The following is a 57384-nucleotide window of genomic DNA, read 5'->3' as shown; positions in this document are numbered from 1 at the left end:
CAACATTTTAAACCAATAACGATATGGACGAAATTTTTATCGCAATCATGGAACAGATTGCACAGGAAATGCCGGAACTCTCTCTCATCGACGAGGACTACGGACAATTGGAAATGGGGGCAGAAGAGGACCAGTACCCGGTTACTTTCCCCTGCGTATTGATTGGAAATACAAACTCCGACTGGCACGACCTCGGATACGGGGCACAGAAAAGCGAATCCGCACTGACCGTCCGGCTGGCCATCGATTGTTACGACGATACAAGCTACGCATCCGGCACGTATGACAAGGTGAGGGAAAGGCAGCAGCTGGCCAAGAAATTATACAAGTCGCTGCAGTGTCTGCAATGCACGGACAACGCTTCGCCGCTGGTACGCGAGAAAAGCCGTTCGTATGCCATGCCGCATTACATCAAGGTCTATGAAATGACGTTCTCATTCACACTGCACGATGAATCGGCCATGCCGTCATCTTACGGGGAATAGCTCCAGCTGGGCGGCAGTCAGACGGGGGGCTTTCACCTTGGGAACAGGCTTCAGATTGTAGTCTGTTCCCTCACGTGATTTCCGGCGGATGATGGTCATGATACGTTCCTCGGATATAAAGAATTCGCGCTCCGACAACACTTTTAAAGCATCGTCGAACCGCAACCGCTGTATTTCTGTCCAATAGTAGTAACGGCGGCACAGTGCCTCGTCACGCCGCTTGATCAGTTCTTTATCCCGTCCTTTGCCCATACATTTTATTTCTCTTACAAAAATAACTGATTTCCATCTATTTTAAGAACAAAAGCGCCGCAATTATAACAACTGCAGCGCTTTCTGTTTACAGGGTTAACGGGTTTCGGCTACAAACGGCAGAAACTGGGTTCAATGCGAGTCCATACGCCGTTTTCAGGGTTGCGACGGCTGAAGTAGTAGTTGGTGGCATTGCGCTGCACCACATTGGCTTCCTTGAACAGGCGCATGATGTCTGCGTACTCTTCATCGAACTTGTCTTCCAGTTCGTAAAGCTTTGAAATGCTCTTGTAGTCCAGGTCGCCCATCTTGTTGCGCTCCAGCAGGGTCATGGCCATCTGATACATCGGATCATCAGAACCTTTCTCGCTGTTCTGCATGTAGCGCTTCAAATAGTCAATCAGACGGTCGGCTGCCATGTCGGCTCGTTCATCGAAGCCTTTCACCTTGTTGCTTTTCACCTCCAGACGGAAGTCACCGTCCGTAATGGTGTAGCTACGCTGTTCGTCGCTTTTCACCTGACCGTATTCCTTCATCACCTTGGTAAAGGCATCGGCTTCTTTTTCCAGCCATCCGCGAAAGCCTTTGACATCCTCAACCAGTGAGGTAACTTTCGACTTCACGTCTTGCATAAACTCACCGCGTAATGCCTCGTAAGTTTCACGACGGGCAATGCGGTCTTCTTTCTCTTCTTGCTGCAGCTGGGCCATAAGGGCTGCTCGCTGTTCTTTACTCAGGGACTTGATGTCCACACTTTGGTTGTTCTTTTCCATGTTTAAATCATTTTGAATGTTTATCACTTGTTTTTTATTCTTCCTCACCATCCTGCTTTTCAGGTTCATCATCTATCAGCATGGCTTCCCCATTGGCATACGCCCAGTCGGCCAGTTCGCTGAAAAACTCCGCTGCATCCTGGTTCTCCAGATCGGATGTCGTAAGGGTCACGTCTTTTCTTATGCGCTCAAGCGCTTCATGTGCTTTTTTATCCATATTTGTCTTATTTATCGGTTAAACCTCCTTTTCGTTGGATAGCCCGAAGCTTGATGGCCAGTTGTTCCAGTTCTGCTGTACTAATCTGAACAAAGGGCTTGCCGGCTATCCGGGGGTTGTTGCAGAATTCGTTCACCCGGTTCCAGTCGGTGGTGTCTATACCCAACTGTTGCATCAGTTTCAGACATACGCTGCGTTTCCGTCGCAGTTCCTCGCGAAGTTTCTGCCGCCATTCATCCTGCCCGGTCAGTTTCTCCAAGGCACAGCAGCAGGCTTCATATTCCTTGGAAGTCATTTCACGGAGGCTTTCCGTACGATCCCACGTGTACTGCAGAACGATTTGCTTCTTTAGCCCTTCCCGGTCTCCTGTACAGGGCAGCTTGTTGAACAATGCGTAGAACCGGGCGAAATTGGTTACTTCCTGTGCCATCTTGATTGTATTAGCCAATTAATAATCGAAATCCCTTTTCCGTAATATACATATCCTCACGCTCTATCCACGGTTCTCTCAAATCATCATCTTCTTCTTTGGAATCCGAGAAATTCAAACGAAGGCTGTTTTCAAGGCTGCAATCTATTTGTTCCTCTATGTCAGCAATGCTTACATCTTCAGGAACTGTTCCTCTAAACTTTACAAGTACCGTAATTTCTTTTGCCATAATTCAATTTATCATTTATTGTTTTCTTTCTTCGTTACTTCATATCCCTTGTCTTTTAAATACGTTGCCACATAATCATCATCGCCAAGGTCATTTAGCACATCAAACAGATAGCCTTTTACATACTCCGCAACAGCGTGTGCGGATGCGTATTCAATATTTTCAGAGACAAACTCAACTTTCTTGGTTCTACCCAGTCCACGGAAAACTTTTTCAATATCATTCATAATTCTACAATTTAAAGGTTATTCAAACAATACTTTAATGCCACACGAACTGGCCACGTCAAGTTCCAGTTTAGCTCCCTTGCTCAGTTCCCAGTCCTTCAGCATATAGATATAGTCACAAGTCAGCAACAAGGCAATGTCGGCCCGCATGTGGGCTCTCCAATGGGCTTCATCTGGCAATCCGTTCTTGAAAGGGTTTACAGGATCATAGCCTTGTGCCATCAGTTTCTCCTCGGCACGGCTGAAGGCTTCCTTGCGCTCATTCATATCATAGTGCGCGATGGCTCCGCTGATGTACACTTTTCCGGCACCGGTCGCTTCACCACGTTGAAAAGCCTTGTGTCGTTCCCACCGTTTCGGAACCACCACACTGTAGTTGCACGATTGGCAGCAGCAGCCTTCTTCTTTCACCGGGAACGGATTGTATCCGTAGCCCTCATACTCTTTGCCGCAGATGCAGCACACTTTCTTTTCTTCTTTCTTTTCCATCACTTCAAATCTTTAATGTTTATTTGGCAGGACGGATGCCATACCTGAATATTCCGAGCAAACATCACATCCCTGGTTTCTATCACTACGTGTCCCTTTGTCTTGGCCCTGCGCAGACGGAGGTCGCTTTGTATGTTACGTTCTACCCAATCGTCCACCACGGCCTCCGCTTCCTGTTCTTTCAGGAGTATCTGGTACAGCTTATTCTCCCATTCCATCATTCAAATAATCCTCCATATTATCGTCCTTCAATGTTTTGGCAGCACCTTCTTCCCATATCACGTAGGGCTCACCGGGCCGCTCCATAAAGCGGCTTTTGCACCAGGCTTTGAAACAGCTTACCATGATTTTCACATCGGCATCATATTCCACCTTGCGGGCGCTTCTACCTGCCGGATGAAGCCCCTCGGCATGGCTGATGAAGATAAACAGTTTCTTGGGATGACGTTCCTTGAACTCCTTGTAGGTTTTGTAGTTCAAGCCGCTGTATTGGAAGCTGTCGATAATCACGATTCCGGGACTGCCTCTGCGCCGTAACCGTTCCTCCAATTGCTCCATCGGTTCCCGGTCAAGGATAATCAGCTTCTTTTTCACTTCACCCATCTTGTGCCGTTTCAGGCTCATCTGGAACGACAAACCGGTACTTTCTTCCAAACTGTCATAAATTACGCGTCCGAAGCTACACAGGTACTTGGCCAGCTGCATCACAAAGCTGCTCTTACCGTTTCCGCTGGCTCCCCAAATAATCCACACGCCGCTCTTGGCCGGGTTGCCTATCGAGGTTTGCCAGTCCCCGGAAAACTCGAACCGGGGAATCTTCATGTTCAGCACCTCACCGGGGCTGTAGGCTCTCTTCAGTTTCACGGCTACCTCCTTTCAATTCTTCAATAAGAGTATCGGCAAAATCCACAGCACATTGAATAATATCTTCTTTGGTGAAATGAACTGGCGCTTTATTCATGATAGCAGGAAGTGCATTTTTCGCAACTTCATATCTGCGCTGTTCCCAGTCTATCTCATTCGCTTTTCTCATCTCGCGATGGATACCGATAACAGCATCCATCGCTTGCATTTCTATCTTGCTTATCATGCCTGCACCCTCCTTAATTTTTCGATTTCGGTATAAACTCGCCTCAAGCCGCCTCCGGTGCTGTGAACAATCTTGGCTATGTCAGCCCCGTCCGGGGCATTGATTTTGGCCACGATGGCAGCCTGTGCTTTCAGGAACTTTTCTCGTTCCTGTGCATCATCCGGGGTCACCTTGCTGTAGGAGTCCCCGTAACGGCTAAACATTTCGGTATAGCCCACCTTCTTGCCCTCAATGGCGCGGTTTATTTTCTCCTTCAGTCCGTCAGCCCCCATCATATACCAGCCGCAGCAACGTTCCGTGGCATTCCATAAGGCCTTTAGCTCCAAAAAGGCTTCATACTGCAGGTCGCCGGCTTCATCCAGAATAACCAGGGGAGTATCAATCGTGCGCAGGTAGGCTACCAAGTCCTCATACACGTCGCTGTAGCGTCCGTTGCTGGTCACACCGAATTCCTTGGCAATGTAGCGTATCAGCTTCAACTTGGTCTTCACCTGGCTGCAGTCCACATATACGGCGTGCTTGTGTTGCTTCACATAAGCTTTTGCTGTAAAGGTCTTGCCGATATTGGGCATATCGCACAGGATGGCGCTCAAACCGCTTCCCTGGCACACTTCCAGCTGCTTGCTCACAAACACGTAGGTCGGGGTCTGGGCTGCCAGCCAAGGCATTTCTGTACGCAGTTGCACGCCCAGTCTTCGGGCTATGCCTACCCAGTTGGCATCACTGACCTGCTTTTCATAATTGCCCCGCTTGATGGCATTGTACACGCTGGGGGCTATGCCCAGTGCCGTAGCATGGCGGTTGTCACTGGGATAATTTTCACGGTCGGCGGCTATCGCTGCCACAATACGTTGCTTTACTTCATTTGTTATTTCCATTTGAATGCTGTTTTAAATTCGTTCTAACGTCGTTAATTATATCTTGGCTACTGCATCATGCTCGAAGGCACTGATGTCCATATAGGCTGAGTAATCTTCTTCCTCGGCTTGTGCAGGAAGGGGAACGGCTTCCGCCTGTACCTCTGTTATCAGCTTTGCTTCCTCTTTGGCAAGGATGCCCACACGCTTGATCTTGCCGTCCTTCATCATCTTGTCGAATTGAGCTACATACTTGGACTGTTCGGTATAGGCTGCCTTGTCGTACTCGGTCTGCTCGGCTGTATTCTCATTGTAACGGGCTACGGGCTTGCAGGTGGCGATATATCGTCCGTTCTGGTAGATATATACCTCGTTGATGGTTCCGTCGGCATCGGGCAGATAATAGGCATCTACCTTGTAGTTCCTCGGCTCCAGCTTTTCGATGATTTCCGGGCTGGGCAGTCCGTATTGGTTGTACATCACCGTGCAGTAGGTGTTCTGCCGGATGGTTGTTTCGGTGTGCTGTCCGATGAACCGGTAAAGAACGGCCTTGTCCCAAGGTGCAAGGTTCGGGTTCTGATGGGCGCAAAGCACATCCCAACGGCTCATGCCCGGATAGCGCTTTTGGTTGGGGTGAGGCTGTGCGTTGAAGGTCTCAATGGCGCGTATATCATCGGCTACCAGTTCTTCATAACTATAGGTCTTCACCTTGTAGGTGTTGTTCTTTTCGTCATACACCTTTTCTTCCTTCGGGCGGTTGGCCTCCAGCTTGGCATACCATCGGCCGATACCTACCTGCGTGCGTTTCTCCACACCGTATTTCTTTTCGCGGTTCTTGTGCTCGGCACGTTTTTCACGCGAGTTCCCGGGGTTACACCAGCGGATCAGGGGGAAGACGGTACCGGCTTGCATCAATCCGTCGGCAAAGTCGCTTACCAGGTGGTGTTCCACTTCCAGCTCGGCGGGGATATACATGCCGTTCCGGTCCAGGGTCTGGAACATGTTTCGCATGCAGTCTAAAAATAACTCGGTAGTCTTGTACCGGTTGTAGGCATATCCCACCACAGCACCGCTCACCACATCGTAGGCATAATAGGCTTTCACTCGGTTGCCATCCTTCATTGGGCGCGGCAGGTCGCGGTCGTCAAGAGAAACCTTACTCAAGGAATATTCACCGATGCTGCGCAGATGATAAGGACGGTAGGCATTGTTGAAATCCCACTGGCTCATGTGCAGCTTACCGCGAAGGGCCTTGTTCTTGGGGTTGTTCAGGTAGTTGGCTACTGTGGCCGGGCTCAATACCAGCGGATTTCCATCCTTGTCGGTAAAGTCTGCCGGATTCAACACCTCGCCGGTTTCGGGGTCATATAGCTCCAGTTCTCCTTGCACAAATAGATTGTACTGTTCCCACACGGTGGTATTGAAGGGCTGCTCCGGTTGGGCATCGATGCTCAGCAGCAGGCGTTCAATGTCATAGGTCACTTTCCGGCGGTTCTGGTTCATGAACTTGCGGCTGATAAGGCTTTCATAGCCGTTGGCCTTGAAGTCATTCACACGCTTCTTGAAGCGGTTGGAACTGACAGGCAAGGTATGTCCGAACTCTGCTTGGTAGTAACTGATGGCTCCTGCCAGTTCGCCCCAGTTCACCGGCCCGGCCTTCATGGCCTTTCGCATAAACGTGGCATCCTCCATGGCACGCATCACTGCCTCAATTACCGAAGCGTTTACCGTATATTCTTGGATGTGTTCCGGTGGCAGTGCATCTCCGTTGTCAAAACGGAACCGGGTGTAAAATTCCCGGGCTTTCGCATCGATGTGGTAATGGCTGCCGAGCCAGTTTCTTATTACGTCTTCTTTCATATCTCCGTATTTTAGTTTTATCCTTTCCTGAAACCGTAGGGGCATGGTGGCTATTTCTACCAGTGCATAACTTCCAAGCCCCTTGCCGGGTCGCACTACGTTGATTTCTTTCTTGGCCGCTAATTTCTTGTAATTGGGTACCGACAGGATGGGAGCAAGTTCTTCTTCGGAAAGAGTGGAAGGATGAACACCTTTCAGCGTGCGGCTTCTGCTGTAGTCAGCCTTCCCGTTCACCATCACCGGTCGGTCATCGTAGGTCAGGTCATTGTAGGATATGCACAATATCTTTCCATAATACTCCATTTCATTTCTGTTTATAAGGCGGCTGCCATCTGTTGGATCTCGTGCTGCAGCTGCATGAAATCCGATACAAATTCACATTGGTAGGTTTCAGTCCGTTTTCCGTCCACGTACACATCCACATCATTGGTCTTTCTGTGGACCACGAGTTTTACACGGGGACCGAAAGTGCAGGTCATGGTCTTCTCGCACTCCTCGAAGGTGGTTTCGCAGTTCGGAATGAAGTTCCCGTCAGTCAGTTTGCCGCCTCGCTTCAGGGCAAGAGTGCGTATCCGGCGCGCCTGGTCGCTGTCACGGACAAAATTCAGTGCCTGCCACACAGCCTGACGGCTGCATCCGAATGTCTTCATCAGGAAGGTCTTTGTTTCGTTATCTGTCAAAATCTGCTTTCTCATATCGTTTATCTCTTGATATATTGCTCATTTATAATTCCTCAATCGCTTTCCGCTTGATGTCATCCGAATCATCCGGAAGTATCTCGTAAAGGCGTGTCCCCTTTTTCAGTTCCTCAATCAGCACTTGCATGGCTTCCTCGCACACACAGTTCACATTCTCCAACACCCGGTAGGCATCCGAGTTACTGATCGCATCCTCTGTCATGAACTGTCCGGCCAAATCCATAGCCTGGTCGGCAATGTTCTGTGTATGGGCCGCACTGCTTATCATCGTGCGAAGCTTCTGCTTGAACTGGCGTTCAGCTCTCCCTTGATTGAAATTCTTTGCCATAAATCTAAATTTTAGAGGTTAATATCGTGGGGCGCGGGGAATCGAACCCCGACGGCTTTCTACGCTTTCTCATTTTCGATTTACCAACTCCCCGGCCGTGCCTGCCGCCCCTGCCCGTCTTTCCGGGCTGCCAGGTATCCGGCAATCTATTTGCCTTGTTCTTCTATCATCGAAAGGACAACCTTCCTGTCTTCATCCCAAAGCGGAAGCCCCAATTCGATGGTCCGTTTCACCACTTCCATCTCACCGACCAGCCTTACCGCTTCTTTGCGGAAATCGGTATCGTCATACGCATGCGCCTTGCCAATCAGGAAGTCGGTCAGGTTGTTGATAACTTCCTTTTGACGTTCACATTTCATTTCATAGTTCAACACTCGTACATGAACATCACGGATAATCCGGCTGTCCCCATGTTTCTTGAAATCTTTGCAGAACTCATCCTTATTCATCGAAGTGTTCAGATAAACCGCATGGATGTAATCAAAATCCTCTGCTGTAGGGGTTATCCCCGTCCGTTCCATAAATTCTTGCTGTGTCATAATCCTTATGTTTTTATTTTTCTTCTATATGTATCATGTCCAGTATGTTGTCCGTCGCCATGCTGTTGCAAACAAGGATGGCAGCCTTCACTCCGTTTTCCTTCATCCACCTCTTTGCTTCGGCAATGGCAGATGATTTTTGCCAGCCGTCTGAAATGGCAGCACCCAAATCATTATAGTGCTCATCTGTCAGTTCAAACCAATATCGTTTCATTTTCTTTAATCCTTAAAATTCGCTAATCACACGCCTTTTTTGTATATTTGGCGCGCTGTTTACATCTTAAACACGCTGCAAATATAGGACAAAATTTTAACCCGTCAAAAGATTATGGAGAATATTTCAACTATAAAGGATAGAATTTTAACCTTCTTAGAATCTGAAGGCATTAAAAAGGCTGATTTCTACAGCACGACTGGCATTTCTGATAGTAATTTCAAAGGGAAAAATCTGTCCAGTCAGCTTGGAGGAGATGCTATAGTTAAAGTTTTAACCTCATATCCGAACCTTTCAGCAGACTGGTTGCTTGTTGGAAGGGGTGATATGTTGAAACAGGATTCTAATTCCATTCAAACGAAGTTAGAACCCGAGGACACCAAAGGCGAAACAGCTATACCAGTGCCGGATGGATGCCACGAAGGCATTCCGCTGGTCCCGTTGTCAGCCATGGCAGGTGCCTTTACCAACGAAACATCCGTCATGGAGTACGAATGTGAGCGATATGTCATCCCAGCATTCAAGGGGGCAGACTTCCTCATTCAGATTAAAGGGGATTCTATGCAGCCTACTTACTACTCAGGCGACCTTGTTGCGTGCCAGCGAATGCCACTTAACGACATATTCTTCCAATGGAACAAAGCTTATGTCCTCGATACCGTCCAAGGACCGCTTATCAAGCGCATCATGCCCGGATCCGATGCAGACCATGTGCTGATTGTATCCGATAACTCTAATTACCCACCATTTGAGTTGCATAAGAATCAATTCAATGGTGTGGCCCTGGTTCGTGGACTTGTACGCTTGGAATAAACAGCAGCACTCCCAACAGGAACAATAAGACGCACGCACACACTTTTCAAGGCATTTCCAGGGTATCAGGACGCAAAAACAACTGTAAATCAAATGCTTCGCGCTATATATATAAGGTATATCAATAAAATAAGTGTCGTTTTTCCTATCTGAAAACAGCGAAAAACGGCACTTATTTACATTTGCTACATTCTTTCCTATTTCGGGCGAACCCTCCAAAAAGCGAAAAAGTAACCCTAAAAGTAACCCTAAACTCATCGAAGTAGTAACCCTAAACAGTAACCGTAATAGTAACCCTAAACCCCAAATTACCACCCGTAAGGGCATAAAAAAGGGGAGCCATAAGCCCCCCAATCAGCATTCAAAGAAATAACGCCTACAAGCCTTTCTAACGGCGTTACTATATCGTTCCAATATTGCCCTTACTACCGCCCGAAATGAGCGTAGATTGCTTAATTATAGCCTTTTTCGTGCATATTGTGCCGTTACCAGACAGCCCAGCATGAAGCAGGTAGTTCTTGGTCGCTCCCACTTGATCTGCCGTTAGAACCGTATAAACAGCCGATATACTGCTGAAATACCAGTCTTTCTGCTTCGTTCCATCTATTTTATGCAGCAAATGCACATGAATCACTTTTGCCATACTCGTTTCTATTATGCTGCAAATATACTAAATAATACTTATTTGGAAGAATTTTAAGGAATCATATTTGAAAACAGGCACAAAAAAACGGCCACACAGCCGTTCTTACCATCATATAACAACCCCATCAACCCAACCATAAAACGGGTACACAGCCAGAAATAAAGCCCTTCCAGACCGTTTTTGCCCCATCTGCAAGCCCGATGTAAAGCAATTGCCCGAAGATCCGAAGAAAAGCCCCTCAAACGTAAAGCAGATGTAAGCCCATGTAAAGAGAAAAACCGCTTCGAAATATTCAGCCCATTTTCCCGACCATGCCTAAACCCTTTGGTTTTCAAAACCTTTCGCCCATTTTTCCCGACCATTGAAAAAACCGCTTCGTTCTATGCCCCATATCTGTACTTTTACAACATCGGCACCTGCCTTTTTCATTGCCTCGATGGTACGGACAGCAATATCAAAGCTCTGCAAATGATTACAAGACAGTTCTGCCAAAACCAGCGTTCTGTCCAGTTTATCAAAATTGATTTCTACCATATCTATATCTATGCAAATATACTATATTTAGAATTTGATGAGTTCTCCTTCAGAGTTAGTAAAATACTCCAAGTATCTACGTTTCATACGGGTGCCAAACTGAGGCGAGACATGGGGCAATGGTTCGCCTAACAATTGTTTAATGCGGAGATAAGGCAAATTTACTCCACCTGCTGCAATTACAGATACCGTAGCCGTCAAACGAGGATTAATATCCATTAAAACTGCCGTTCCATCTGCACTGCGCATAAAGTCAAAACCCACATTACCATCCATGTGCATCAAGCGCACCACATCGCTACATATTTTATAAGCTTGCCTGTCATAAGCCAATACGCTTTCCTGTGCAATACTCATAAGGCTAACGACATTTTCACGGCCTACCTGATAGATTACAGTACCCTTATGAGCCAAAAGGTCAACTGTGTATTCATTACCTGGCATGAACTCCACCAACATAAGCTCATCCAGCACATCCACTTCTTTCAAAATACTCAGCATATCATCGTAAGAAGTATAGAAACTGTTGGGCTTCTCATGGGCGAATAGCTGATAACGGGACTTGTTCGCATCAATAATTCTCACACCACGGCTTCCACTGCCATTGACTATTTTTAGGCATACAGGTTTTTGGGGATAACCCATATACTTACACCCTTCAACAAAGTCATTGATTGTATGGACAGGATAATATTCAGGCACCGGTATCCCTGCCTCTGCAAGCATTTGGTATGTCTTAAGCTTGTTATTTGCCACATCTACAGAATTGCTGTTGGAAACCGACAAAGTGACCCCTATCCGCTTGAAATCGTCCCATCGTTTCACCAATGCACTCACTTCCGCCGAAACTCCCGGGAAATAGATATCTACATGTTCTTTCTTGCAAATATCGAGCAATATGTTACAATAATCAGGATGAGTAGCTGCAGGTACTTGATAAAAAGCGTCAACCATATACCTGGCAGAAGGTTCATCAGACATATCCACACCTACTACCCTAATTTTACGTTCTCCATTATTTTTGAAGCAAGCTATGATGCCGGGAATAGATGGTGAGCCACTGGCGGAAATTAATACTGTGAGGTCTTTCATTGCTTCTCTGTTATAAAAGTGTTGAACACATCATCAAAAGTTTCTGCCCGTTTGATTACCTTAATCGTGCCATCTTGCGAATAACACAACATTTGGCAATCCGGTTGGATAAACGGTGGTTTTGATACGATTGAATAGCCCCCCACATTACCAAAGAGCAAAATGTCACTTACAGAAACTGGTTCCTTAAAGTCATGATATAAACAATCTTGTTCCAAACAAGTGTATCCCATAATATCTGTGATTCCCAAACTATAATTCGCATTGACAGAACCTGCAGAATGGACCACTCGATAAGGCACTTCCTTGAACTTGCAAATTTCACCGGCATTGTAATAGCAACTGTCCACGGTTACAAATTGTTTACCTCTAATAGACTTGATATTATCCACACGGGTTGCCAGTGATATAAACTTTGATATGAGGGTAGTACCCGGTTCTGAAAACAGAATAGGTTTCTTTTCTGAACCAGAAAAGAACTGCGCCATAGTTCCAGCCACTACGCGGGCGTAATCATCATAAGTCGGAACATGATCCCCAAACTGAATAGCGAGAGAAGGATCCATTTGTCCGAACATACCACTTCCAACGTCAACGTAGTCTACGGCTCCGTCAAAATAGTTAGAGATGACATCCAATAAACCGTCAATTCTATTTTGCCAAGCCTCTAATCCCCGTGCACGACTTATATGGCAGTGTACACCGCTCAAAACGACATTGCCGCATGCCTTTAGACAATCAATCGTACGTCGGAAAGATTCACTGTCTTTTTCCAGGCCAAAACGTGAAATGTATCCAGCACCAATATCCATGTTAACACGGATACCGACCCTTATAATCTTGTTTGAATGAATGCGGGATATTTCAACGACACGTAAAGCTTCATCCTCACTGTCTATATTAGATATACCCCCATTAAGAATATGCTCCTCCATACAACGGCCTTTACAAGGTCCGTTATAAATAATCTGACTGTCCGGATAGCCCAATCTTTTTGCTAAAGTATATTCCATATCGGACACAACCTCGGCATATCCCCCCATCTGTTTAACTAAATTACATATGTAGGGGGTATAGTTGGTCTTATAAGAGTAAGAAGGAATATAGTTATCGTAAACAGCACGGAAAGAGTCACATAATGATTGGAAGTTTTCACAAAAATCTTTTTCATGAAACAAATAGAATGGGGTTCCATAATCATGGACTAATCTTAGGATTTCACTATCCAATGCACTTTTCGTATCGGGATCCTTGGTATAAAACGGAAAATCTAACAGATATTTATTCATAAAAACAGTTTAAAATTTCAATACGGTTCCCGCCCAACTTAGTCCTACCCCGAATCCGGTCACCATCACGTTCATACCTTCATGTACTAGCCCACAGTCGAGACAATCTTTTAGACCAATCATAACAGTAGAAGATACAGTGTTACCTGTAGTGTCCAGATTCATATAAAACTGGTCTTTGGGCAACACACACACCTTGCGAATAGTATTAAGCATAAACTTATTAGCCTGATGAAAAATGTAATAATTCACCTCTTCCTTACTTAGGTTATTCTTTGTCAAAACATCCTTCATCAAAGCAGGAACAGCTTCAAGTGTAAAGTTAAAGATGGCACCACCATTCATATAGAGGTAATCTTCATAAGCCGTATGCCCTTCGTCATCAGTCATAGAAACACCCGTAGATTGCCTCTGACGCGATGCTCCTGTCTTCACAATCAGATGCTCAGCCCCACTGCCATCAGTACCCATTGAGAATTCACCAATTTCTGCCATCCCCTCAGTAGATACCAAACAAGCAGCTGCGCCATCGCCAAAGATGGAACGGTTGCTCTTATCTGACGGATGCAGATATTTGTTATAAGTTTCAGCGGTCAATAATAATACATTACTAGCAATGCCAGCTGCTATCAGCCCTTTTGCCACTGCCAAACCATAAACACAACCCGAGCAACCTAGATTATAGTCGAACGCACCAATGTTGGTACGCAAACCTAATTTGTGTTGCAAGATACAAGCCGTCGATGGCAGGAAGTAATCCGGACTTTGGGTACAGAGTAACAAAAAATCAATATTCTGCGGGTCGATATGATGCTCACTGAATAATTGGTAGGCAGCCTTTTCGGCCATATCACCAGCTGTTTCGTCTTCAGCAGCCAGATGACGGGAGTTCACACCTACTTTCGCAGCTACTTTATCTATACTCCACTCGGGAAATTCAGAAACTAATTCTTCGTTAGTCACTACCTTAACTGGCAAGTAGTATGAAATCGCCTTAATATATGCCTTCATAATTATAATCTATTACAAATTACTCTCCCCCCCCGTCAAATCGACATTCGTTCCTGTCATCCATGCAGATGCCTCGGACAGCAGATAAATGGCAAGATTTGCCACATCCTCGGGTTGGCCGTAACGTTTTAAAGGATATTGCTGTTCAGCTTCTTGCAAGTCCTCTTTAGTTAGTCCTCCTTTTAGAATCAAATCTGTCCACACCATAGCAGGACAGATGCAATTCACACGAATCTGCCGGGAGGCCAATTCAAGTGCCAAACATTTGGCATAGGAAATGAGCGCACCTTTTGATGCACTATAGATAGCATTGCCAATACTGGGTGAAAAAGCTGCACGCGAAGCTATGAACACAATGGAAGATGCTTTTTTTATTTTCTTGGCACGAAGTAACTCAGCTTGCAGTAAAGCGATAGACTTGAAATTAATATCCATCACCTCGTCCACATCGTTTTCGGTAATAAGTTTGCAAAGCTGACGTTGGCCGATACCCGCAGCATAGACCACTCCGTCCAAAGCAGGTAACTGGTTCACCAATATTTGTCGTTCTCCAATAAGAGCAAGGTCAACTATGATTGATTTATGTCCATTACCAACTAAAGCCTCTGCAGTAGCGGCAAGCCTTTCTTCATTACGCCCTGTAAGCACAATCGTAGCACCCATTTTAGCACAAGCTTCGGCTATGCCACGCCCAATACCAGAAGAAGCTCCAGTCACCAAAATGGTTTTTCCTGAAAGAGAGAAAGGGTTAAATACTTCTGTCATTATCATTTAGCAGCCACTAAATTAAACAGCTCTTCCACTGTGTTGCAAGAACGAATTTCCTTGCCTGTGAGTGTCTTACCATATTCTGTTTTTACAAAAGCTATTATAGCCATAGCAGTCAATGAAGACCATTCATCTAATTCTTGAAATTGCGTATTAGCCTGAATTTCTGATGCGTCTGTGTCATCGAACTGATTAACAAAGCCATTAATGAAGTTTTCTATTTTCATTTTTTACAAATTTTATATATTCCACAATCGTTTTTTCGTAGTTTGAATCAAAATCTTCAGGTGTAAGACTATCACACACATAATAAAGTTTCTTCATACTGCAAATTGATTCTATTGTTTTAGAGGAAGTAAACTGACAGCCTAAAAAAACATCAATTAAATAGGCTTGTACATTATCCGCATCGACCGAACCGTAGAATCGTTTAAACTGTAATATATGAAAGTAAAAATAGAAACACTCTTTTACAAAAGAAAACCCATCGCCATAAGTTCCAGGGATTGCATAATAGCCTAATTCACCACAATCCTCATCTTTTTTTATTGATGTAACATATGTAACACCAATGGGATCACCATCAGGATCGTAAACTAACCAATAATAAGCATCAGCTCTATTGTGAAGGCTTGCTACATAAGCCAAATGATTATCCAATGGAATAATCTCATTGGAATACATCCATTTCCTTACATCAACATGATTACGCCAAAAAAGAATTTTCTTTAACGTGTCCATATCTAAATTGATAAAGTTACGAAACCTGTAACCATGCGAACTATAATCTACATTTCTATCTATTTCTATCATTCATAAAAAACATTATTCAAAAATATTCTTTGTGACAGTGTCTTTGTACCTTTCACTTCTACTATTAATCCAAATAATTTACCTCTCCCATACCTAATAAAATAATAAATCTAAATCTTAAGAACGTACATTCCTAAGGTAATAACCGTCTTGTAAGTTATGAAATAGCTGGCAATAGTTTTGACGAATGTCTTTCCCTATAGATGCGCAAGGAACCGTTGATGCATTAAGAGCATCCATATCTATATAGGGGTGCTCCACATTACCCAAACCGATTACCCATCCTTTAGCAGTGACAAGATTATAGAAATCCATCTGATTATCTACAAACCACCCTGCCGCTACTTTTGTATTACAAAACAAAGCCTCAATGCACACTGTACTTGCTGAACAAATAACGAGATCTGACTGCCTAAACAAATCAGCCATTTGTTCAGCTGAAAGGCCTGAACAATATGTAAGGCGTCTATCTTGTGATATAGGGTGGATTGGTTTATAGGCATCACCTACAACTGCGGTTATTGATTTAACATTTTTGCTCTCAAGAAGATTACTTGCATAGTAACCGGTTGCATCAAAATCATCACAACCGCCAAATGTAATAGTAACTTTTTCTATACTCCCTATAGTATGACAACGTTGTTCTTTTACAGCTTCGATAAACGGATGACGGAGCAACGCCCAATCAACCCCCAAACAGAGTTTGGTATAGGGCTCTACATCAAACAAGGATTCATCCGTTAACCCATGGTTTATCACAACATCAGCCACATAATGCTTGTCGTGCATATCATCCACACACACCAGACAGCATCCCTTTTCTTTAATGGTACGCTGGTAATCAGTAGTAAAGAAATAGTTGTCAAGTACCACAATTTCGTCACCTTGCAAAAGGGAAAGGAACTCATCATAATGTGATTCTTCCTGTAAGGGGATGAAAGGACATACCTTCTCCATCTCACTCACCTGATAAGGGGTAGGATGGCAAGTAAAGAAGGTACAATCAAAATCGTCCTTCAGCATATCGGCCAAAGCCAGAGTACGAATAAAGTGACCGTAGCCGATGGCAGCACTTGCATCGGCACGGAGATAGATTTTCTGCATTACATCATTTATGAAGCAACTCATACTTCATCTCTGCCAATGCCCAGTCAGTCTGTGTATCAAGGTCCTGCACTTCAAGTTCGGAAAGTACCAACCCGGCTGTATTCTCACCCCAAAAAGTCCGGCTCTCCACAAAGGGAGCAGTGCGAGAGAAATAGAACTGACCGGCATCGTGATAAATCGGTTCTAAATCTTGGGAACGTGCATTTTTGTATTCGGGATAAACCATACTAATTTTTCCATCCACGATGTGAAGGCTGCGCTGTATAGGATAGGAATAAGCCACACAAGTGAAAACGGAATCTATCTCCGAATTCATTTTTCCGTATGCTTCCCGGAGTCTTTCGGGAGTGACAAAAGGAGCCGTTGAGTAAATGCAACAAACCGTTTCAAACTCCCTGCCTTGCTCTTTATACTTCCTCAGTACTTCAAGAATTACATCATCAGTACCGGCATAGTCATTTGACATCTCGGCACTCCGCATAAAAGGAACTTTGGCACCATATTTACAAGCTATTCCGGCAATCTCCTCATCATCGGTAGAAACCATCACCTCCTCAAAAAGACCGCTTTGTAAAGCTGCCTCTATGGAATATGCAATGATAGGTTTACCCATAAAGGGCTTGATATTCTTACGCGGAATACGTTTACTGCCGCCACGTGCAGGAATGATTGCTATATTTTTCATTTCTCTACAAATTCTATAACCTTTTCAATCACATACTCCTGTTCCTCGTCCGTCAACGTGGGATACATCGGAAGACTCAGACAATGTTCGTAATACTCTTCTACTATAGGTAAATCGCCTTTCCTATTTCCCCACTGCTGATAGTAAGGCATCAGATGAAGCGGAGCATAATGAACCTGCGCATAGACATTGTTCTCGTGCAGATAATTATAAAGGCCCAAGCGGTCAGCTACTTGAATGATATAAAGGTGATAAGCATGATAGACATCGGCAGCATTGAACGGAGTCTTGATACCATCTATTCCGGAAAACGCTTCATTATAGCGTCTTACGATTTCATGGCGGCGTTCAAGACCTGCTTTCGCACGCTCCAGCTGAGAAATACCCAAGGCAGCCTGAAAATCAGTCAGACGGTAATTATACCCTAACTCCTGCATCTCGTAATACCAGCCACCATGATGCTCGTGCAATAAAGCAGGGTCTTTCGTAATGCCATGCGTACGGTAAAGACAAAGCTTGTCATAGAGCTCCTTGCTGTTGGTGGTCACCATGCCTCCCTCACCCGTAGCGATATGTTTCACGGGATGGAAAGAGAATACGGCACAGTCGGCAAAACAACCGTTACCACAATGTTGTTTCTTGCCTTTACTGTCCATGAAATAGCCGCCGGGAGCATGGCAGGCATCCTCGATAATCCACAAACCGTACTCGTCGGCAAGCTTTCTGAACTCTTCCAGATCCAAAGGATAGCCTGCAAAATCAACCGGAACAATACCTTTGTAAGTACCGCGAGGAGAAGCTTTAAGCATAGCTTCGAGTTTACGGATATCCATGAGGTAAGTATCCTTGTCAATATCACAGAATACCACCTCGCCGCCACAATAGCGAATGCAGTTGGCACTGGCAGCAAAGGTCATGGGAGTGACAATCACCTTGTCACCCGGCTTTACATTCAGTGCGGTAGCTGCAAGATGAAGCCCCGAAGTAGCATTGTTCACCGCTACGGCATATTGTGCACCTACATATTCGGCAAATTTCGTTTCAAATTCCCTGATTTTGGGACCTTGTGTCAGGTAATCGCTTTTCAGGGTATCGATGACTGCCCGGATGTCCTCATCTGTGATATGCTGACGACCGTATGGAATAGGCTTGCTTATCATTTCACCTCGAAATTAGGGTCAACGTATTTCTTGATATTCTCGCGCATAGTCTCTACTGTCTCCCACTCCGTATTGTTGTCACTGCTGTAGTAGAAACCGTCGGGAACGGGTACTGCATTGTGATGTCTGATGAACTCTTCGCGACTGTGCTTGAAAGATACGGAAGGAAGAATGACATAATATCTGCCCAAATCGATTGTATCAAGAGCATCGGTTACAGTAATCATCTCCTCGTGCAGTTTCTCTCCCGGACGGATGCCCACTTCCACCTGCGGCAGATTGGGTGCAATGGCGGTAGCCACGTCCTGGATATGATAGGAAGGAATCTTAGGAATAAAGATTTCACCACCCAGGTGATGTCCGATGGCATACATGACCAAAGCGACACCGGCTTCCAGTGAAATGTTGAAACGGGTCATGCGCATATCGGTTATGGGAAGTTCCTTCGCCCCGTTGTCACGCTTGTTGATAAAGAAAGGGATTACGGAACCGCGGGAACCCATCACATTGCCATAACGGACTACGGAGAACCTGATATCCTTGGAACCGCTGATATTGTTGGCGGCAGTAAACAGCTTGTCGGAAGTGAGCTTGGTGGCGCCATAAAGATTAATGGGGGCACAAGCCTTGTCTGTAGAAAGGGCCACCACATGCTGTACACCGGTGGCAAGAGCAGCCTTTATCACATTCTGCGCACCGTGTACATTGGTTTTGATGCACTCTTCGGGATTGTATTCAGCGGTATCCACCTGCTTGATGGCGGCTGCATGGATAATCACGTCCACTCCTTCGCAAGCCCGCGTCAGGCGTTCGAGGTCACGGACATCACCGATAAAGAAACGCAGTTGCGGATACTTATGACCGGGATATTTCTGTTTCAGCTCAAATTGCTTCAGCTCATCGCGGGAGTAAATAATAATTTTCTTTACTTGCGGATAATCACGGAGAATGGTTTCCACAAACTTCTTTCCGAAGGAACCCGTTCCTCCGGTAATCAATACGGATTTATTGTTAAGCATTATATGAAAAGTTTTATTCATCGATATATTCCCATGGATAGGGATTGTCTGTCACATTCTGAAATTCATCAACCGCTTCCTGCTGTTCGGGAGTAAGTGATAAGGAATCCCAGGAGGCGATGATGGAACGGCCTTCGTCGGCCAAAGACTCGTCGAACACTTCACCGTAGCAGGCGGTAAGCAGACGGAGCTTCAGTAAGGAAGCGGGAAGGGCGTCGAGCACATCCCAACAACAGTCCAGCACTTCCTGGACATGCTGCAGCTTTTCGCCATGGTCCACAAAAGAGGCGCTGTAACCCATAAGAAGGGCAAGACAGACATTTGCCTGCTCTTCGATGGTAGTGCCTTTTACACCCGACCGGTATAAAGCCATGGTAAGACGGTAGACCTCACCGTTCCGCCGTGACAAGTCATCGCTATAGACGGGACTGCCGTCCATACCCAAATACATCAGTTCGTGCGCAGCACGCTGAAGAGTGATTGCTTCTTCGGAAAGAGACATAAGCAATTATAGAATTAAGAATTAAAAATTAAAGTTCAGCCGATTACTTCTATAAGATCGGGATGGATAGTGGCCATGGCAACAGCTATGACACCTTGTATTTCGATAACCACGCGACGGTCACGTGCGCCTTTCACCTTCAGAAACACACCCTCTTGCCCCTCAAATTCACCGCCGGTAATCCGGACTTTGGTGCCTTTGGACAAGTTCAATTCATCCGGTTGAAAATAAAGAAGATGATCATCGTAAGTGCCGGATACGGCAATGAAACGCTGCATCTGACCGTCTGGGACAATAATCTTCTGCCCACTGCGGGTATCGGTGATATATTGCAGATAAGTGACTTGAGATTTTACACGCTGCACATCGGAAGGACGGGCATGGACAAAAAGCAGATTATGAACGACCGGAACCAGAGCACGGACTTTTTTCCCTTTTTTTATACATATCTTGTATTGCATAGGAATGAAACAGCCCAAATTTTCTTTCTTGAGCAGATGCATGGCATCTGGTTCTCTGCGGTAGGTGGCACGCATAGCATACCAGATTTCGACCTCTTTCTCTATTCCCATTTTTATGCTTTTGTTCAGACAAGGGTGTTCTCCTGGGGCTTTGAACCTCTTGCATACACTTGAAATTCAATTACTTGCGGACACTTTATGTAGAATACGACAAGCTTTATGCCCTTCTTGTCAACAGATTTTTTGCAGTCATTCATTACCTGTCAGGTAAAATGCTGTAAACGAATCTATTGCAAGCAAAAAGCGTTCAATAGACGTTCGTTTTTTGAACGTCAATATTTAAGAAAACTAAAGAGGGAAGATTACTTAAAAATTAGTAAAAGGAAGAAGTTAGAGAAATACAATGCAATAGGCTTACTGACAAAGTATTATACTCACTAAAAAGAAATTTATAGAATATTTTTATTAAACATTTTGCGAGATTCAAAAATACACGTTATCTTTGCGTTCATTAAACGAACGTTTAAAAAACACCTTTTCCAAACGAAATATTCCACTGTATAACAAATAATTACATTGAAATAAAAAATATCGTGTTTATAGAAATCAGATTCCTACAAACACGATATCAATTAAAAAAGAAATTACTATTCTCAGAAGTTAAAGATACCCAATTCCGGGAAAGTAGCCTCTTGCACTGCAAAACAGATTCCGAAGCAAGCCGCACTTACAATCCAAAGAATAACCAGCGTCCACTTCAAACCGGAATTCATCGGCTGCCATTTGAATATCTGACTGAAGATGGCCCATACAAGACTGACCAAAGGAATTCCTACCAGCAAGATTCCTGCAATGTACATCACAATGGCAGACAACGGAGAAGTAGGCAGTACCACATCAGCCATCGGGAAAAAGGAAATGAGAGCCGCACCGCCACCAACAGCCACCGCTATCGCAGCAAACAACAACGCCACAAATACCACTCCAAATACAAACAGTACCGGACTGCAGATAATGGCAAATATCACCAGACAGATTTTCAAGAACCAGCCGACAATCATCACCAATGCATCTCCCAACTTCTGCAAGAAAGTACGGGGTTTGTCCGACCTCATATAATCATTCACCCCATTGGCAACCTTCTCAAAACCGTCCGTCACCGTCTTTCCGATATTCTCTACCGTAACGGCCTCGCCACGCATACTCAACTTCTCGGCTGCTGTGCGGGCTTCCGGTATAACCAGCCAACACACGATATAGACCGGTATCAATGTCCCTACCCCACAAATCAAGATGACAAGCAGTAACAGTCGAAGTAAAGTTACATCCCATCCCAGGTAGGCAGCCATTCCACTGATGACACCACCCAGCATTTTGTCATCCGGATTGCGGTATAGACGACGGCGTGTAGTGCCATAAGCGGTATTGCTGTTCCAAGCACCGGCACCATAGCCGCCCCCGGCACTCGTGCTGCCGGAATCGGCACTAGCACTCTCTCCTTCTGCCTCCATATCTTCCGGCTTTCCCATGCGGGCAATCACCTCTTCCACGTCGGCTATCGTGATTACTTGTGAACCGGCCGACAATTTCTCGGCAAAGAGTTCGGAAATACGGCGTTCAATATCATCTACAATCTCGTCGGCACCGGCTTCCTTGCGGAAGTGCATCTTGAGATTACTCAAATAATTATCCAAAAGACGGTATGCGTCATCATCAATATTGAAAACGGTTCCACCTAAATTTACAGTTAATGTCTTTTTCATAACACATTATTTATTTACAATTTTACTATTTACGATTTACCATCCGGCGAATTACGGTATATTCTCTTCGGCTATTTCAAGAATTGCTGATGTGATTCACCGTCTCGTTCAACTCTTTCCAGGATGTTTCCAGTTCACCGAGAAAGACTTCTCCTTTTTCCGTCAACCGGTAATATTTACGGGGAGGCCCTTGTGTAGACTCAATCCATTCATACCCCAAAAGGTCGTCGTTCTTCAAACGGGTGAGCAACGGATAAAGTGTACCTTCCACCACAATCAGTCTGGCTTCTTTCAACTTCTGAATGATATCCGAAGCATAAGCCGGCTCTTTGTGAAGCAGCAGCATGATGCAATATTCAAGCATGCCCTTGCGCATTTGCGACTTTACATTGTTTACATCCATAATGGTATTTACTATTTGACAATTTACTATTTGGCTGCGCAATAGAGTAATGAGTGTCCTTATTAATTCTATTGTTGTTCCTTGTATGGCACAAATATATGTATTATACCAGTACCTTGTATTACAAAGTACTTTATATTAAACATTATTAACAAGAAAAGTAGTTCACGCTACTCTATAACATCAGTAACGTGAACAGAGAGGAAGAGGGATATTTACCGATGGATAACAATTTTATCCAATATACCGGTCAGACTCGCAATTGCTACTCCGTAGTTGGTTATGGGGATGTGCTGTGCGCAAGCATGGGCTATACGATTGAGAACGTACTTCCGGTTGAACATGCAAGCGCCGCAATGGATAATTAAATCATATCGGGACAAGTCTCTGGGAAAGTCATTTCCAGAGACAAAGTCTATCTGCAATTCCTCGCCGATGCGCTTTCGTAGCAGGCGGGGAATTTTGACGGTGCCGATGTCCTCGGTCAGCGGAGCATGGGTGCAAGCTTCGGCTATCAGTACACGCGATTGGGGTGTCAGGCTATGAATAGCGGCAGCTCCCTCTACAAAGGCATTGATGTCTCCTTTGTAACCGGCAAAAAGAACCGAGAAGGAAGTAAGACTACTTTCGGCAGGCTTTTGTTGATAGACGATGGGGAATACTTGTGAATCGGTGATTATCAGCTTAGGCGGACGGACAAGGGCTTGCAGGGAGGCTTGCAGCTTGTCGGTGGTGCAGCTCATCACTAAGCACTTTTTATCCAACAGTTCGCGGATGGTCTGCACTTGCGGAAGAATGAGACGACCTTTGGGGGCTTGTATATCCTGGGGCATCACCAGCAGGACGACATCTCCTTCACTTACCAAATTGCCCGTGATAGTCTGCTCACCAAAATTCTCGGGAAGCTTTTCGAGGATAGTATCGAAAATACCTTGAATACCGGTACCCTCTTTGGCACTGACCACAACGGGAGCCTGCCCGCACTCCTTTTCAATCCGAAGAACCACGGAAGCGGTGTCTTGACGGGAATCGGCTTTATTCAGTATCAGTATCACGGGGATTTCGCGCGCAGCCAGTAGCTTTAGCCATTGCTGTTCCAGCGTTCCGTCAGCTTCATAAAGCAAGAGGGCGATGTCTGCTTTCTCCACCGTCTTTAAGGTACGCTCCACGCGCATACCGCCCAGTTCGCCTTCGTCGTCATCAAAACCGGGGGTATCGATAAAGAGGCACGGGCCCAAAGGATATACTTCCATGGCTTTGGTCACGGGGTCGGTAGTAGTGCCGGGCGTTGCGGATACCAATGCCGTGTCTTGCCCGGTCAAGGCATTGACAAGGCTGGACTTTCCGCTGTTCCGTCGTCCAAAGACGGCAATGTGCAGGCGGTTGGAACGAGGTGTATTATTCATAAATCCGAAATCTAAAATCTAAAGTCTCTTTTCCCCTCCCCTATCTCCTGAAGATTACGTTCGGCTATCGCCCGTATCTTGGGGTTCGGGATATGCTCCATCTCCTCACGAATCAGCTGTATGCCCTTCTCCTTGGTTTCGGAGGAGGCATAGTCCTCCAGATATTCTTTTAATGTCATCAGTGCATTGGGCTGGCAGCAGTTTGCTATCTGTCCGCGCTTAACGAGCGACATGAAGCGGTCTCCGGTACGTCCCTCGCGATAGCAGGCGGTGCAGAAGCTGGGGATATGTCCCAGATCGAGCAGCCAGCTCACCACTTCATCCAGCGTGCGCCGATCGCTCACATCGAATTGGGAGGAATCTTCCTCTTTGGCTTCCGGCACGGCATAGCCTCCCACGCTGGTGCGCGAACCGCCGCTTATCTGCGAAACGCCCAGTTCGAGCACCCGACGGCGTACGGCTTCCGACTCACGGGTGGAAATAATCATTCCCGTATAAGGCACCGCAATGCGGGTAACCGCCACAATACGGCAGAACATCTCATCCGAGATGGCATCGGGAAAATCCTCGGTCGAAATATCATCTGCCGGACAGATGCGCGGCACGCTGATGGTATGCGGACCCACGCCAAAGGTAGCTTCCAGATGTTCGGCATGCATCAGCAGTCCTACAAAGTCATAGCGATAGGTATTCAGACCGAACAATACACCGATACCTACATCGTCGATGCCACCCTCCATAGCGCGGTCCATCGCTTCGGTGTGGTAGGCATAATTACTTTTCGGTCCCGTGGGATGCAAGGCTTCGTAATGCTCTTTGCTGTAAGTCTCCTGAAAAAGGATATAAGTGCCGATACCTGCCTCTTTCAGCAACCGATAGTTTTCCACTGTAGTGGCGGCTATGTTGACATTCACCCGGCGGATGGCCCCGTTCTTGTGATGGATGCTGTAGATGGTGCGGATAGACTCTAAGATATAGTCGATAGGGTTGTTTCGAGGGTCTTCTCCGGCTTCCAGCGCCAGGCGTTTATGCCCCATGTCCTGCAAGGCGATAACCTCGCGGCGTATCTCCTCTTGCGAGAGTTTCTTGCGGGGGATGGTACGGTTCTTGGCATGATACGGGCAATAGACGCAACCGTTCACGCAATAGTTGGAAAGGTAAAGCGGGGCAAACATCACAATGCGGTTGCCATAGAATTTCCGTTTGATTTCACGTGCCAGATGATAGATGCGCTGCACCAGTTCCGGCTCGTCACATTCCAGCAGCAGGGCCGCCTCCCGATGGGAAAGCCCCTGGCACAAAGCAGCCTTGTCAATCAAACTTTCAATGAGCGGACGGTTGTTGCGGTTTGCCTGCGCATACTCCAATGTATCCAATATCTCCTGGTGATTGATGAATTCTTCTGCTTGTCTTGACTTTATGTTATACACTTCGTAAATTGATAATTGGTAATTAAAATAAAGAATGAAGATTTGAAAATTATCAATTATCAACGGTCAATTCTCCATTCTCATAATCTCCTCTCTCTCTTGATACCTCGTAGCCTATCCCTTTCAGTTGTTCCTCCAATTTTAGCAAACCTTCTGCCGCTTCGGCACCCGCAGAAGCTTTGTTATCATAGAGGGAGTACTTCGCCCGCTGATGAGAAGGCGAAAGATTAGGCATCACGACATTGGCGCCAGCCAATATTCCCCGTTCCCGTCCGTCCGGAGCAAGTGTGGCCAGGGCAGTGGTAGCAGGTATCAGTGCCGCGGGATGCATCAACCGGAAGATAGAAAGCAACTTCAACGTCAACTCCATATCTCCCGGCGGAAAAGAGGAAAACGGAGTATCGTGATGCGGAAGAAAAGGTCCCATGCCTATCATCTCCGGCTGAAACCGTTCGATGAAGAGAATGTCTTCTACCAAATGGTCCACCGTCTGGTAAGGACTGCCCACCATGATTCCGGTTCCCACTTGATAGCCTATCTCTTTCAGCCAGTCCAAGCATTGCAACCGATGGGAAAGGGACATCTCCGCAGGATGAAGCCGGTGATAATGCCCTTCGTTGCAGGTTTCGTGCCGCAACAGATAGCGGTTGGCACCTGCCAGGAAGAAACGTTCGTAGGCTTCCCGCGATTTCTCGCCCAAGGATAAGGTAATGGCACAATCCGGGAAGGATTGCCGGATAGCGGCAACTGCCTCCACCATCCCCTCATCCTTCACCGCCGGCGCTTCGCCCCCTTGCAGCACAAAGGTACGGAAGCCCAACCGATAGCCTTCATGGCAACACGAAAGAATCTCCTCCTGCGTCAGCTCATAACGGGTTATGTTCCGGTTCTCCTTCCGTATGCCGCAATAGTAGCAGTTATTGCGGCAACGGTTGGTTATCTCAATCAGTCCGCGAATGAAGATTTTATTGCCAAAGCGGGCAAGCGCTTCTTCCCGAGCAAGCTCCTGCAGGTAGGCTGCAAGTTCTGTGTCCCGGCAAAGAAGCATGGCTTTATACTCTTCGGCATCCAGCCTGCGGTTGCTCCGCAGTTTGTCAATCAAATGCTTCATATAAACGGACAAAGGGCTAATACGTCTCTTTCCTCTTTGCCAACTCCTGCGTCAGCTGGCGCTTTCCGGCAGTTATTTCATTGTGCGAACATGGCCCGGTAATACAACCGCCCTCGCAAGCCATCACTTCAATAAATTGCCCCGGAGCCTTGCCCGACTTGGCGTAAGCACGCAACGCACCGATAGCCTTCTTATCCAGATTAGCCACTTGTACGGCATTGATTTTATCTGCCTCTTCCTTCAGATAGGCTTTCACGGCACCCATCACGCCTCCTGCCTGCGCAAAACCATGCGCCTCGCGCACGGAAGTGAAACTCATGGAATAGGGCTTTGCCTGCTCCATCTGAATATCCAGCCCGGCAAGCACGGAAGCCACCTCCTCGAAAGTCATGATAAAGTCCACCGCCTCGTCGCGCTGCGCCTCTTTGCGCTTGGCAACGCAAGGACCTATGAAGACCACCTTCGCATCCGGATACTTCTCTTTAGCAATGCGGGCAGCATAATACATTGGCGAACCGGTGCCCGACACGTAAGGCTTCATGGCAGGAATATGCTTGTTCACCAACTCTATATAAGACGGACAACAGGAAGTCGTCATAAACTTCTGACCCTCCTCCAGCTTCTCAATCAGCTCGTGCGCCTCGTTGCTGACGGTATCCATCGCACCCTGAGCCACCTCAATGACATCCGTAAAACCGACTTGTTTCAATGCGCCATATACTTGTTCAATAGTCGTCTTGAACTGCCCCAGGATGGACGGAGCCACGATAGCCACCACCTGCTCACCCTTGCGGATTCTGTGCAACACGTCGAACACCTGCGATATTTCGAAAATTGCTCCGAATGGACATGCATTGAGACACTTTCCGCAATAGATACATTTGCTTTCGTCAATATGCTCTATCCCCTTCTCATCCTTACTGATGGCTTTCACGGGACAAGCTTCCTCACAAGGTACGGGAATATAAACAATGGCATGGTAGGGACAACTCTTATGGCAGATGCCGCAACTGATACATGCATCATGGTCAATCCATGCCTGACCGCTCTCCTTGACATGCACTGCCTTCTTGGGACAATTCACCTGGCAACTGCGTGCCGTACATCCGCGGCAGAGGTTCGTAATCTCGTAGTTAATCTGCACACATGCCGAACAAGCTTCGTCAATCACACACATGATGTTGTCTTTCGGCCTGCCATTTTCCGCTCTGTCCAGTGCACGGGCAGCGTACTCCGACAAGGGGGTCAGCTCATCCGTCTCGTCCTCCATATCGAGTCCCAGAAGCGGCAATGACTTGTACTTCCACACCGCGCGCTCTTTGTGCACACAGCAGCGTCCCGCGTGCTTGGACCTCTTCGGACTCAGCTCGATGGGCAGCCGGTCTATTTTATCCACAAGTTCGTTGTTATTCCACAGCTTTACCAGTTCCTTCAGTAATCTGTGGCGGACAATCATAATGTTGCTCGTAAATGCCATAATTTTTAAAATCAAAATTAGTTAGTTCGGTAACGGTCTGCAAAGATAACGATTGTTTCACAAAAAAGGCTTAACTTTACACCCCAAACAGTATAAATACAACCGATATGTTTACCATAAGAAAAGCAACGACAGCAGACTGCGCACTGATTCAGAAACTTGCGCAGCAAATATTCCCCGTCACGTATAAGGATATCCTTACTCCCGAACAGACCGACTACATGATGGAATGGATGTATTCATTGGACAATATCCGCAAGCAAATGGAAGAGGAAGGCCACGTCTACTTCCTGGCCTACGAAGAATGTGAAGCGGCGGGCTATGTGTCCGTACAGCAGCAAGGAGAAGATTTATTCCACCTGCAAAAGATTTATGTGCTCCCCTATTACCAGGGTGCACATTGCGGCAGTTTCCTCTTTCGAGAAGCCATCAAGTACATCAAGGAAGTACATCCCGGCCCTTGTCTGATGGAATTGAATGTAAACCGCAACAACAAGGCACTGCAGTTTTACGAACATATGGGAATGCGAAAACTCCGTGAAGGGGATTTCCCGATAGGAAACGGATATTACATGAATGACTACATCATGGGACTGGAAATCTGAGTCCCGGCATTAAAAGCCCTCCAAAAACTAAAGGCTGCGCAGTTCATTACGAACATTGCGCAGCCTTTAGTTTTATCTTTCGTTTCCGATTACTTCGCCACCTTTTCAAGCCATTTCAGCATGAACAGCATGGTGAACATGGAAATGCAGCACGCTACTACAAATACCGTCCACGTCATCCAGATAGGAATACTTTCGTAGAGGATAGCACCGATAACGAGCAACTGATTACCAATGGCAGTAGCACCGAGCCAACCGCCCTGCATGATACCCTGATATTTGGGAGGAGCCACCTTGGATACGAATGAAATGCCCAACGGAGAAATGTACAACTCGGCAACAGTCAATATCAGATAGGTAACCATCAGCAACAGCGGAGTCACCTTCACCGGAGAGGTACCCAAAGCGATAATATCCTTGTGCATCGGCAAGTTGCTTACATAAGAACCGATAGCCATTATAAGGAAGCCAGTGGCAGCAATACCCATACCGATGGCAATCTTCCGCGGAGTGGAAGGCTCTTTACCCTTGGCACGCTGTGCTGCAAAGACAGCCATGATGACCGGAGTGAGAGACACAACGAAAATCGGGTTCAAAGACTGGAACAGCTCAGCTGAAATAGCCATGCCGAACAAATTCAAATCTGTATATTCCTTGGCAAAATAAGTCAGTGTCAATCCATTCTGATGGAACGAGAACCAGAAGAAAATTACCACACCGAATACGGCAAACAATGCATACATGCGCTGTCTTACCTCTTGTGCATTCATCTCCACTGCAGTGGCATCGCCCGCTTTTGCAGCAACCTTCTTGCTGGGATCGGGGAATTTCTTTCTGTTGATGACGAAAATTACCAAAGAGAGAACCATAGCCAGGATAGCTACACCGAATGCATAATGGAAACCAGTGGTGAACACGTTCAGATATTCATTGGCAAATACCGTCATATCCGTTACGGGTGTTCCGGAAATAGTGGCTTTGGCTGCCAATGCGCTATAAGTGTCCACAGCCTCGGGAGTCAGCGTTCCTGCCAGATGTCCGTGGCAAAGGGCAGGCAGGTCGGCATCATAATTGTAGCCGAATGTGGACAACCACCAGTTACGCACGCCTACTGCGGCAAACGGGGCAAAGATGGCACCTACATTGATGAACATATAGAATAAGGAGAAACCGGAATCGCGCATGCTGGAGTACTGAGGATTGTCGTACATCTGCCCTACGAGCGCTTGAAGATTTCCCTTGAAAAGACCATTTCCGAAAGCAATGACAAACAAGGCTGCACAAGTAATCACCAGAAACAAGGTCTTATTGGCAACCGGTGTAGGAGACGGGATGGCCAGCATCAAGTAACCTACCGCCATCAAAACAATACCGGCAAAGATGGTACCTTTGTAATTACGGGTTCTGTCGGCAATAATACCACCTATCAATGCTAGAATGTAAATAGAAAAATAAAATGTTGAGTAGATCAAACCTGCCTCTTTTCCATCCAGTCCGAACTTGGCTTGCAGAAAAAGTACAAGAATGGCCATCATGGTATAAAAGCCGAAACGCTCGCCCAAATTAGCAAAAGATGCGGCAATCAGACCTTTAGGGTGTTTGTTGAACATAAAAATTAGTTTTTAGAATTAGTAATTGGATTGATTTCTTGAATAATTCCTGCAAATATATAAATTCTATTGAAGATTTCCTTATAAAATTAAAATATCTCGGCAGAAATAGAAGATTTATTCATTAAAAAGAATACAAACCTCTGCATGCACTTCCCTTACCAAATCCTTCGGATCCAACTTAAGCTGCAAACCGCGTTGTCCGGCACTGATATAGATATACGGAAACCGCAGGCACGTTTCATGGATATAGGTAGGGAAAGGTTTCTTCATGCCGATGGGTGAACACCCACCCCGGATATAGCCAGTCAGAGGTAAAAGTTCCTTAACCGGGATAAGGTCACATTTTTTGTTTCCTGACGCTTTTGCCGCCAGCTTCAAATCCACTTCGTGCTCACCCGGGATGACACAGACAAAATAACCGGATTTATCACCGTGAAGAATCAGCGTCTTGAACACGCAATTGATGTCCTCACCCAAACTGGCAGCTACATGCACTGCACTTAAGTCGTTCTCATCCACCTCGTAGGGAATGAGCTCATACGCAATCTTGGCCTTGTCGAGAAGCCTTGCTGCATTCGTCTTATTGATTTTCATAATATTCTCTATGATGAGATAATTATCACTTGATATTCAATTCTTCACGCAGGAACTTAGGCGTATAGCCTTTCTTGCTTTTAGCAACCTCTTCCGGGGTTCCGCAGGAAAGGAGTTCTCCCCCTCCCTTACCGCCTTCTGGCCCCATATCGATGATATAGTCCGCCATCTTGATGACATCGAGATTATGCTCTATGACGATGACGGTATTCCCTTTGTCTACAAGTTTGTTCAACACGTTCATCAAAACGCGGATATCTTCGAAATGAAGTCCGGTAGTAGGTTCGTCAAGGATATACAGAGTCTTGCCCGTATCACGTTTGGAAAGTTCCGTAGCCAACTTCACGCGCTGGCTCTCACCTCCGGAGAGCGTGGTGGAAGACTGGCCCAACTTGATATAACCCAATCCCACTTCCTGGATAACCTTAATTTTGTTCAATATCTGAGGCACATTCTCGAAAAACTCCACCGCACGGTTGATGGTCATATCCAGCACATCGGCAATGGATTTTCCCTTAAAACGCACTTCCAGCGTCTCTCGGTTGTAACGCTTGCCGTGACATACCTCGCAAGGCACATACACATCCGGCAAGAAATTCATCTCAATGCACTTGTACCCATTGCCTTGGCAAGCTTCGCAGCGTCCGCCACTGACGTTGAAGGAAAAGCGTCCCGCCTTATATCCACGTATCTTCGCTTCGGGCAAGCCGACAAACAGATTGCGGATATCGGAAAACACACCGGTATAAGTGGCAGGATTGGAACGCGGCGTTCGTCCCAAAGGAGACTGGTCCACATTCACCACCTTGTCTATATATTCCAGCCCTTCAATACTGTCATAGTCCAAAGGATCCTGCAGTGAACGATAGAACTTCTGCGAAAGAATAGGCTGCAACGTCTCGTTGATAAGCGTGGACTTGCCACTGCCGGAAACACCGGTAACGCAAATCAGCTTGCCCAGCGGGAACTCCACATCCACATTCTTCAGATTATTACCCTTGGCGCCACGCAGCCACAGACTGTGTCCATTGCCCTCGCGACGCTTGGCAGGCACCTCAATGGCACGCTCACCATTCAAGTATTGGGAAGTCAGCGTATGCGTCCGGAGCATTTCACGGGGAGTACCGGCAAAGACAACATCCCCTCCCAGCCTACCAGCTTTCGGCCCCATATCAATGACATAATCGGCGGCAAGCATCATATCCTTGTCATGCTCCACCACAATGACGGAGTTGCCAATGTCACGCAGTTCCTTCAAAGAGTGTATCAAGCGCTGGTTGTCGCGTTGGTGCAGGCCGATACTCGGCTCATCCAATATATACAGCACATTCACCAGCTGTGAACCTATCTGCGTAGCCAGGCGGATACGCTGGCTTTCACCACCGGAAAGGCTGACGGAACTACGGTTCAGCGAAAGATAATCCAGACCTACATCAAGCAGAAATTTGAGCCGTGTACGGATTTCCTTCAGGATTTCACCGGCAATCTGCTGTTGTTTGCTACTAAGATACGGGTCTACGTTTACCAGCCAGTCATACAGTTCATTGATGTCCATCGTAGACAATTCGTAGATGTTCTTGTCGTGAATGCGGAATGAAAGCGCTTCCTTATTCAACTTGGCGCCATGACACTCCGGACAAACGGCAGTCTTGGCAAACTGGTCCGCCCACTTCTGTGCCGTGGCAGAAGCATCCTTCTCCTGCAACATCTGGATATACTTTACAACCCCCTCAAACGTCACAAAATAATCGGAAGAGGTGCCTATCAGTGAACTCTTTATCTTGATACGCTCGTCCGAGCCGTAGAGAATCTCGTCGATGGCATCCTCCGGTAAGTCTTTGACCGGTGTTTTCAGCGTTGCTTCATATTTCTCCAGCAAGGCAGTAATCTGCCAGAAGATCATGCTGTTCTTGGCTTTCCCCAACGGTGCGATGGCACCTCCGGCAATGGAGAGCTCACGGTCGGGAATCACCTTGTCAATATCAATCTGGCTGACCACCCCCAATCCCTTACACTTAGGGCATGCACCTTGCGGCGAATTGAAGGAAAAGTTGTGCGGCGCCGGTTCCCGATAGGACAACCCCGTCACGGGACACATCAGCCGTTTGCTGTAATGACGCACGCTATCCGTCTGCGCATCGAGTATCATCAGCAATCCGTCACCTTGACGCATGGCAGTGGCCACGCTGTTCTTCAGGCGTGTGTCATCCTTGTCCGTCACCACCAGCTTGTCTATCACCACCTCCACATCATGGTTCTTATAGCGGTCCAGCTTCATGCCTGGCAAGGCTTCGCACACCTCACCATCCACACGTACGTAGAGATAGCCTTTCTTACGCACCTGCTCGAAGAGCTCCTTGTAATGCCCCTTACGGCTGCGCACCAGCGGAGCAAGGATATAAATGCGTTTTCCTTTGTAATCCTTCAGGATAAGATCAAGTATCTGTTCCTCGGTATACTTCACCATCTTCTCGCCGGAGAGATAAGAATAAGCCTCTCCCGCACGGGCATACAACAAACGAAGGTAATCATAAACCTCTGTCGTTGTACCCACCGTGGAACGTGGATTCTTATTCGTGGTTTTCTGCTCGATGGAGATAACCGGACTCAGTCCCGTTATCTTATCCACGTCCGGACGTTCCAAATTTCCCAGGAAGTTACGGGCATAGGCTGAAAAGGTCTCGATATAGCGGCGCTGCCCTTCGGCAAAAATAGTATCGAATGCCAAAGAGGACTTGCCGCTTCCGCTCAGGCCTGTAATCACAGTCAGGCTGTTACGGGGAATCTCGGCATCGATATTCTTGAGGTTGTGCACGCGCGCACCATATACATTGATATATTCTGTTTCTTCTTGCATGTTGATTTATCCTATCGTTTTAACTGCAAAAATAACTGTTTCCCCCCGAATATCAGCCGAAAAGCGCTATTTTTCAGTTTTGAAATGCACAATATTATTTCTTAACGCAATCCTTTGGTTTGAATGCCACAATATTCGTACCTTTGCAGCTACTTTGGGAAATTGTAAACATAAACCAACGATTACTGAATGAAAACGATTAACCGCATTATCTGCTCCCTGCTGCTTGCCAGTGCATGCAGTATCGGTGCAATAGCACAAGAGAATCAATCTTATTTTCTGCATACTATCGAAAAAGGACAAAGTCTCTACTCCATCGCCAGCATGTACGGCGTCAGCCAGTCGGACATCATCAAACTGAACCCCGGCAGTGACGAGAAAATATTCATCGGACGCACATTGCGTATTCCACGCAGCGCTGCCAACATACAAAAAGAAACATACCATACCATCGAAACCGGTGAGACCCTTTACCGACTGACCGTGAAATACAATGTATCTGCCAAAGCCATCTGTGACGCCAACCCGGGACTGAGCGCCGAGAATTTCCGTATCGGACAAGTAATCCGTATCCCTTCCACAACCGAGCCCCAAACCATGGTCCCGGTTGAGACACAAAGCAGCACTGTGGTTGCCAACAACAATATTCTCGGCCCCGTAGAGTCACGATGCCGTGACATGCATAAAGTGAAGCGGAAAGAAACCGTATTCAGCATCAGCCGTGAATACGGCATCAGCGAAGCCGAACTGATAGCCGCCAACCCGGAATTAAAAGGCGAAAACAAAATAAAGAAGGGAACCTTCCTCTGCATTCCCTATCCCAAAGCACAGACGGAGCAAAATATCCAGTCGCAGGCAATACCTACCGACAGCGAGCTGTTCCGTGAAAACCGGAAAAAGACAGAACGCTTCAGCACCATCAAGGCTGCCGTCATCCTTCCCTTCCTGGACGGGGTATCAAAGAGCGAGTCTTCCCGTATGGTGGAATACTACGAAGGCCTGCTGATGGCCGTAGACAGCTTGAAACGTACTGGCACTTCCATTGACTTGTACACTTACAATTCTGGTCCCGAAAGTGCCTCGCTGAACTCCATCCTGGGCAAAAGCGAGATGAAAGACATGGACATCATCTTCGGGCCTCTGTACCAACAGCACATCAAACCTCTGGCCGAGTTTGCCAAGAAACAAGACACACGCCTGGTGATACCATTCACATCGAAAGACAACACGGTATTCCAGAATCCGGCGGTCTATCAGATAAATACCCCCCAATCCTATCTGTACTCCGAGGTGTACGACCACTTTGTGCGCCAGTTCCCCAATGCCAACGTCATCTTCATTGAAGCCAGCCAGGGCACCAAGGACAAGGCAGAATTCATCAAGGGACTGAAAGATGAACTGCGCAACCGTTCCATCCCGATGAAGAGCTTGAAAGAGGATGTCACCGTAGAATCCCTGAAAACAGTATTACGCACGGACCGTGAGAATATCTTTATCCCCACATCCGGCAGTAACCTGACATTGATTAAGATACTTCCCCAATTGACCTTATTGGTGCGCGAACAACCCGAAAGCCGTATCCATCTGTTCGGCTATCCGGAATGGCAGACCTACACCAAAGACCACTTGGAAGCCTTCTTTGAACTGGACACCTATTTCTATTCCTCTTTCTATACCAACAACCTGCTGCCTGCCGCCATCAACTTTACCAAAAACTACCGCAGATGGTATGGCAAGGAGATGGACGAGCGCTATCCCAAATTCGGAATGCTGGGCTTCGATACCGGTTATTTCTTCCTGAAAGGACTTGCGCGCTATGGCTCTTCTTTCGAGAAGAACATGCAGGGACTGGATTTGATTCCCATCCAGACCGGCTTCAAGTTCCAACGGGTAAACAACTGGGGAGGCTTCATCAACAAGAAGGTGTTCTTCGTGCACTTCACCAAGAACTTTGAGCTGGTGAAGTTGGACTTTGATTAGGGATTAAGGATTAATAATCTGATAATCCACTATATAACTATTAACTTGTAGCTTGTAACTTATAACTTATAACATGAACCTGAGAACAATCATCATATTCGCCCTGCTGGTGTGTGCATGTATATTGCCCCTGCATGCGCAGGTGGGCGAGCAACGCCACAACTTCGCTGTGGGCGTCAATGGAGGCATCAATCTGAATAGCGTAAGCTTCTCTCCCTCTGTCAAGCAGAAGAATCTGATGGGTATCAACGGCGGTGTAACAGCCCGATACATTTCCGAAAAATACTTCAGTATGATTTGCGGTGCACAAATCGAGCTGAACTTCTCACAACACGGTTGGGACGAGTATTACGAGGACTATCCCACACTGAGCTACACCCGCACCATGAACTATGTGGAAATACCGTTCCTGGCACATCTGGCATTCGGCAAGGACCGCGGTTTGCAATTCTTCATCCATGCCGGTCCGCAGATAGGTTTCCTGCTTGGCGACAGCGAAAAAATAGACGGCGACTGGGACGGCACTGTAGCAGAATCCTACACCAACATCACCGTGGAACAGCACGGCAAGGCCATAGACAACAAATTCGACTACGGCATTGCAGGCGGAGCAGGCATAGAGCTGCGCACCAAGGCAGGCAATTTCATCGTAGAAGGAAGATACTACTATGCTTTATCCGATTTCTATGGCAGCACCAAGAAAGACTTTTTCTCACGCTCCGCACACGGAGTCATTACGGCCAAGATAACTTATCTCTTCGACTTGAAGAAGTAATGCTTATAGGAGACACCCGTTTCCACACGTAGGAACGACAATTTCCTCTAATGGGAACAGTATAATGGAACGGCTTAACCTCAAGCGGAAACGATAAAAAAGGCAGACCACGTATTCCGAATGAAATACGTGGTCTGCCTTTTGTTATTATCAAGTAGATAAACCTTCTTATCTTCTTAAACGGTCTGCCGCCTTCACCATCACCTCATCTTTGTAGATGGCACGGAAGGCCAGATAGTTAAGGATGATGGCTACCACCGGAAGGCAAAGCGCCCATCCTAACTGGAAAGTCATTGCATCCAAATCACCCTTCAAAATAAACATAAATACACAGAAGGCTATGTAGTAGCCTATCAGCAGAATGCTGCTGAAAATCGTCATGCGTATTTGCAACATACGGTTACGGAAAAGGAATATCGTACAGAAGGCAACAAGTGCACTGAGCAACAATATCCCGAACAAGCCCCAAGTAGACTGAAATCCTCCGTCGGCCAAAGCCACTCCCAGAGGTTTGAAAACATGCGCCGTCACTCCGTCCGCTCCGATGAACTGTCCTACAGGCATGCAAATTGCCACAACCAACAGGATAGTTACCAACAACAAATAAACAGATTGAATACGTTGTATCATTACTGTAATTTTTCTTTTTCCTTAGCCGGGTTACGATAGTAAATCTTACCCTCCACATACTCTTGTGTTGCAATCAATGTCGGCTTCGGCAGTTTTTCGTAATAGCGGGAAATCTCAATCTGTTCCCGGTTTTCGAACACTTCTTCCAAATTATCATTGTAAGAGGCAAACTCAGCAAGCTTTTTGGAAAGGTCATTCTTGATTTCCACACTAATCTGGTTGGCACGTTTTCCGATAATCGCTACGCTTTCGTATACATTACCGGTATCCTCACACAACTCCATCATATCACGGGTCACCGTAGTAGTAGGAGCATTTGTCTTTCTGTAATCCATAAATTTATCTATTGTATTATTATATTATTGCTCTTCACTTCCTTCTCCCAGCATTTTCTGTGCTTCCTTAAAGATTCGGTCGACTTCCTTCATATACTTACTTTCGGGGAACTCATTTTTAAAGGCATAACATTCATCCACAGCTTCGCGGTAACGTTCTGCCCTTTTGTCTTCCACACTGTATACAGCCAACTCATACTTGGCACGCAAGATAAGAATGGATAAATCTTCACGCAGGTTGGTATAGGGATAATCCTTCAAAGCATTCTGCGCAGTGATAACGCAAGCCTGATAGTTGTTACCCAGATAATTACCCATATTATAATAAAGTTTTGCAGACAGATACTCCTTCATCACCAGCTTGTCCTGCAAGGCAAATATCATGTTCTGCGCCTCCTCTTTCTTGGAACTTTGCGGGAAGTATTCCATAAACATCTGCAACTGCTGGATGGCGCTATACGTGCCGGATTGGTCCAAACGCGGCTCCGGAGTATCCAGATACAAAGCTTTACCGGCGTGGAAACGTGCCAGTTCTGTGAATGTACCGCGGGGATAAACGTTGTAGTATTGAATGAAAGTCTGCGCAGCAGTCTGATAATCCTTCTGGTTATAGTAACTCATGCCCAGCATATAGAGGGATTCCTCTGCCTTATCAGTACCTTTGAGAATAGCAATCAATTCGTTGAGCAAAGTGGCAGCACGGTTATACTGACCTTTTGCGAAGTAATTTTTTGCCGCTTCGTACTTGTATTCGTAATCTGTGCTTTTCAGCAATTTGTTGTATTCTCCACACGAGGAGAGCAGCAATGCTGCAAGCAGAGTTATTAGGATGTTCTTCTTCATTACTTTTGTTCAAATAATGCGCAAAGATAGGGGTTCGCATCGAATAAAGCAACGATACGAGCCTTAATTTTTCAAAAACCAGACGAACGGGCAGGAAATAAGGATTAATGGTTAGGAATTAGGGATTAGCGGTTAGTGCCATGCGGAGTAATAGCGCAACCACCAACCACTAATCGCTAATCACTATTTTTACATTTTACAGCTTATACAAATCGCTTGCCGCCAGCAAATCAACCTTTTTTTCTGTCAATACACGGATGCAGTTATCCATGTCGTTAGGACGGATGATGACATTGGCCGTTTCACCGTTGGCAAAGGAATACATGTACTCGATGAAGACACCTTCATCGGAGAGGAAGCGGAGCACTTTCGCCAATGAGCCGGGAATATTGGGACAACTGATGCCTACCACATCCGTTACATTCACAGCGAAGTGATTATCTTTCAAAGCTTTATATGCTTTATCCGGTTCAGAAACAATACCACGAAGGATACCGAAATCGGCATTCTCTGCAATACATAGAGCAGAAAGGTTGACACCTTCTTTTGCAAGAACTTCAGTCACCTCTGTGAGGCGGCCGGACTTGTTCTCCAGAAAAATGGAAAGTTGTTTTGCTACCATAGGTTCATTTACTATTTGACAATTTACAATTTACAATTTGGCAATTACAATTTGCGGTTGTCGATGACGCGCTTGGCTTTGCCTACGCTGCGCTCAATACTGCGTGGTTCTACCAGACGGACATCTACACCGAGACCGAGTACGCTCTGCAGGCGGGCTACGAGCTTCTTCTTCAAAGCCAGCATCTTGTTGATTTCGTCGGAATAGTATTCGGGACGAACTTCAACCTGCAACTCCATGGTATCGGTATTGTTCTTGCGATCTACCAGTAAGAGGTAGTGAGGTTCGAACTCCGGCATTTCGAGAATGACAGACTCGATCTGGGTGGGGAATACATTGACACCACGAATAATCAGCATGTCATCGCTACGTCCCAAAATGCGGTCCATACGGACCAGTGTGCGTCCACAGGAGCACTTATCGTAGTGCAGGGCGGTGAGGTCCTTGGTACGGTAGCGCAACAGCGGCATCCCCTCTTTGGTAAGGTGAGTGAACACCAATTCGCCGGTTTCTCCAGGGGCAACCGGTTCGAGGGTCTTCGGGTCTACAATCTCGGGGAAGTAATGGTCTTCGTTGAGGTGAGTGCCGTGCTGGCACTCGCACTCGTAACCTACACCGGGACCGGCAATCTCGCTAAGTCCATAAATATCAAAAGCCTTGATTCCCAGCTTTGTTTCAATATCCCGACGCATATTTTCGGTCCATGGCTCGGCGCCAAAGGCTCCTATTTTCAACTTGAAATCTTCTCGGGGAAGGCCGGAGTCCTTGATGGCATCTGCCAGATAGAGGGCGTATGAGGGTGTGCAGCAAAGCACGGTAGAACCGAAATCATGCATCAGTGTAATCTGCTTCTCTGTATTACCGCTGGACATCGGGATGACAGAAGCTCCGATATTCTCGGCACCGGCATGCGCACCCAGTCCGCCGGTGAAAAGTCCGTAACCGTAGGACACCTGGAAAATATCCGAACTACCGGCACCATAGGCGGTAAAGGCCCGTGAAAGGCATTCGGACCATACTGAAAGGTCTTTCCGGGTATAGCCTACTACAGTGGGCTTTCCAGTAGTGCCGGAAGAGGCATGAATACGCACAATCTGGCTCATAGGTACGGCACAGAGGCCAAAGGGATAATTGTCCCGCAAGTCATACTTGGTGGTAAAAGGCAGTTTTACAATATCATCTATACTGTTTATGTCATCGGGAGTAATTCCCAGTTCCTGCATTTTCTTACGGTAAAAAGGAGTGTCATGATACACACGTTCCACAGTCTTTTTGAGACGAATGCTCTGGATTTTACGAAGGCTTTCGCGGTCCATACATTCGATGCTTTCATTCCAAATCATGTTTTTCGTTGTATTACAATTATTAATGGTTATTATCAATATAGCTGCAAAGTAAACAAAAAAATTTTGTTTATCTCAAAGATTTTACCGAATATTGCCGCTTCTAAGAAGAGAAAATGAACAAATTCGAACTGACATCCGCTTACCAGCCCACCGGTGACCAACCGGAGGCCATCGCACAGCTGACCGAAGGCGTGCGCGAGGGGCTTCCCGCACAGACATTACTTGGTGTCACCGGGTCCGGAAAGACATTCACCATAGCCAACGTCATTGCCAACATCAACAAACCAACGCTGATATTGAGCCACAACAAGACGCTGGCCGCCCAGTTGTACAGCGAGTTCAAAGGATTCTTCCCGAACAATGCTGTGGAATACTATGTGTCCTACTACGACTATTACCAGCCCGAAGCCTATCTGCCCTCTTCGGACACTTATATAGAAAAAGACCTTGCCATCAACGACGAGATAGACAAGTTGCGCCTTGCCGCCACCTCGGCCCTGCTTTCGGGCAGAAAAGACGTAGTGGTGGTATCCTCCGTTTCGTGCATCTACGGCATGGGGAACCCGGCAGACTTCTATAACAACGTCATCGAAGTGCAGCAAGGCAAGAATTTCAGTCGCAATGTCTTCCTGCGACGCTTGGTGGACAGTCTTTATGTACGCAACGACATTGACCTGAACCGTGGCAACTTCCGCGTGAAAGGCGATACGGTGGACATTTATCTGGCTTACGCCGACAACCTGCTGCGCGTCACCTTTTGGGGAGACGAGGTGGATAGCATTGAAGAGGTAGACCCTCTGAGCGGCGTAACTGTTGCCAAGTTCGACGCTTATAAGATTTATCCCGCCAACCTCTTCATGACCACCAAAGAAGCCACATTACGTGCCATCCACGAAATAGAGGACGACCTTCACAAGCAGGTACAATGGTTTGAAAACGAAGGCCGCCCATTCGAAGCCAAACGCTTGCAGGAACGGGTGACCTACGATATGGAAATGATACGCGAATTGGGGCATTGCTCCGGCATTGAGAATTATTCGCGCTACTTTGACGGACGTGCTGCCGGTACCCGCCCCTACTGCCTGCTGGACTTCTTCCCCGAAGATTTCCTGATAGTCATTGACGAAAGCCATGTCAGCGTTCCGCAGATACGTGCCATGTATGGAGGTGACCGTGCCCGCAAGATAAACCTGGTGGAGTACGGGTTCCGCTTGCCGGCTGCCATGGATAACCGCCCGCTGAAGTTCGATGAATTCGAGGAGATGGCCAAGCAAGTGATTTATGTCAGCGCCACACCGGCAGATTACGAGCTGATGAAATCCGAAGGCATCGTAGTAGAGCAGGTCATCCGCCCGACCGGACTCTTGGACCCTATCATCCAGGTACGTCCCAGCCACAACCAGATAGATGACCTAATGGAAGAGATACAGCTGCGCATCGAGAAGAACGAGCGTACCCTCGTCACCACCCTCACCAAACGAATGGCGGAAGAACTGACGGAATATCTGCTGAACAACAACGTGAAGTGTAATTACATCCACAGCGACGTAGATACTTTGGAGCGTGTAAAGATTATGGGTGACTTGCGCGAAGGCGTTTACGATGTACTTGTCGGCGTCAATCTGCTGCGTGAAGGCCTCGACCTGCCCGAAGTCTCTCTCGTTGCCATCCTCGATGCAGACAAGGAAGGTTTCCTCCGTTCCCATCGCTCACTGACACAGACTGCCGGGCGTGCCGCCCGTAACGTGAACGGCATGGTCATCATGTATGCCGACAAGATAACGGACAGCATGCAACTGACCATCGACGAAACCAACCGCCGTCGCGAGAAACAGTTGAAGTACAACGAAGAGCACGGCATCACGCCCCAGCAAATCAAGAAAGCGAAGAACCTCAATGTGTTTGCCACCAACGAGGCTGCCGGCGAAGCCGTCCTCAGCGGCGAGAAGTTCACTTCCAGTGCCCCCCGTCCCTATGTGGAACAAGAAAGTACATCTACGCTGGCTGCCGACCCGATAGTGCAGTACATGAGCCGCAAGCAACTGGAAAAGAGTATCGAACGTACCAAGAAGCTTATGCAGGAAGCCGCCAAGAAGCTCGACTTTATCGAAGCCGCCCAGTACCGTGACGAAGTACTGAAAATGGAAGAATTGCTGAAAGAAAAAGACGAGTAAGGAATTTCACCTCTTTTCCTCAAACTATACTCCTCTCCTTTTGTTACTCTATGAAACAGAGTATTAATCATAAAAACAAAAGCGAGATGAATAAACCAATAAAGACAATAGCTGTTGCACTGGCTGCCATAGCCGCCATGAGTGTACAACAAACAGAAGCGTGTACCCGCGCCACCTACATCGGTCCTGACAATACAGTCATTACGGGACGTACGATGGACTGGAAAGAAGACCTTATGAGTAACATCTATGTATTCCCACGAGGCATGCAAAGGGCAGGTTACAACAAAGGAAATACGGTGAACTGGACTTCCAGGTACGGCAGTGTCATTGCCACCGGTTATGACATAGGAACCTGCGACGGTATGAACGAGAAAGGTCTGGTTGCCAGCCTGCTCTTCCTTCCAGAGTCCGTTTACCATCGACCGGGAGACAACCGCCCGATTATGGGCATCAGTATCTGGACGCAATACGTACTCGACAATTTTGCAACCGTACGCGAAGCTGTAGATGAACTGAAAAAAGAATCCTTCCGCATTGATGCACCGGACCTGCCCAACGGTGCCGCTTCCACCCTGCATCTGGCCATCACAGATGAAACCGGAAACACGGCTGTCTTGGAATACATAGACGGAAACCTTGAGATACATGAAGGAAAGCAATATCAAGTAATGACCAACTCTCCCAAATATGAACTCCAGCTGGGTATCAACGACTATTGGAAAGAGGTAGGCGGACTGAATATGTTACCGGGAACCAACCGCTCCAGCGACCGCTTTGTACGCGCATCATTCTACATCAATGCCATTCCGCAAACAGCAGATGCAAAGATTGCCGTACCCAGTGTATTGAGCGTAATGCGCAATGTTTCTGTACCGTTCGGTATCACCACACCGGACAAGCCTCATATCTCCTCCACCCGTTGGCGTTCTGTATCCGACCAGAAAAACAAAGTATATTATTTTGAATCTACCATGATTCCCAACTTGTTCTGGCTCGACCTGAATAAAATTGATTTCAGTCCGAATGCAAGCATCAAGAAGCTTTCGCTGACGAACGGAGAAATCTATGCAGGAGATGCCGTAAAAGATTTGAAAGACAGCAAGGGATTTGTATTCCTATTCCAGACACCGGTAATGTAGTATAGACCATACGTATAGCCTCTTGATAACGGATGCTTCCCCACTTATTTCTATTAAGAGAAAGCAGGGAAGCATTCATTTTTTCATTATTTTTATGTACGTTTGCAGATATATACTCAATGCAGCAACTTACATGGAATTATTAGTATACAAAGCCTCCGCCGGCTCCGGCAAGACCTTTACGCTGGCTGTGGAATACATCAAGCATTTGATAATCAATCCACGCGCCTACCGGCAGATACTTGCCGTAACCTTCACTAACAAGGCCACGGCAGAGATGAAGGAGCGCATACTGACACAGCTTTACGGCATCTGGAAGGGAGAACCCGCATCGAAAGCGTATTTGGAAAGGATTAAGGATGAAGGGTTAAGGATAAAAGATGAAAAGGCGGGAAACGGAAACAATCGGCTGTTGACGGACGAAGACATCCGCCAACGGGCCGGCATGGCACTGCAATACATGCTGCACGACTACAGCCGTTTCCGAGTGGAAACCATCGACTCCTTCTTCCAATCCGTGATGCGCAACCTTGCCCGCGAACTGGAACTGAGTCCTAACCTAAGCATAGAGCTGAACAACAGTGAAGTGCTGAGTGATGCCGTAGACAGCCTCATCGAAAAACTTACCCCCACTTCTCCCGTGCTGGCGTGGCTACTGGACTACATCGACGAGCGTATCCGCGACGACAAACGCTGGAACGTATCGAACGAGGTGAAAAGTTTCGGACGAAATATCTTCGATGAAAGCTACATAGAACGCGGTGAAAAACTACGGCAATGCCTGCGTACTCCGAATACGCTGAAACTCTACCGGGATGTGCTGCGCGATATGGAAACCGAGGCTCTGGAACAGATGAAAAGCTTCTACGACCAGTTTGAGGGCGAACTGGAAGGGCATGCCCTTACTCCCGAAGACTTGAAAGGAGGTGCCCGAGGTATCGGCAGTTACTTCCGCAAGCTGCGCGATGGCAGACTTTCTGACAAGGATGTGCTGAACGCCACCCTGCAAAACAGCCTGGCAGATGCAAAAAACTGGGCAACGAAAACATCCTCACGAAAGGACGACATCATCCGTCTGGCAGAAACCAGTCTGATGCCTCTACTGCAGGAAGCCGAAAGAATGCGTCCGCAACGCAACCGTACCCTAAACAGTTGCCGCCTCTCGCTCCAGCACCTCAACAAACTGCAACTTCTCAATCATATCGACGAAGAGGTACGCACGCTAAACCGGGAGCACAACCGCTTTCTGCTCTCGGATACCAACGCCCTACTGCACAAACTGGTGCGCGAGGGTGACTCTTCGTTCGTCTTCGAGAAAATCGGCGCCAACATACGCAACGTCATGATTGACGAGTTCCAGGACACCAGCCGCATGCAATGGGACAACTTCCGCCTGCTGCTGCTCGAAGGACTTTCGCAAGGAGCCGACAGTCTGATTGTGGGAGATGTGAAGCAGTCCATCTACCGCTGGCGGAACGGGGACTGGGGAATACTGAATAGTTTAGGCAATGAAGAATTGAAAATGGAGAATAGAGAATCAAGTTCTCCATTAAACAACTTCCCCGTCCGTGTGGAAACCCTAAAAACAAACCGACGTAGCGAAACCAACATTATCCGTTTCAACAACCAAGTATTTACCGCTGCCATAGACTACCTCAATGCGCTACACCTGAACGAACTGAAAGAGGATTGCCTACCCCTGAAACGCGCTTATGCCGACGTAGTGCAGGAATCGCCCAAGAACACGGAGTACGGCTACGTAAAAGCTGCCTTCCTTGAACCGGACGATGAACACAACTATACAGAGCAGACCCTTCTCGCCTTAGGAGAAGAAGTACAGCGGCTGCTGGAAGAGGGCGTAACACTGAATGACATCACTATCCTTGTCCGCAAGAACAAGAATATCCCACCGATAGCCGACTATTTCGACAAAGAGCTGCATCTCTCTGTCGTGTCCGACGAAGCTTTCCGTCTGGATGCCTCCCTTGCCATCTGCATGCTGATGGATGCCCTGCGCTGCCTGTCGAATCCGGAGAACAAGATTGCGGAGGCTGCACTGATGGAGAATTACAAATTACAAATGACAAATGACGAGCAACCGGAATTCACAACAGCCACTCCCCTTCCCGAAGCCTTTACCTCCCGACGGGAAACGCTGCGCCTGATGCCTTTGTATGAGTTACTGGAAGAACTGTTCAGCATCTTCACCATGAGCTGCATTGAAAAGCAGGATGCCTACCTCTTCTCCTTTTTCGATGCTGTGACGGAGTATCTGCAAAGCAATTCTTCCGAGCTGGACAGCTTCATCCGCTACTGGGACGAAACCCTTTGCAGCAAGACCATCCCCAGCGGTGAGATGGACGGTATACGTATCCTCTCCATCCACAAGTCCAAAGGACTGGAATTCCATACCGTACTGATTCCCTTCTGCGACTGGAAGCTGGAGAACGAAACCAACAACCAGCTGGTGTGGTGCATCCCACCGGAAGAGCCCTATAATGCCATCAGCTTAGTGCCGGTGAACTATTCCACCACCATGGCGGAATCCATATACCGGCAGGACTATCTGCACGAACGGCTTCAGCTATGGGTGGACAATCTGAATCTGCTGTACGTGGCCTTTACCCGTGCCGGCAAGAACCTCATCCTCTGGAGCCGGAAGGAACAGAAGGGAACCATGTCCGAACTCCTTGCCAACACCTTGCCCCGCATAGCCAAAGACGGAGCAGGCAGTTGGGACGAAGAAGCTGCCATATACGAGAACGGCAAGATTTGTCTCTCCTCCATCCCCGTCTCACAGCATGACGCAGACAACCCTACTGATGACGAAGCCAAACCTCTATGCTACGAACAGAAACCTCTATACTGCGAACGTAAACCTGAGGTTTATGAACAGCAACCGGTCAACAGACTTTCGCAAAAGCCGGTCAAACTGCCCGTCCACATGGAGAGTATGCTCCACGACATCGAGTTCCGGCAATCCAACCGTTCGGCAGACTTCATAGCAGGAGTGGACGAAGCAGAATCCAGCCAGCGTTTCATCAACCGGGGACGTTTGCTGCATACCTTATTCTCTGCTATCGAAACCGAAGAAGATATTGACAATGCCATCAGCCAGCTCGTCTTTGAAGGAGTAATTGGACGAAGTGAGACGGAAGAAGAAATACGCGACCTCACCGAACGCGCCTTCTCCCTGCCCCAAGTCAAGGACTGGTATTCGGGGACGTGGCGGCTGTTCAATGAATGCGACATCATCTGGCAGGAAAACGGCGAACTGCGGACACGCCGCCCGGACCGTGTGATGATGCGTGGTGAAGAAATTGTAGTGGTAGACTTCAAGTTCGGAAAGCCGAATAAGAAGTACAACAAGCAAGTACAGAGATACATGCAACTGCTGGTCCGCATGGGGTATGCCGCAGAAAATATACGGGGCTACTTGTGGTATGTAGAGGAGAACAACATAGAACCGGTATAAACTCACTCTCCATCCACTATCAACTATCAATTATCAACTGAATTATGAAAACATTTCTCCAACTGGTCGCCCACGACCTTTACGCCAAAATAGGAAACGACCTCTCGCGCACCGCCATCGTTTTCCCCAACAAACGTGCCAGTCTGTTCTTCAACGAATACCTGGCAGCCGAAACGGACCGCCCCTTGTGGTCGCCCGCCTACGTCAGCATCAGCGAACTATTCCGGCAACTCTCGCCACTAAAGTCCGGTGACCCCATCCGCCTGGTATGCGAACTGTATAAGGTGTTCCGCGAAGAGACCCACAGTGAAGAGACTCTGGATGACTTCTACTTCTGGGGAGAACTGCTCATCAGCGACTTCGACGACGTGGACAAAAACCTCGTAGATGCCGACAAGCTCTTCAGCAATCTGCAGGAACTGAAGAACATCATGGACGGCTACGACTTCCTTGACCAAGAGCAGGAAGAAGCCATCCGCCAATTCTTCCAAAATTTCTCCATAGAAAAGCGCACGGAGCTGAAAGCAAAATTCATCTCCCTCTGGGATAAGTTGGGCGACATCTACCGCCACTACCGCCGAAACCTCACGGAACTTGGCATCGCCTACGAAGGCATGATGTACCGCAATGTCATGGAGCAACTCAACACCGACCGACTACGCTACGACCGCTATGTATTTGTCGGCTTCAACGTGCTGAATAGAGTAGAAACCCGTTTCTTTCAGCTCTTGCAGAATGCCGGAAAAGCGATGTTCTATTGGGACTATGACGTATTCTACACCCGCCTCCCACGCGAACAAAAACCACCCTATACCCACGAAGCAGGCGAATTCATCCTCCGCAACCTAAAGCTGTTCCCCAACCAGCTCCCCGAAAAATCCTTTGATGTACTGCGGAAACCCAAGAATGTACGCTTTATCTCCGCTTCTACGGAAAATGCACAAGCCCGTTACTTGCCTCAATGGATTAGGGAGAACGAAAAACAGAGAAATAAAGAATCTTCATTAAAGGATACTGCCGTCGTCCTCTGCAACGAATCCCTACTGCTTCCCGTCCTCCACTCCATTCCGGCAGAGGTAAAGAACGTCAACATCACAATGGGATTCCCCCTTGCCCAAACTCCGGTATACAGCTTCATCAACGCCCTTGTAGAACTACAGACTACCGGCTACCACACAGGTACCGGACGATATACTTACGAGACCGTACTCACCCTGCTGAAACATCCTTATACCCGGCAGCTTTCCTCCCATGCCGAAGTACTGGAAAGACGGCTTACGCAGGACAATCGCTTCTATCCTCTTCCCTCGGAGCTGAAGCAGGACGCATTCCTTGAACAAGTCTTTACACCACAGAACGGCATCGCCGCCCTATGCAGCTACCTCACCGAACTGCTTCGCGAAGTAGCCGTCCTCTACCGCCAGGAAAAAGACGTGGAAGACATCTTCAACCAGCTGTACCGTGAGTCTCTGTTCAAAAGTTACACTCTCGTCAATCGCCTGCTCAATCTGATAGAGACCGGGGAACTGAGTAGCCTGCGCACAGACACGCTGAAGCGACTGCTGAACCGGCTGCTTACCTCTGCCAACATCCCCTTCCACGGAGAGCCCGCCATCGGCATGCAAGTAATGGGTGTGCTGGAAACGCGTAACCTCGACTTCCGCAATCTTATCATGCTCTCCCTCAACGAAGGGCAATTGCCCAAAGCCGGAGGCGAGTCCTCCTTCATCCCCTACAACCTAAGGAAAGCCTTCGGCATGACCACCATAGAGCACAAAAATGCCGTCTATGCCTACTACTTCTACCGCCTCATCCAGCGGGCAGAAAACGTCACCTTATTATATAACACCTCTTCGGACGGACTGAACCGCGGGGAAATGTCCCGCTTCATGCTGCAATTCCTGGTAGAATCGCCACACAACATCTCCCTTGAGTACCTTGAAGCCGGACAATCCCCCCAGCAAGCCCGGGAAATTGAGATTCACAAGACACCGGAGATGTTGCAACAGATGTTCGATGCCTACGACATCCACCGACGTCCCCAAGCGTTCTTCTCCCCCTCTGCCCTCAATGCCTATCTGGACTGCCGGCTGAAATTCTACTACCGATACGTAGCTGGCCTGAAAGCTCCCGATGAAGTAAGCGCCGAGATAGACTCCGCCCTCTTCGGCACCATCTTCCACCGTTCTGCCGAACTGGTGTACAACGAACTGATAGCCAACGGACGGGAGATACGTAAAGATGACCTGGAACAATTACTGAAAGACGATGTTCGCCTGCAAGCCTATGTGGACAATGCTTTCAAAGAAAAGTTCTTCCATGTGCCCCTTACGGAGCAACCGGAGTATAACGGTACGCAGCTCATCCATTCCAAAGTCATCGCCTCTTACCTGCGCCAGCTCCTGCGCAATGACCTGCAATATGCCCCGTTCCGTATGGAGGGCATGGAACAGGACGTCAGAGAAACGATGGAAATAGATACTCCGCAAGGAAAGCTTGCCTTACAGATAGGCGGTACCATCGACCGCCTGGACAGCAAAGGAGACACGCTACGTATTGTGGACTACAAGACAGGCGGTACTCCCAAGACTCCAGAAAATATAGAACAACTGTTTACTCCCGCCGACAACCGTCCCAACTATATTTTCCAGACGTTTTTGTACGCCGCCATCCTCTGCCGCAAGCAATCGCTGAAGGTAGCCCCTTCCCTGCTCTACATCCACCGGGCAGCTTCCGAAAGCTACTCCCCGATCATCGAAATGGGAGCGCCACGACAACCCAAGGTACCGGTCAACAACTTCGCTTTCTTCGAAGACGAGTTCCGCAAACGGCTGCACGGACTCCTGCAGGAGATATTCAGCCAAGAAGAAACATTCAGCCAAACAGAGGATACCCGGAAATGTGAATATTGCGATTTCCGCAGTCTGTGTAAGAGATAAAAAAACAGACCATCCGTTCATAAGAAACAGACGGTCTATTTGAGTCTGACGGATGGTCTGTTTTACTTCAACGGACCATCCGTTCTATTTTCTTCGTTATCATTACTTCACCGGAATAGAGAAGCTGAATATGGAGCCTTCGCCCTCCTTGGAAGTAAACCACAGTTTACCGCCATTCTTCACGACAAAATCCTTGCACAGCAACAAGCCCAGTCCCGAGCCTTCTTCGTTGTTCGTACCGAACGTGCTGAAATGCGTATCAGCATGCAACAATTTCTTCTGCCCTTCCTCGCTGATGCCACAGCCATGATCTTGAACACTAACAACTGCCATACCATTCACTTCCTCCATCTTCACCAATATTTCGGAATTCTCCTTGCTGAACTTGATGGCATTGCTCAACAAGTTGCGGACTACCGTCTTCAGCATGTCAATATCAGCGTTAACCATCATTCTCTCCGGTTTCATCTCGCGGATTCTTATCTTTTTCAGACTTGCCACCATACTAAAAATCTCAATGACACCGTCTGTCACTTCGACGAGATCCACATCCTGATAAACCACATTCAACTTACCGATTTGACTCTTTGTCCATTTCAGCAAGTTATCCAGCAATGAGAACACATCCTCCGTTGTCTGATTAGCCATCGTCAGAAGCTCGTACATTTCAGCACCTATTTTCTCAAATGGCAAGTTCAATATCAGCATATTCAGCACCATCTTGATGGATCCCATCGGAGAACGCAGGTCATGGGCAATCACCGAATAGAGCTTGTCACGCCCGGCAATGGTACGTTGCAGTTCTTCCGTCTTACTCAAAATCAGCCGCTTGGCAGCTACCAAAGATATTTGGTGGGTAACACGGATAATCAGTTCCTCCTTATTGAAAGGTTTAGAGATGAAGTCATTCGCTCCTACCTGAAAGCCTTTCACAATATCTGCCGTACTATTCAGTGCGGTCAGAAAGATGATCGGAATTTCAGCAGTCTGCGGATTTGACTTTAAATGTTGGGCTACTTCAAAACCACTCATGTCCGGCATCATTACATCAAGCAAAACCAAGTCAGGATTTTCCTTTTCCACCTGCTCCAATGCCTGCCGCCCGTTACTCGCAGTAGCAATTGCGAATTTCTCGTTTGTCAAAAGCACTTTCAACAATAAAACATTTGACATCACATCGTCAACGATGAGGATCTTGTATTCGGAAGGATTTATTTCCATGTTCATCTTTCTATATTGTTTTTCCCGTTATCAAAATCACTATTTAGTTAGGAACGATATTCCTTAAAATACTCTATTATATACTGTAAACCCTCTTCCAACTCTATAGTCGGTTCCCAGCCCAACTTTTCCTTTGCCAGAGTGATGTCCGGCTGACGCTGTTTGGGATCATCATGAGGCAATGGTTTGAAAATCAGTTTCGATTTGGAATTCGTCAACCTGATGACCTTTTCCGCCAGTTCCAATATGGAGAATTCATTCGGATTTCCCAAGTTTACCGGACCGATAAAATCGTCCTCCGTATTCATCATCCGTACCATACCTTCTATACAGTCATCTACATACTGGAAACTCCGTGTCTGATTGCCCGAACCGTATATCGTAATATCCAGGTTCTGCAATGCCTGAACCACGAAATTGGAAACCACCCGTCCGTCATTCGGCAGCATCCGAGGACCGTACGTATTGAATATACGGATAATCTTGATCCGCACTCCATTCTGGCGGTGATAGTCCATAAACAATGTCTCGGCACAACGCTTCCCTTCATCATAACAAGAACGGAGGCCGATTGGATTTACATTTCCCCAATAACTTTCCACTTGGGGATGAATAACGGGGTCACCGTACACTTCGCTGGTAGAGGCCTGCAATATCTTGGCATTCGTCTTTTTGGCCAGTTCCAGCATATTGATGGCGCCCAATACAGAAGTCTTGATAGTTTTAATGGCGTCATATTGGTAGTGGATGGGAGAAGCGGGACAAGCAAGATTATAGATTTCGTCCACATCTGCATCATAAGGGGTTTCCACATCATGCAGTACAAACTCAAAGCGGGGATTGCTCTTCAGATGAGTGATATTTCCTTCCGAACCGGTGAAAAGATTATCCAGACAAATCACCTGATGCCCATCGTTTATCAATCGGGTACAAAGGTGAGAACCTATAAAACCAGCACCACCACTAACCAAAATTTTCTTCATGTAATGTTTTTTATAGTGCCTTAAAGCACATAAGACCTATTCTGTTTGTTTTGATGCTGACAAATGTAGGCGATTTGACTAAATTATGCAAGTTTGCAACGAAATATTTCACTTATTAATGAATATAAAGAGGCAGATTAAAAAATCCACCCCTGAAACATTCATTTATTTATCCAACATATACTCTTCTTTCTTATCCGGAATGCTGAAGTCCTTGTTCGCAAACAAGTCTGCCAAACCCGAAATTTGCTTTAAACGCAATACTTCGTCGCGATCCATTCCGATATTCTTCATTATCCATTCATCCGACATGCCAGCTCTGTCCAATTCCGCAACAATATGGCACATCAACTCGATGTTGTGCGTGCCACGGGCACGATTGTGACGGATAGTGGATGCCATACGGTTGGAAAGTTCCTTGTCAATCACTACCACGGGAAGCAACCCGTTTTCACGCTGATAAATCCTCTTGGATGTCTTCAACACCTGATAACGGTGGTAGCCGTCCACCAGGATATAATTATCCGCTTCCTCATCATAGTAACAGACACAAGGCATGGTGAAACCATCTTCCCAAATGGAAAGCTCCAAAAGCTTCATTTCGGGCGGTGCCACTACATTCGGATTGTAATCGTTTGCTTGTATCTTCTCTATTGGAATTGCCTTTACATTATATACCGGACTTTTATCTACGCTCATAACATCATATTTTTGAATTGTTCCATTATCTTGTCTCTTTTGTATGCCTCTTCCTTGTTCAAGGCAAACCCCATGTACTTGCAGGCATGGTCGTTCTTCAGGATGCATATGCACATCCGCTTATAAGTGGGGATTTCCCGGAATTCCGCGATGTCAATATCATCCAGATAGTCCATGCGCACCGGTTTCTTGTTCGTCTTGTAATTCGTGGTATTTATCACTTCGATGGACACTCCTGCATCCCTCAGCTTCTGGATGGTCTCGTCAGCCAGACACCCCCCCTTTGTACGCCAAAATTCAATGCTAACGGTAAGCTTTTTCAAGTAGTTCCTCCGGGTCTCTTCCGGCAAGGTGGAAAGCAGGAACTGCATAAAGCCCTTCCACGTATACCCTTCGGGCAGTCGGACCGTTTGCCACCCCATAGCACGCGTCCCTCCATAAATACCGGTAAAATTCACCCCGTTGACCCGTCCTATCATTCTTCCCCAAGTATTCGGGTCGATGACGCGATACAGCTTCAAGCTCTCTTGTGCCTCACAGAGAAAAGGGCTTGCCACACGCTGGCGTTCGATATTGACCCCGGCTTTATAATATAGGTCATACAAATGGTTATAGTCAAAGCCGAATTTACCATTGGCTGTCCAGATATCCGTCGTCTTCCAATCATAAATGGGATAAGCATTGAAAATGTCATTGCCTATCTTCGAGGTCCAGCGGTAATTGTGGTACATCTGATACTTCCGGTTCAGATGAATGCTGCGCCAGCGGTTAAAACTCTCTTGCGTACGGATGCCTATGAGAAAGCAGGCACGCACTCCGTCCTTCTTCTCATGCAGCCATTTGGCAAAGTGCATCTGGAACTCATAATCCCACATTTCGGGAGTGTAGAAAGGAAACGTCTCTTTAGTGAGGCAGCCTTTCGGCATTTTCCTCACCCAAATGTCCTCCAAATCCTCCTGCCACGGACGCCAGTAGCTCTGGTACATCGACGTACAAGTCGTTACACGGAAAGGCACGCAAACACGGTACACCTCCAATATATCCTTATTCGCCTCCAATACCCGGTCCACATAATCAATGGTCATGCTGTACTGTATTTCATAGTCCATATGGAATACACACAGTTTACGGTTCAACCGGTTCCGGCGGATATAGTCTATGCATAAATTCAGCAACACTCCACTATCTTTCCCTCCCGAAAAAGAGACGCATATCGTGTCAAACTCCCTAAAAATCACATCAAGACGTTCTTGCGCCAGTTCATACACATTTTTGGGTGCAGCCATAATTATTTGTTTTTCTTCATTTTCACATAACGGGTCCATACCTTGTCTTCCAAAAAGCCCAGCTCGCTGAAGACATCCCTATCTTCGACAAAGCTAACAGCCGTCAGGCTACTCTCCTTGCCCTGCTTCTCAAGTACCTTTTCCAGAAGCAATTTCAGAGTGTCAACATTCCTTTCCTTAATATAATAGTTGTTGATGACACATTCATACTTCTTGTGCTCCACTGGCACAAAACCTACAACATGTTTATTATCCAAAGCAACAAACCACTCGTACTCTTCCGCTGTCCTGAAAGGATAATTGTAGTTCTGTTTCAGTACTTCCGGACTCATAACCAAAGGGGCTACAAGCTCATACAGCTTCTTATCCGTACCATGTAATTGCACTATCTGTATCATACCTACATTTTATATTATTTGTAATTACGTGTTAAAGATAAAGCTTATTTACGACGGAATATCCTCCTTTTAAATAGATTTAAGAATATAGCCCTACAATATAAAATATCAATAAATAAATATTATACCCCTAATTTGTATATGTTGATTAATTTGGGTTTCTTTGCAAAAGAACGTCACCCGAAGAGAAATAATGAAATATTTACTGCTTTTTATGACCTTTGCCAAGATAGGAATGTTCACTATCGGTGGTGGATACGCTATGATACCTCTCATTGAACGGGAAATCGTAAAAAAGAGATGGATGAGTAAAGAAGATTTCATGGAAATGTTTGCGTTGAGTCAGTCACTTCCCGGTGTTTTTGCTGTCAATATATCCATATTCGTCGGCTACAAGCTGCATAAAGTAAAAGGCAGCCTGGTGTGTGCACTTGCCACAATCCTCCCCTCTTTTGTCATCATGATGCTGATAGCCATGTCCTTCGCTCATTTCCAGGACAACCAGGTGATGATACGCATCTTTAATGGCATCCGTCCGGCAGTAGTCGCACTGATTGTGATACCCTGCATTTCGGCTGCACGGGCGCTGAAGCTGAAGTATTGGCAACCGGTGCTTCCAGCCATCGCCACCATACTCATCTGGCAATTCGGGCTATCCCCCGTATACATTGTCCTTGCAGGAATTGCAGGAGGAATGCTCTATACATTATGGTTAAAAGATAAACTGAGAAAATTACAGATATGATTTATTGGCAGCTGATATTGGTATATCTGAAAATCGGAATGTTCGGTTTTGGAGGCGGTTACGCCATGTTGTCCCTCATCCAATACGAGGTGGTGGACCACCATCACTGGCTCACCCTGCAACAATTCACGGACGTGGTGGCCATCTCGCAGATGACGCCCGGTCCGATAGGCATCAACAGTGCCACCTATGTGGGCTATGCAGTTACTCAAAGCGTGTGGGGAGCTGTCGTGGCCACCGTTGCAGTATGCCTTCCCTCGTTCATCCTGGTATTGCTCATCTCTTACTTCTTCGTGAAATGCAAAGACAACAAATACATCAAGGCGGCAATGTCTGGACTACTGCCCATGTCCGTATCATTGATAGCTGCTGCTGCCCTATTGCTGATGAACAAGGAAAATTTCATAGATTACAAAAGCATACTTATCTTTGCAGCCGCTTTCGGCGTGACGTGGAAGTGGCACCTTCACCCTATCTTACTGATAATCCTTGCCGGAATCGCAGGATTCCTTCTATATTGAGGAAGCGGTAGAGACGGACACCATCTTGCGAGCATATGCCCATACCACGCAATAGGCAACCAGCGGTACAATGAACGCCCACACCATCGTCGTATGGTCTGCCACCAGTCCCATCAACAGCGGACCTACCACGCCTCCCACGGGAGACATCATCAGGAAAGAGGAAGCCCTCTTGGTATGGTTGCCCAGCCCGCGCAAGGAAAGGGCAAAAATCGTGGGAAACATAATAGCCTCAAACGCATATCCGCACAACAGAGCTGCAAGCGATATCATCCCTACATCCAGCAGTACCAACGAAGTAGTCACTACTGTCCCCGTAGCACACACCAGCAACATTTTCTCGGCACGCACACGTCCCATAATCCAGCTACCGGCAAAACGTCCCAACATAAATAATCCCAGTCCACCGAAAGAAAGCACTACGGAAGCTTCGCGGGCATTCATCCAATTCTGCTCCACCACGTAATTGATGAAGAAGCTGTTGATGGAAATCTCGCCGACCTCATAGGCAAACAAGGCTATCAGCCCGAAAATGAAAAGCCGGTGTGACCACAATCCGACCTTATTACCAGCTTCGTCCACCTCCACACTATGTTCAATCTCGGGCAACTTGATTCTTGAAAAGACCAGCGCTACCAGCAACACAATTACCCCCATGCAGATATAGGGCAATGCGACATTACCCGAGCCCGTCTGCCCATCCTTCGAGAAGAGTAGCAGTCCAGCCAGTACCGGCGCACAGATACATCCCAGACCATTGAAGGATTGTGCGAAATTCAGTCGGCTGGCAGCAGTTTCCTTTGCGCCCAATTCTGTGGCATAAGGATTGGCGGCAGTTTCAAGAAATGTCAGTCCGCAGCCTATCACGAACAATGCAAACAAGAAAAGATTAAAAGACAGATAATGCTGCCCGGGGATAAAGAGCAGCGAACCGATGCCGTAGAGCAACAGACCGAATACCACACCCCGGCGGTATCCGAAGCGACTGATGAAAAGTCCTGCAGGAATGGCCATAATGAAGTATCCCATATACATCGTCATCTGTATAAAGGCCGAATGTGTCTTCGTGATATCCAGTATCTCTTGAAAGTGCTTGTTCAGTACATTCAGAATGGCATGGGCAAATCCCCACAAAAAGAAAAGAGAGGTAATCAAAATGAAGGGCACAAGGTATTGTCTGCCCACCAATGGTATTCGTTTCTGTTTCATAATATGATAATTCCAGACAATCGTTGCAAGGCGATTGATAATTGCGGGTGCAAAGATAAACAAAACTCCCGGTCTTTACCCAACATTTTCCTATTCGCTATTGTACGGAGCAGCTTTTTCTCTAACTTTACTGCCATCATACAATGTTAAGCCATGAAAAATGCCATCCCACGATACAATTTCTACAAAACTAAGTACGGAAGCGAACTTCTGA

The 57384-nt window shown here is 47.0% G+C and carries 63 protein-coding genes (2 of these 63 cut by a window edge); 13 read left to right on the top strand and 50 right to left on the bottom strand.

The features are described from left to right. Together EYA81_RS17325 and EYA81_RS17320 are read left to right on the top strand one after the other, a co-directional pair. On the top strand, positions 1-19 hold the 3' end of the coding sequence (locus EYA81_RS17325) for a hypothetical protein (protein ID WP_207389414.1). Its footprint begins 605 nt before the window's first position; the window shows 19 of its 624 coding nt (coding positions 606-624); its start codon lies beyond the left edge, outside the window; the stop codon is at positions 17-19. A gap of 4 nt (positions 20-23) precedes the next feature. Then, positions 24-485, top strand: a complete 462-nt coding sequence (locus tag EYA81_RS17320; protein WP_007562523.1) for a hypothetical protein — start codon at positions 24-26, stop codon at positions 483-485. Here the strand turns inward: EYA81_RS17320 and EYA81_RS17315 are convergent. The 16 genes from EYA81_RS17315 to EYA81_RS17240 form a co-directional block, all read right to left on the bottom strand. Continuing rightward, positions 468-737 (bottom strand): transposase, encoded by a 270-nt coding sequence (locus EYA81_RS17315; RefSeq protein ID WP_131226176.1) that lies wholly within the window; start codon positions 735-737, stop codon positions 468-470. The two genes, EYA81_RS17320 and EYA81_RS17315, sit on opposite strands and share 18 nt — an antisense overlap. A gap of 110 nt (positions 738-847) precedes the next feature. Next, positions 848-1510, bottom strand: coding sequence for a DUF3164 family protein (locus EYA81_RS17310; protein WP_117878823.1), 663 nt, complete (start codon positions 1508-1510; stop codon positions 848-850). A 34-nt stretch (positions 1511-1544) separates the two neighbouring features. Beyond that, a complete protein-coding gene (locus EYA81_RS17305) occupies positions 1545-1727 on the bottom strand; it encodes a hypothetical protein (RefSeq protein ID WP_117878772.1) in 183 nt (60 codons plus the stop codon). A 7-nt stretch (positions 1728-1734) separates the two neighbouring features. Continuing rightward, complete coding sequence (locus tag EYA81_RS17300; protein WP_057280787.1) at positions 1735-2157, bottom strand: hypothetical protein; 423 nt, start codon at positions 2155-2157, stop codon at positions 1735-1737. A 10-nt stretch (positions 2158-2167) separates the two neighbouring features. Next, positions 2168-2386 carry a hypothetical protein gene (locus tag EYA81_RS17295; RefSeq protein WP_131226173.1) on the bottom strand — a complete coding sequence of 73 codons (219 nt, stop codon included), beginning with the start codon at positions 2384-2386 and terminating at the stop codon, positions 2168-2170. Positions 2387-2397: 11 nt separating this feature from the next. After that, positions 2398-2613 carry a hypothetical protein gene (locus EYA81_RS17290; protein ID WP_118419653.1) on the bottom strand — a complete coding sequence of 72 codons (216 nt, stop codon included), beginning with the start codon at positions 2611-2613 and terminating at the stop codon, positions 2398-2400. Between the two features lie 18 nt (positions 2614-2631). Beyond that, positions 2632-3102: a DUF4406 domain-containing protein gene (locus EYA81_RS17285; protein WP_131226171.1), complete on the bottom strand. Its 471-nt coding sequence runs from the start codon at positions 3100-3102 to the stop codon at positions 2632-2634. Further along, positions 3102-3323, bottom strand: a complete 222-nt coding sequence (locus tag EYA81_RS17280) for a hypothetical protein (protein WP_007751522.1) — start codon at positions 3321-3323, stop codon at positions 3102-3104. The genes EYA81_RS17285 and EYA81_RS17280 overlap by 1 nt, the downstream gene beginning before the upstream one ends. Then, positions 3304-3966: an ATP-binding protein gene (locus EYA81_RS17275; RefSeq protein WP_032558186.1), complete on the bottom strand. Its 663-nt coding sequence runs from the start codon at positions 3964-3966 to the stop codon at positions 3304-3306. Before EYA81_RS17275 ends, EYA81_RS17280 begins: the two co-directional genes overlap by 20 nt. After that, complete coding sequence (locus tag EYA81_RS17270) at positions 3935-4192, bottom strand: hypothetical protein (protein ID WP_117741852.1); 258 nt, start codon at positions 4190-4192, stop codon at positions 3935-3937. The genes EYA81_RS17275 and EYA81_RS17270 overlap by 32 nt, the downstream gene beginning before the upstream one ends. Beyond that, the gene (locus EYA81_RS17265; protein WP_117741851.1) at positions 4189-5070 is read right to left on the bottom strand and encodes an AAA family ATPase; all 882 of its coding nucleotides are present in this window, start codon (positions 5068-5070) and stop codon (positions 4189-4191) included. The genes EYA81_RS17270 and EYA81_RS17265 overlap by 4 nt, the downstream gene beginning before the upstream one ends. Positions 5071-5106: 36 nt before the next feature. Beyond that, a complete protein-coding gene (locus EYA81_RS17260; protein WP_131226170.1) occupies positions 5107-7212 on the bottom strand; it encodes a hypothetical protein in 2106 nt (701 codons plus the stop codon). Positions 7213-7223: 11 nt separating this feature from the next. Then, positions 7224-7604, bottom strand: a complete 381-nt coding sequence (locus tag EYA81_RS17255; protein ID WP_131226168.1) for a hypothetical protein — start codon at positions 7602-7604, stop codon at positions 7224-7226. 28 nt (positions 7605-7632) lie between these two features. After that, a complete protein-coding gene (locus EYA81_RS17250) occupies positions 7633-7935 on the bottom strand; it encodes a hypothetical protein (RefSeq protein WP_131226165.1) in 303 nt (100 codons plus the stop codon). A gap of 146 nt (positions 7936-8081) precedes the next feature. Then, positions 8082-8474: a hypothetical protein gene (locus tag EYA81_RS17245; RefSeq protein ID WP_131226163.1), complete on the bottom strand. Its 393-nt coding sequence runs from the start codon at positions 8472-8474 to the stop codon at positions 8082-8084. 13 nt (positions 8475-8487) lie between these two features. Beyond that, on the bottom strand, positions 8488-8688 hold the full coding sequence (locus EYA81_RS17240) for a hypothetical protein (protein WP_131226160.1): 201 nt from the start codon (positions 8686-8688) through the stop codon (positions 8488-8490). 114 nt (positions 8689-8802) lie between these two features. Between EYA81_RS17240 and EYA81_RS19740 the strand changes: the two genes are divergently transcribed. Next, on the top strand, positions 8803-9501 hold the full coding sequence (locus EYA81_RS19740; RefSeq protein ID WP_234079087.1) for a LexA family transcriptional regulator: 699 nt from the start codon (positions 8803-8805) through the stop codon (positions 9499-9501). A gap of 400 nt (positions 9502-9901) precedes the next feature. Here EYA81_RS19740 and EYA81_RS17230 read toward each other — a convergent pair whose 3' ends face one another. The 20 genes from EYA81_RS17230 to EYA81_RS17130 form a co-directional block, all read right to left on the bottom strand. Beyond that, positions 9902-10144 carry a hypothetical protein gene (locus EYA81_RS17230; protein WP_007763215.1) on the bottom strand — a complete coding sequence of 81 codons (243 nt, stop codon included), beginning with the start codon at positions 10142-10144 and terminating at the stop codon, positions 9902-9904. A 318-nt stretch (positions 10145-10462) separates the two neighbouring features. Further along, positions 10463-10681, bottom strand: coding sequence for a hypothetical protein (locus tag EYA81_RS19735; RefSeq protein ID WP_131226159.1), 219 nt, complete (start codon positions 10679-10681; stop codon positions 10463-10465). 27 nt (positions 10682-10708) lie between these two features. Then, complete coding sequence (locus tag EYA81_RS17215; RefSeq protein ID WP_131226157.1) at positions 10709-11773, bottom strand: ATP-grasp domain-containing protein; 1065 nt, start codon at positions 11771-11773, stop codon at positions 10709-10711. Then, entirely contained in the window at positions 11770-13062 is a 1293-nt protein-coding gene (locus EYA81_RS17210; RefSeq protein ID WP_131226155.1) for a diaminopimelate decarboxylase, read from the bottom strand. The genes EYA81_RS17215 and EYA81_RS17210 overlap by 4 nt, the downstream gene beginning before the upstream one ends. A gap of 9 nt (positions 13063-13071) precedes the next feature. Then, the gene (locus EYA81_RS17205) at positions 13072-14073 is read right to left on the bottom strand and encodes a 3-oxoacyl-ACP synthase III family protein (RefSeq protein WP_117599507.1); all 1002 of its coding nucleotides are present in this window, start codon (positions 14071-14073) and stop codon (positions 13072-13074) included. Positions 14074-14085: 12 nt separating this feature from the next. After that, a complete protein-coding gene (locus EYA81_RS17200; protein ID WP_131226153.1) occupies positions 14086-14838 on the bottom strand; it encodes an SDR family NAD(P)-dependent oxidoreductase in 753 nt (250 codons plus the stop codon). Positions 14839-14840: 2 nt separating this feature from the next. Next, positions 14841-15068 (bottom strand): acyl carrier protein, encoded by a 228-nt coding sequence (locus EYA81_RS17195; RefSeq protein WP_117599505.1) that lies wholly within the window; start codon positions 15066-15068, stop codon positions 14841-14843. Further along, positions 15046-15654 carry a GNAT family N-acetyltransferase gene (locus EYA81_RS17190; RefSeq protein WP_131226152.1) on the bottom strand — a complete coding sequence of 203 codons (609 nt, stop codon included), beginning with the start codon at positions 15652-15654 and terminating at the stop codon, positions 15046-15048. Before EYA81_RS17190 ends, EYA81_RS17195 begins: the two co-directional genes overlap by 23 nt. Positions 15655-15771: 117 nt before the next feature. After that, on the bottom strand, positions 15772-16758 hold the full coding sequence (locus EYA81_RS17185) for a PseG/SpsG family protein (RefSeq protein WP_226791159.1): 987 nt from the start codon (positions 16756-16758) through the stop codon (positions 15772-15774). Between the two features lie 4 nt (positions 16759-16762). Next, the gene (gene pseF / locus EYA81_RS17180) at positions 16763-17446 is read right to left on the bottom strand and encodes a pseudaminic acid cytidylyltransferase (RefSeq protein WP_005829500.1); all 684 of its coding nucleotides are present in this window, start codon (positions 17444-17446) and stop codon (positions 16763-16765) included. After that, positions 17443-18606, bottom strand: a complete 1164-nt coding sequence (gene pseC / locus EYA81_RS17175) for a UDP-4-amino-4,6-dideoxy-N-acetyl-beta-L-altrosamine transaminase (RefSeq protein ID WP_117599502.1) — start codon at positions 18604-18606, stop codon at positions 17443-17445. The genes pseF and pseC overlap by 4 nt, the downstream gene beginning before the upstream one ends. Beyond that, positions 18603-19625 (bottom strand): UDP-N-acetylglucosamine 4,6-dehydratase (inverting), encoded by a 1023-nt coding sequence (pseB, locus tag EYA81_RS17170; RefSeq protein ID WP_131226148.1) that lies wholly within the window; start codon positions 19623-19625, stop codon positions 18603-18605. The genes pseC and pseB overlap by 4 nt, the downstream gene beginning before the upstream one ends. A 13-nt stretch (positions 19626-19638) precedes the next feature. Then, positions 19639-20127, bottom strand: coding sequence for a UpxZ family transcription anti-terminator antagonist (locus EYA81_RS17165; protein ID WP_117588778.1), 489 nt, complete (start codon positions 20125-20127; stop codon positions 19639-19641). Positions 20128-20162: 35 nt separating this feature from the next. Then, positions 20163-20699, bottom strand: a complete 537-nt coding sequence (locus EYA81_RS17160) for a UpxY family transcription antiterminator (protein WP_005825336.1) — start codon at positions 20697-20699, stop codon at positions 20163-20165. 542 nt (positions 20700-21241) lie between these two features. Then, entirely contained in the window at positions 21242-22351 is a 1110-nt protein-coding gene (locus EYA81_RS17155) for a PspC domain-containing protein (protein WP_131226147.1), read from the bottom strand. A 76-nt stretch (positions 22352-22427) separates the two neighbouring features. After that, positions 22428-22754 (bottom strand): PadR family transcriptional regulator, encoded by a 327-nt coding sequence (locus EYA81_RS17150; RefSeq protein WP_005825341.1) that lies wholly within the window; start codon positions 22752-22754, stop codon positions 22428-22430. 215 nt (positions 22755-22969) lie between these two features. Continuing rightward, positions 22970-24160 (bottom strand): [FeFe] hydrogenase H-cluster maturation GTPase HydF, encoded by a 1191-nt coding sequence (hydF, locus tag EYA81_RS17145; RefSeq protein ID WP_131226145.1) that lies wholly within the window; start codon positions 24158-24160, stop codon positions 22970-22972. 11 nt (positions 24161-24171) lie between these two features. Continuing rightward, positions 24172-25590 (bottom strand): [FeFe] hydrogenase H-cluster radical SAM maturase HydG, encoded by a 1419-nt coding sequence (gene hydG, locus EYA81_RS17140; protein WP_034525452.1) that lies wholly within the window; start codon positions 25588-25590, stop codon positions 24172-24174. A gap of 52 nt (positions 25591-25642) precedes the next feature. Continuing rightward, complete coding sequence (gene hydE, locus EYA81_RS17135; protein WP_005825345.1) at positions 25643-26701, bottom strand: [FeFe] hydrogenase H-cluster radical SAM maturase HydE; 1059 nt, start codon at positions 26699-26701, stop codon at positions 25643-25645. Between the two features lie 16 nt (positions 26702-26717). After that, complete coding sequence (locus EYA81_RS17130) at positions 26718-28178, bottom strand: monomeric [FeFe] hydrogenase (RefSeq protein ID WP_005825346.1); 1461 nt, start codon at positions 28176-28178, stop codon at positions 26718-26720. 107 nt (positions 28179-28285) lie between these two features. On the opposite strand from EYA81_RS17130, the gene EYA81_RS17125 reads away from it, so the two are divergent. Continuing rightward, positions 28286-28783 carry a GNAT family N-acetyltransferase gene (locus EYA81_RS17125; RefSeq protein ID WP_005825348.1) on the top strand — a complete coding sequence of 166 codons (498 nt, stop codon included), beginning with the start codon at positions 28286-28288 and terminating at the stop codon, positions 28781-28783. A gap of 89 nt (positions 28784-28872) precedes the next feature. Here the strand turns inward: EYA81_RS17125 and EYA81_RS17120 are convergent, their stop codons facing one another. From EYA81_RS17120 to uvrA, 3 genes are all read right to left on the bottom strand, one after another. Beyond that, positions 28873-30393: a peptide MFS transporter gene (locus tag EYA81_RS17120; protein ID WP_005825349.1), complete on the bottom strand. Its 1521-nt coding sequence runs from the start codon at positions 30391-30393 to the stop codon at positions 28873-28875. A gap of 117 nt (positions 30394-30510) precedes the next feature. Beyond that, the gene (gene ybaK, locus EYA81_RS17115; RefSeq protein ID WP_005825350.1) at positions 30511-30990 is read right to left on the bottom strand and encodes a Cys-tRNA(Pro) deacylase; all 480 of its coding nucleotides are present in this window, start codon (positions 30988-30990) and stop codon (positions 30511-30513) included. Between the two features lie 25 nt (positions 30991-31015). Beyond that, positions 31016-33847 (bottom strand): excinuclease ABC subunit UvrA, encoded by a 2832-nt coding sequence (uvrA, locus tag EYA81_RS17110; RefSeq protein WP_117599498.1) that lies wholly within the window; start codon positions 33845-33847, stop codon positions 31016-31018. Between the two features lie 189 nt (positions 33848-34036). Here uvrA and EYA81_RS17100 point away from each other — a divergent pair, with 189 nt between their 5' ends. After that, complete coding sequence (locus EYA81_RS17100; protein ID WP_117599497.1) at positions 34037-35827, top strand: LysM peptidoglycan-binding domain-containing protein; 1791 nt, start codon at positions 34037-34039, stop codon at positions 35825-35827. A 73-nt stretch (positions 35828-35900) separates the two neighbouring features. Continuing rightward, the gene (locus EYA81_RS17095) at positions 35901-36602 is read left to right on the top strand and encodes a porin family protein (RefSeq protein ID WP_008663316.1); all 702 of its coding nucleotides are present in this window, start codon (positions 35901-35903) and stop codon (positions 36600-36602) included. A 168-nt stretch (positions 36603-36770) separates the two neighbouring features. Here EYA81_RS17095 and EYA81_RS17090 read toward each other — a convergent pair whose 3' ends face one another. The 5 genes from EYA81_RS17090 to EYA81_RS17070 form a co-directional block, all read right to left on the bottom strand. Further along, a complete protein-coding gene (locus EYA81_RS17090; protein ID WP_005825355.1) occupies positions 36771-37232 on the bottom strand; it encodes a DUF4293 domain-containing protein in 462 nt (153 codons plus the stop codon). Further along, entirely contained in the window at positions 37232-37567 is a 336-nt protein-coding gene (locus tag EYA81_RS17085) for a DNA-directed RNA polymerase subunit omega (protein ID WP_005825356.1), read from the bottom strand. The genes EYA81_RS17090 and EYA81_RS17085 overlap by 1 nt, the downstream gene beginning before the upstream one ends. A 24-nt stretch (positions 37568-37591) precedes the next feature. After that, positions 37592-38410, bottom strand: a complete 819-nt coding sequence (locus EYA81_RS17080; RefSeq protein WP_009038614.1) for an outer membrane protein assembly factor BamD — start codon at positions 38408-38410, stop codon at positions 37592-37594. 196 nt (positions 38411-38606) lie between these two features. Then, on the bottom strand, positions 38607-39032 hold the full coding sequence (locus EYA81_RS17075) for an amino acid-binding protein (protein ID WP_057098070.1): 426 nt from the start codon (positions 39030-39032) through the stop codon (positions 38607-38609). Between the two features lie 44 nt (positions 39033-39076). Further along, positions 39077-40375, bottom strand: a complete 1299-nt coding sequence (locus tag EYA81_RS17070) for a phenylacetate--CoA ligase family protein (RefSeq protein WP_131226144.1) — start codon at positions 40373-40375, stop codon at positions 39077-39079. A gap of 116 nt (positions 40376-40491) precedes the next feature. Between EYA81_RS17070 and uvrB the strand changes: the two genes are divergently transcribed. The 4 genes from uvrB (at position 40492) to EYA81_RS17045 (ending at position 50108) form a co-directional block, all read left to right on the top strand. Next, entirely contained in the window at positions 40492-42552 is a 2061-nt protein-coding gene (gene uvrB / locus EYA81_RS17060; protein WP_117964397.1) for an excinuclease ABC subunit UvrB, read from the top strand. 86 nt (positions 42553-42638) lie between these two features. Beyond that, positions 42639-43694 (top strand): linear amide C-N hydrolase, encoded by a 1056-nt coding sequence (locus EYA81_RS17055; RefSeq protein ID WP_131226140.1) that lies wholly within the window; start codon positions 42639-42641, stop codon positions 43692-43694. 133 nt (positions 43695-43827) lie between these two features. Further along, a complete protein-coding gene (locus tag EYA81_RS17050; RefSeq protein WP_131226138.1) occupies positions 43828-47169 on the top strand; it encodes an exodeoxyribonuclease V subunit beta in 3342 nt (1113 codons plus the stop codon). 44 nt (positions 47170-47213) lie between these two features. Further along, the gene (locus tag EYA81_RS17045) at positions 47214-50108 is read left to right on the top strand and encodes a PD-(D/E)XK nuclease family protein (RefSeq protein WP_131226136.1); all 2895 of its coding nucleotides are present in this window, start codon (positions 47214-47216) and stop codon (positions 50106-50108) included. Positions 50109-50210: 102 nt separating this feature from the next. Here the strand turns inward: EYA81_RS17045 and EYA81_RS17040 are convergent, their stop codons facing one another. From EYA81_RS17040 to EYA81_RS17020, 5 genes are all read right to left on the bottom strand, one after another. Further along, positions 50211-51335, bottom strand: a complete 1125-nt coding sequence (locus tag EYA81_RS17040) for a response regulator (protein WP_117599492.1) — start codon at positions 51333-51335, stop codon at positions 50211-50213. A 41-nt stretch (positions 51336-51376) separates the two neighbouring features. Beyond that, positions 51377-52312 (bottom strand): UDP-glucuronic acid decarboxylase family protein, encoded by a 936-nt coding sequence (locus EYA81_RS17035; RefSeq protein WP_131226135.1) that lies wholly within the window; start codon positions 52310-52312, stop codon positions 51377-51379. A gap of 165 nt (positions 52313-52477) precedes the next feature. Next, on the bottom strand, positions 52478-53011 hold the full coding sequence (locus EYA81_RS17030) for a ParB/RepB/Spo0J family partition protein (protein ID WP_117599490.1): 534 nt from the start codon (positions 53009-53011) through the stop codon (positions 52478-52480). Beyond that, a complete protein-coding gene (locus EYA81_RS17025) occupies positions 53008-54297 on the bottom strand; it encodes a DUF3440 domain-containing protein (RefSeq protein WP_087332529.1) in 1290 nt (429 codons plus the stop codon). Before EYA81_RS17025 ends, EYA81_RS17030 begins: the two co-directional genes overlap by 4 nt. Before the next feature lie 2 nt (positions 54298-54299). Beyond that, entirely contained in the window at positions 54300-54695 is a 396-nt protein-coding gene (locus EYA81_RS17020) for a hypothetical protein (protein ID WP_117599489.1), read from the bottom strand. A 193-nt stretch (positions 54696-54888) separates the two neighbouring features. Between EYA81_RS17020 and EYA81_RS17015 the strand changes: the two genes are divergently transcribed. After that, positions 54889-55440, top strand: coding sequence for a chromate transporter (locus tag EYA81_RS17015; RefSeq protein WP_117599488.1), 552 nt, complete (start codon positions 54889-54891; stop codon positions 55438-55440). After that, positions 55437-55961, top strand: coding sequence for a chromate transporter (locus EYA81_RS17010; RefSeq protein ID WP_117599487.1), 525 nt, complete (start codon positions 55437-55439; stop codon positions 55959-55961). The genes EYA81_RS17015 and EYA81_RS17010 overlap by 4 nt, the downstream gene beginning before the upstream one ends. Here the strand turns inward: EYA81_RS17010 and EYA81_RS17005 are convergent. Then, on the bottom strand, positions 55953-57170 hold the full coding sequence (locus EYA81_RS17005; protein WP_117599486.1) for a sugar MFS transporter: 1218 nt from the start codon (positions 57168-57170) through the stop codon (positions 55953-55955). The genes EYA81_RS17010 and EYA81_RS17005 overlap by 9 nt on opposite strands. A 153-nt stretch (positions 57171-57323) precedes the next feature. Here EYA81_RS17005 and EYA81_RS17000 point away from each other — a divergent pair, with 153 nt between their 5' ends. Further along, on the top strand, positions 57324-57384 hold the 5' end (the start) of the coding sequence (locus tag EYA81_RS17000) for an AraC family transcriptional regulator (protein ID WP_117599485.1). Its footprint extends 824 nt past the window's final position; the window shows 61 of its 885 coding nt (coding positions 1-61); the start codon lies at positions 57324-57326; its stop codon lies beyond the right edge, outside the window.

The sequence above is a fragment of the Bacteroides sp. A1C1 genome, assembly GCF_004328515.1.
Classification (GTDB): Bacteria; Bacteroidota; Bacteroidia; order Bacteroidales; family Bacteroidaceae; genus Bacteroides; species Bacteroides uniformis.
Note: the sequence above shows the minus strand (reverse complement) of the source record. Positions and strands in the feature narration are given on the sequence as shown.

Coding starts and splice junctions, on each gene's coding strand:
- uvrB (WP_117964397.1), top strand. CDS start 40,492: ATGAACAAATTCGAACTGACATCCGCTTACCAGCCCACCGGTGACCAA.
- EYA81_RS17240 (WP_131226160.1), bottom strand. CDS start 8,688: ATGAAACGATATTGGTTTGAACTGACAGATGAGCACTATAATGATTTG.
- EYA81_RS17075 (WP_057098070.1), bottom strand. CDS start 39,032: ATGGTAGCAAAACAACTTTCCATTTTTCTGGAGAACAAGTCCGGCCGC.
- EYA81_RS17165 (WP_117588778.1), bottom strand. CDS start 20,127: ATGTCTCTTTCCGAAGAAGCAATCACTCTTCAGCGTGCTGCGCACGAA.
- EYA81_RS17280 (WP_007751522.1), bottom strand. CDS start 3,323: ATGATGGAATGGGAGAATAAGCTGTACCAGATACTCCTGAAAGAACAG.
- EYA81_RS17095 (WP_008663316.1), top strand. CDS start 35,901: ATGAACCTGAGAACAATCATCATATTCGCCCTGCTGGTGTGTGCATGT.
- EYA81_RS17025 (WP_087332529.1), bottom strand. CDS start 54,297: ATGGCTGCACCCAAAAATGTGTATGAACTGGCGCAAGAACGTCTTGAT.
- EYA81_RS17100 (WP_117599497.1), top strand. CDS start 34,037: ATGAAAACGATTAACCGCATTATCTGCTCCCTGCTGCTTGCCAGTGCA.
- EYA81_RS17130 (WP_005825346.1), bottom strand. CDS start 28,178: ATGGCATTTACGAGCAACATTATGATTGTCCGCCACAGATTACTGAAG.
- EYA81_RS17285 (WP_131226171.1), bottom strand. CDS start 3,102: ATGGAAAAGAAAGAAGAAAAGAAAGTGTGCTGCATCTGCGGCAAAGAG.
- EYA81_RS17300 (WP_057280787.1), bottom strand. CDS start 2,157: ATGGCACAGGAAGTAACCAATTTCGCCCGGTTCTACGCATTGTTCAAC.
- EYA81_RS17305 (WP_117878772.1), bottom strand. CDS start 1,727: ATGGATAAAAAAGCACATGAAGCGCTTGAGCGCATAAGAAAAGACGTG.
- EYA81_RS17125 (WP_005825348.1), top strand. CDS start 28,286: ATGTTTACCATAAGAAAAGCAACGACAGCAGACTGCGCACTGATTCAG.
- EYA81_RS17080 (WP_009038614.1), bottom strand. CDS start 38,410: ATGAAGAAGAACATCCTAATAACTCTGCTTGCAGCATTGCTGCTCTCC.
- EYA81_RS17230 (WP_007763215.1), bottom strand. CDS start 10,144: ATGGCAAAAGTGATTCATGTGCATTTGCTGCATAAAATAGATGGAACG.
- pseB (WP_131226148.1), bottom strand. CDS start 19,625: ATGCTTAACAATAAATCCGTATTGATTACCGGAGGAACGGGTTCCTTC.
- EYA81_RS17255 (WP_131226168.1), bottom strand. CDS start 7,604: ATGAGAAAGCAGATTTTGACAGATAACGAAACAAAGACCTTCCTGATG.
- EYA81_RS17310 (WP_117878823.1), bottom strand. CDS start 1,510: ATGGAAAAGAACAACCAAAGTGTGGACATCAAGTCCCTGAGTAAAGAA.
- EYA81_RS17210 (WP_131226155.1), bottom strand. CDS start 13,062: ATGAATAAATATCTGTTAGATTTTCCGTTTTATACCAAGGATCCCGAT.
- EYA81_RS17250 (WP_131226165.1), bottom strand. CDS start 7,935: ATGGCAAAGAATTTCAATCAAGGGAGAGCTGAACGCCAGTTCAAGCAG.
- EYA81_RS17160 (WP_005825336.1), bottom strand. CDS start 20,699: ATGGGAATAGAGAAAGAGGTCGAAATCTGGTATGCTATGCGTGCCACC.
- EYA81_RS17150 (WP_005825341.1), bottom strand. CDS start 22,754: ATGGATGTAAACAATGTAAAGTCGCAAATGCGCAAGGGCATGCTTGAA.
- EYA81_RS17050 (WP_131226138.1), top strand. CDS start 43,828: ATGGAATTATTAGTATACAAAGCCTCCGCCGGCTCCGGCAAGACCTTT.
- EYA81_RS17295 (WP_131226173.1), bottom strand. CDS start 2,386: ATGGCAAAAGAAATTACGGTACTTGTAAAGTTTAGAGGAACAGTTCCT.
- hydF (WP_131226145.1), bottom strand. CDS start 24,160: ATGAATAATACACCTCGTTCCAACCGCCTGCACATTGCCGTCTTTGGA.
- EYA81_RS17265 (WP_117741851.1), bottom strand. CDS start 5,070: ATGGAAATAACAAATGAAGTAAAGCAACGTATTGTGGCAGCGATAGCC.
- EYA81_RS17215 (WP_131226157.1), bottom strand. CDS start 11,773: ATGAAAGACCTCACAGTATTAATTTCCGCCAGTGGCTCACCATCTATT.
- pseC (WP_117599502.1), bottom strand. CDS start 18,606: ATGATAAGCAAGCCTATTCCATACGGTCGTCAGCATATCACAGATGAG.
- EYA81_RS17085 (WP_005825356.1), bottom strand. CDS start 37,567: ATGGATTACAGAAAGACAAATGCTCCTACTACTACGGTGACCCGTGAT.
- EYA81_RS17040 (WP_117599492.1), bottom strand. CDS start 51,335: ATGAACATGGAAATAAATCCTTCCGAATACAAGATCCTCATCGTTGAC.
- EYA81_RS17190 (WP_131226152.1), bottom strand. CDS start 15,654: ATGATAGAAATAGATAGAAATGTAGATTATAGTTCGCATGGTTACAGG.
- EYA81_RS17200 (WP_131226153.1), bottom strand. CDS start 14,838: ATGACAGAAGTATTTAACCCTTTCTCTCTTTCAGGAAAAACCATTTTG.
- EYA81_RS17070 (WP_131226144.1), bottom strand. CDS start 40,375: ATGATTTGGAATGAAAGCATCGAATGTATGGACCGCGAAAGCCTTCGT.
- EYA81_RS17315 (WP_131226176.1), bottom strand. CDS start 737: ATGGGCAAAGGACGGGATAAAGAACTGATCAAGCGGCGTGACGAGGCA.
- EYA81_RS17020 (WP_117599489.1), bottom strand. CDS start 54,695: ATGATACAGATAGTGCAATTACATGGTACGGATAAGAAGCTGTATGAG.
- EYA81_RS17320 (WP_007562523.1), top strand. CDS start 24: ATGGACGAAATTTTTATCGCAATCATGGAACAGATTGCACAGGAAATG.
- EYA81_RS17035 (WP_131226135.1), bottom strand. CDS start 52,312: ATGAAGAAAATTTTGGTTAGTGGTGGTGCTGGTTTTATAGGTTCTCAC.
- EYA81_RS17015 (WP_117599488.1), top strand. CDS start 54,889: ATGAAATATTTACTGCTTTTTATGACCTTTGCCAAGATAGGAATGTTC.
- EYA81_RS17030 (WP_117599490.1), bottom strand. CDS start 53,011: ATGAGCGTAGATAAAAGTCCGGTATATAATGTAAAGGCAATTCCAATA.
- EYA81_RS17090 (WP_005825355.1), bottom strand. CDS start 37,232: ATGATACAACGTATTCAATCTGTTTATTTGTTGTTGGTAACTATCCTG.
- EYA81_RS17195 (WP_117599505.1), bottom strand. CDS start 15,068: ATGAAAATAGAAAACTTCATTAATGGCTTTGTTAATCAGTTCGATGAC.
- EYA81_RS19740 (WP_234079087.1), top strand. CDS start 8,803: ATGGAGAATATTTCAACTATAAAGGATAGAATTTTAACCTTCTTAGAA.
- EYA81_RS17005 (WP_117599486.1), bottom strand. CDS start 57,170: ATGAAACAGAAACGAATACCATTGGTGGGCAGACAATACCTTGTGCCC.
- EYA81_RS17185 (WP_226791159.1), bottom strand. CDS start 16,758: ATGCAGAAAATCTATCTCCGTGCCGATGCAAGTGCTGCCATCGGCTAC.
- ybaK (WP_005825350.1), bottom strand. CDS start 30,990: ATGAAAATCAATAAGACGAATGCAGCAAGGCTTCTCGACAAGGCCAAG.
- EYA81_RS17270 (WP_117741852.1), bottom strand. CDS start 4,192: ATGATAAGCAAGATAGAAATGCAAGCGATGGATGCTGTTATCGGTATC.
- EYA81_RS17120 (WP_005825349.1), bottom strand. CDS start 30,393: ATGTTCAACAAACACCCTAAAGGTCTGATTGCCGCATCTTTTGCTAAT.
- EYA81_RS17055 (WP_131226140.1), top strand. CDS start 42,639: ATGAATAAACCAATAAAGACAATAGCTGTTGCACTGGCTGCCATAGCC.
- EYA81_RS17010 (WP_117599487.1), top strand. CDS start 55,437: ATGATTTATTGGCAGCTGATATTGGTATATCTGAAAATCGGAATGTTC.
- EYA81_RS17155 (WP_131226147.1), bottom strand. CDS start 22,351: ATGAAAAAGACATTAACTGTAAATTTAGGTGGAACCGTTTTCAATATT.
- EYA81_RS19735 (WP_131226159.1), bottom strand. CDS start 10,681: ATGGTAGAAATCAATTTTGATAAACTGGACAGAACGCTGGTTTTGGCA.
- EYA81_RS17290 (WP_118419653.1), bottom strand. CDS start 2,613: ATGAATGATATTGAAAAAGTTTTCCGTGGACTGGGTAGAACCAAGAAA.
- pseF (WP_005829500.1), bottom strand. CDS start 17,446: ATGAAAAATATAGCAATCATTCCTGCACGTGGCGGCAGTAAACGTATT.
- uvrA (WP_117599498.1), bottom strand. CDS start 33,847: ATGCAAGAAGAAACAGAATATATCAATGTATATGGTGCGCGCGTGCAC.
- hydE (WP_005825345.1), bottom strand. CDS start 26,701: ATGAAGCATTTGATTGACAAACTGCGGAGCAACCGCAGGCTGGATGCC.
- EYA81_RS17045 (WP_131226136.1), top strand. CDS start 47,214: ATGAAAACATTTCTCCAACTGGTCGCCCACGACCTTTACGCCAAAATA.
- EYA81_RS17245 (WP_131226163.1), bottom strand. CDS start 8,474: ATGACACAGCAAGAATTTATGGAACGGACGGGGATAACCCCTACAGCA.
- EYA81_RS17260 (WP_131226170.1), bottom strand. CDS start 7,212: ATGGAGTATTATGGAAAGATATTGTGCATATCCTACAATGACCTGACC.
- EYA81_RS17205 (WP_117599507.1), bottom strand. CDS start 14,073: ATGAAGGCATATATTAAGGCGATTTCATACTACTTGCCAGTTAAGGTA.